Origin of the sequence: Leisingera aquaemixtae, assembly GCF_019801145.1 — a bacterium.
Taxonomy (GTDB): domain Bacteria; phylum Pseudomonadota; class Alphaproteobacteria; order Rhodobacterales; family Rhodobacteraceae; genus Leisingera; species Leisingera aquaemixtae_A.
Window position 1 is genome coordinate 108,034 of record NZ_JAHVJQ010000005.1, and the last position, 57,671, is coordinate 165,704.

47 protein-coding genes (2 of these 47 only partly in view) are annotated in these 57,671 nt (G+C 63.2%); 25 read left to right on the forward strand and 22 right to left on the reverse strand.

Annotation, left to right across the window (positions count from 1 at the left end):
• From KUW17_RS13550 to pcaQ, 9 genes are all read right to left on the reverse strand, one after another.
• Positions 1-456, reverse strand: the 5' portion of a protein-coding gene (locus KUW17_RS13550; RefSeq protein ID WP_222479985.1) for a WbqC family protein. The gene continues 315 nt to the left of window position 1, outside the view; 456 of the gene's 771 nt are visible here — the first part of the coding sequence; the start codon lies at positions 454-456; its stop codon lies beyond the left edge, outside the window.
• A 150-nt stretch (positions 457-606) separates the two neighbouring features.
• Positions 607-1,482: a hypothetical protein gene (locus KUW17_RS13555; RefSeq protein WP_222479987.1), complete on the reverse strand. Its 876-nt coding sequence runs from the start codon at positions 1,480-1,482 to the stop codon at positions 607-609.
• Between the two features lie 102 nt (positions 1,483-1,584).
• On the reverse strand, positions 1,585-2,244 hold the full coding sequence (locus KUW17_RS13560; protein WP_222479989.1) for an acetyltransferase: 660 nt from the start codon (positions 2,242-2,244) through the stop codon (positions 1,585-1,587).
• On the reverse strand, positions 2,244-3,152 hold the full coding sequence (locus KUW17_RS13565) for a hypothetical protein (RefSeq protein WP_222479991.1): 909 nt from the start codon (positions 3,150-3,152) through the stop codon (positions 2,244-2,246). Before KUW17_RS13565 ends, KUW17_RS13560 begins: the two co-directional genes overlap by 1 nt.
• Positions 3,142-4,104, reverse strand: a complete 963-nt coding sequence (locus tag KUW17_RS13570) for a hypothetical protein (protein WP_222479993.1) — start codon at positions 4,102-4,104, stop codon at positions 3,142-3,144. The genes KUW17_RS13565 and KUW17_RS13570 overlap by 11 nt, the downstream gene beginning before the upstream one ends.
• 401 nt (positions 4,105-4,505) lie before the next feature.
• Complete coding sequence (locus KUW17_RS13575; RefSeq protein ID WP_222479995.1) at positions 4,506-6,635, reverse strand: DegT/DnrJ/EryC1/StrS family aminotransferase; 2,130 nt, start codon at positions 6,633-6,635, stop codon at positions 4,506-4,508.
• A 711-nt stretch (positions 6,636-7,346) separates the two neighbouring features.
• Complete coding sequence (locus tag KUW17_RS13580; RefSeq protein WP_222479997.1) at positions 7,347-9,998, reverse strand: methyl-accepting chemotaxis protein; 2,652 nt, start codon at positions 9,996-9,998, stop codon at positions 7,347-7,349.
• A gap of 292 nt (positions 9,999-10,290) precedes the next feature.
• Positions 10,291-11,949 carry a transcriptional regulator gene (locus KUW17_RS13585; RefSeq protein ID WP_222479999.1) on the reverse strand — a complete coding sequence of 553 codons (1,659 nt, stop codon included), beginning with the start codon at positions 11,947-11,949 and terminating at the stop codon, positions 10,291-10,293.
• A 352-nt stretch (positions 11,950-12,301) separates the two neighbouring features.
• Entirely contained in the window at positions 12,302-13,228 is a 927-nt protein-coding gene (pcaQ, locus tag KUW17_RS13590) for a pca operon transcription factor PcaQ (RefSeq protein WP_222480001.1), read from the reverse strand.
• A gap of 86 nt (positions 13,229-13,314) precedes the next feature.
• Here pcaQ and pcaC point away from each other — a divergent pair, with 86 nt between their 5' ends.
• From pcaC to KUW17_RS13610, 4 genes are read left to right on the forward strand one after another with little or no spacing between them, the layout of a single operon-like run.
• On the forward strand, positions 13,315-13,710 hold the full coding sequence (pcaC, locus tag KUW17_RS13595) for a 4-carboxymuconolactone decarboxylase (RefSeq protein WP_222480003.1): 396 nt from the start codon (positions 13,315-13,317) through the stop codon (positions 13,708-13,710).
• Complete coding sequence (gene pcaH / locus KUW17_RS13600) at positions 13,707-14,444, forward strand: protocatechuate 3,4-dioxygenase subunit beta (protein ID WP_222480005.1); 738 nt, start codon at positions 13,707-13,709, stop codon at positions 14,442-14,444. Before pcaC ends, pcaH begins: the two co-directional genes overlap by 4 nt.
• On the forward strand, positions 14,444-15,064 hold the full coding sequence (gene pcaG / locus KUW17_RS13605; RefSeq protein ID WP_222480007.1) for a protocatechuate 3,4-dioxygenase subunit alpha: 621 nt from the start codon (positions 14,444-14,446) through the stop codon (positions 15,062-15,064). The genes pcaH and pcaG overlap by 1 nt, the downstream gene beginning before the upstream one ends.
• A gap of 11 nt (positions 15,065-15,075) precedes the next feature.
• A complete protein-coding gene (locus KUW17_RS13610; RefSeq protein WP_222480009.1) occupies positions 15,076-15,906 on the forward strand; it encodes a 3-keto-5-aminohexanoate cleavage protein in 831 nt (276 codons plus the stop codon).
• A gap of 105 nt (positions 15,907-16,011) precedes the next feature.
• Here KUW17_RS13610 and cueR read toward each other — a convergent pair whose 3' ends face one another.
• Positions 16,012-16,401, reverse strand: coding sequence for a Cu(I)-responsive transcriptional regulator (cueR, locus tag KUW17_RS13615; protein ID WP_222480011.1), 390 nt, complete (start codon positions 16,399-16,401; stop codon positions 16,012-16,014).
• Complete coding sequence (locus tag KUW17_RS13620; protein ID WP_222480013.1) at positions 16,398-18,905, reverse strand: heavy metal translocating P-type ATPase; 2,508 nt, start codon at positions 18,903-18,905, stop codon at positions 16,398-16,400. The genes cueR and KUW17_RS13620 overlap by 4 nt, the downstream gene beginning before the upstream one ends.
• A 356-nt stretch (positions 18,906-19,261) precedes the next feature.
• Here KUW17_RS13620 and KUW17_RS13625 point away from each other — a divergent pair, with 356 nt between their 5' ends.
• Positions 19,262-20,374, forward strand: a complete 1,113-nt coding sequence (locus tag KUW17_RS13625) for an S-(hydroxymethyl)glutathione dehydrogenase/class III alcohol dehydrogenase (RefSeq protein ID WP_222480510.1) — start codon at positions 19,262-19,264, stop codon at positions 20,372-20,374.
• A 109-nt stretch (positions 20,375-20,483) separates the two neighbouring features.
• Here the strand turns inward: KUW17_RS13625 and KUW17_RS13630 are convergent, their stop codons facing one another.
• Genes KUW17_RS13630 through KUW17_RS13640 form a run of 3 tightly spaced genes read right to left on the reverse strand, consistent with a single transcriptional unit; the run spans position 20,484 to position 25,275 of the window.
• Positions 20,484-21,998 (reverse strand): SpoVR family protein, encoded by a 1,515-nt coding sequence (locus KUW17_RS13630; RefSeq protein ID WP_222480015.1) that lies wholly within the window; start codon positions 21,996-21,998, stop codon positions 20,484-20,486.
• Entirely contained in the window at positions 21,985-23,322 is a 1,338-nt protein-coding gene (locus KUW17_RS13635) for a YeaH/YhbH family protein (protein ID WP_222480017.1), read from the reverse strand. The genes KUW17_RS13630 and KUW17_RS13635 overlap by 14 nt, the downstream gene beginning before the upstream one ends.
• 18 nt (positions 23,323-23,340) lie before the next feature.
• Positions 23,341-25,275 (reverse strand): PrkA family serine protein kinase, encoded by a 1,935-nt coding sequence (locus tag KUW17_RS13640; RefSeq protein WP_222480019.1) that lies wholly within the window; start codon positions 25,273-25,275, stop codon positions 23,341-23,343.
• A 735-nt stretch (positions 25,276-26,010) separates the two neighbouring features.
• Here KUW17_RS13640 and KUW17_RS13645 point away from each other — a divergent pair.
• The 4 genes from KUW17_RS13645 (at position 26,011) to KUW17_RS13660 (ending at position 33,434) form a co-directional block, all read left to right on the forward strand.
• The gene (locus tag KUW17_RS13645; protein WP_222480021.1) at positions 26,011-28,578 is read left to right on the forward strand and encodes an Ig-like domain-containing protein; all 2,568 of its coding nucleotides are present in this window, start codon (positions 26,011-26,013) and stop codon (positions 28,576-28,578) included.
• A 73-nt stretch (positions 28,579-28,651) separates the two neighbouring features.
• Positions 28,652-29,932 carry a TolC family protein gene (locus KUW17_RS13650; protein ID WP_222480023.1) on the forward strand — a complete coding sequence of 427 codons (1,281 nt, stop codon included), beginning with the start codon at positions 28,652-28,654 and terminating at the stop codon, positions 29,930-29,932.
• Between the two features lie 104 nt (positions 29,933-30,036).
• Complete coding sequence (locus tag KUW17_RS13655; RefSeq protein ID WP_261397206.1) at positions 30,037-32,259, forward strand: type I secretion system permease/ATPase; 2,223 nt, start codon at positions 30,037-30,039, stop codon at positions 32,257-32,259.
• The gene (locus KUW17_RS13660; RefSeq protein ID WP_222480027.1) at positions 32,256-33,434 is read left to right on the forward strand and encodes an HlyD family type I secretion periplasmic adaptor subunit; all 1,179 of its coding nucleotides are present in this window, start codon (positions 32,256-32,258) and stop codon (positions 33,432-33,434) included. The genes KUW17_RS13655 and KUW17_RS13660 overlap by 4 nt, the downstream gene beginning before the upstream one ends.
• Positions 33,435-33,496: 62 nt before the next feature.
• Here KUW17_RS13660 and KUW17_RS13665 read toward each other — a convergent pair whose 3' ends face one another.
• Positions 33,497-34,210 carry a trypsin-like serine peptidase gene (locus KUW17_RS13665; RefSeq protein WP_222480029.1) on the reverse strand — a complete coding sequence of 238 codons (714 nt, stop codon included), beginning with the start codon at positions 34,208-34,210 and terminating at the stop codon, positions 33,497-33,499.
• A 580-nt stretch (positions 34,211-34,790) separates the two neighbouring features.
• On the opposite strand from KUW17_RS13665, the gene KUW17_RS13670 reads away from it, so the two are divergent.
• The 7 genes from KUW17_RS13670 to KUW17_RS13700 all read left to right on the forward strand — a co-directional run bounded on the left by KUW17_RS13670 (position 34,791) and on the right by KUW17_RS13700 (position 42,488).
• Positions 34,791-37,142: a methyl-accepting chemotaxis protein gene (locus tag KUW17_RS13670; RefSeq protein WP_222480031.1), complete on the forward strand. Its 2,352-nt coding sequence runs from the start codon at positions 34,791-34,793 to the stop codon at positions 37,140-37,142.
• Positions 37,143-37,309: 167 nt separating this feature from the next.
• Positions 37,310-38,251, forward strand: coding sequence for a CheB methylesterase domain-containing protein (locus KUW17_RS13675; protein WP_222480512.1), 942 nt, complete (start codon positions 37,310-37,312; stop codon positions 38,249-38,251).
• 25 nt (positions 38,252-38,276) lie between these two features.
• Positions 38,277-38,840: a chemotaxis protein CheD gene (locus KUW17_RS13680; protein WP_222480032.1), complete on the forward strand. Its 564-nt coding sequence runs from the start codon at positions 38,277-38,279 to the stop codon at positions 38,838-38,840.
• A 105-nt stretch (positions 38,841-38,945) separates the two neighbouring features.
• Positions 38,946-39,749: a molybdate ABC transporter substrate-binding protein gene (modA, locus tag KUW17_RS13685; RefSeq protein ID WP_222480034.1), complete on the forward strand. Its 804-nt coding sequence runs from the start codon at positions 38,946-38,948 to the stop codon at positions 39,747-39,749.
• Positions 39,746-40,450 (forward strand): molybdate ABC transporter permease subunit, encoded by a 705-nt coding sequence (modB, locus tag KUW17_RS13690; RefSeq protein WP_222480036.1) that lies wholly within the window; start codon positions 39,746-39,748, stop codon positions 40,448-40,450. Before modA ends, modB begins: the two co-directional genes overlap by 4 nt.
• Entirely contained in the window at positions 40,450-41,532 is a 1,083-nt protein-coding gene (gene modC / locus KUW17_RS13695; protein WP_222480038.1) for a molybdenum ABC transporter ATP-binding protein, read from the forward strand. The genes modB and modC overlap by 1 nt, the downstream gene beginning before the upstream one ends.
• A 125-nt stretch (positions 41,533-41,657) precedes the next feature.
• A complete protein-coding gene (locus tag KUW17_RS13700) occupies positions 41,658-42,488 on the forward strand; it encodes a bifunctional allantoicase/(S)-ureidoglycine aminohydrolase (RefSeq protein WP_222480040.1) in 831 nt (276 codons plus the stop codon).
• 66 nt (positions 42,489-42,554) lie between these two features.
• Here the strand turns inward: KUW17_RS13700 and KUW17_RS13705 are convergent, their stop codons facing one another.
• Entirely contained in the window at positions 42,555-42,923 is a 369-nt protein-coding gene (locus tag KUW17_RS13705; RefSeq protein ID WP_222480042.1) for a winged helix-turn-helix transcriptional regulator, read from the reverse strand.
• A 263-nt stretch (positions 42,924-43,186) separates the two neighbouring features.
• Here KUW17_RS13705 and KUW17_RS13710 point away from each other — a divergent pair, with 263 nt between their 5' ends.
• The gene (locus KUW17_RS13710) at positions 43,187-44,368 is read left to right on the forward strand and encodes a glutathione S-transferase N-terminal domain-containing protein (protein WP_222480044.1); all 1,182 of its coding nucleotides are present in this window, start codon (positions 43,187-43,189) and stop codon (positions 44,366-44,368) included.
• On the opposite strand, the gene bhcR is transcribed toward KUW17_RS13710, so the two are convergent.
• Complete coding sequence (bhcR, locus tag KUW17_RS13715) at positions 44,365-45,180, reverse strand: HTH-type transcriptional regulator BhcR (protein WP_222480046.1); 816 nt, start codon at positions 45,178-45,180, stop codon at positions 44,365-44,367. The two genes, KUW17_RS13710 and bhcR, sit on opposite strands and share 4 nt — an antisense overlap.
• Positions 45,181-45,378: 198 nt before the next feature.
• Between bhcR and bhcA the strand changes: the two genes are divergently transcribed.
• The 5 genes from bhcA to KUW17_RS13740 all read left to right on the forward strand — a co-directional run bounded on the left by bhcA (position 45,379) and on the right by KUW17_RS13740 (position 50,361).
• Positions 45,379-46,569, forward strand: coding sequence for an L-aspartate--glyoxylate aminotransferase BhcA (gene bhcA / locus KUW17_RS13720; RefSeq protein WP_222480048.1), 1,191 nt, complete (start codon positions 45,379-45,381; stop codon positions 46,567-46,569).
• Positions 46,569-47,537 (forward strand): beta-hydroxyaspartate dehydratase BhcB, encoded by a 969-nt coding sequence (gene bhcB, locus KUW17_RS13725; RefSeq protein WP_222480050.1) that lies wholly within the window; start codon positions 46,569-46,571, stop codon positions 47,535-47,537. Before bhcA ends, bhcB begins: the two co-directional genes overlap by 1 nt.
• 16 nt (positions 47,538-47,553) lie before the next feature.
• Entirely contained in the window at positions 47,554-48,717 is a 1,164-nt protein-coding gene (bhcC, locus tag KUW17_RS13730) for a 3-hydroxy-D-aspartate aldolase BhcC (RefSeq protein WP_222480052.1), read from the forward strand.
• Between the two features lie 71 nt (positions 48,718-48,788).
• Positions 48,789-49,754: an iminosuccinate reductase BhcD gene (gene bhcD / locus KUW17_RS13735; RefSeq protein WP_222480054.1), complete on the forward strand. Its 966-nt coding sequence runs from the start codon at positions 48,789-48,791 to the stop codon at positions 49,752-49,754.
• A 94-nt stretch (positions 49,755-49,848) separates the two neighbouring features.
• Positions 49,849-50,361 (forward strand): AmiS/UreI family transporter, encoded by a 513-nt coding sequence (locus KUW17_RS13740; RefSeq protein WP_222480056.1) that lies wholly within the window; start codon positions 49,849-49,851, stop codon positions 50,359-50,361.
• A gap of 62 nt (positions 50,362-50,423) precedes the next feature.
• On the opposite strand, the gene KUW17_RS13745 is transcribed toward KUW17_RS13740, so the two are convergent.
• From KUW17_RS13745 to puuE, 3 genes are all read right to left on the reverse strand, one after another.
• Positions 50,424-51,860, reverse strand: coding sequence for a uracil-xanthine permease family protein (locus tag KUW17_RS13745; protein WP_222480058.1), 1,437 nt, complete (start codon positions 51,858-51,860; stop codon positions 50,424-50,426).
• Positions 51,861-51,931: 71 nt separating this feature from the next.
• Positions 51,932-52,423 (reverse strand): ureidoglycolate lyase, encoded by a 492-nt coding sequence (locus tag KUW17_RS13750; RefSeq protein WP_222480060.1) that lies wholly within the window; start codon positions 52,421-52,423, stop codon positions 51,932-51,934.
• Positions 52,420-53,835: an allantoinase PuuE gene (gene puuE / locus KUW17_RS13755; protein ID WP_222480062.1), complete on the reverse strand. Its 1,416-nt coding sequence runs from the start codon at positions 53,833-53,835 to the stop codon at positions 52,420-52,422. The genes KUW17_RS13750 and puuE overlap by 4 nt, the downstream gene beginning before the upstream one ends.
• Before the next feature lie 149 nt (positions 53,836-53,984).
• Here puuE and uraH point away from each other — a divergent pair, with 149 nt between their 5' ends.
• Positions 53,985-54,341: a hydroxyisourate hydrolase gene (gene uraH, locus KUW17_RS13760; protein WP_174149265.1), complete on the forward strand. Its 357-nt coding sequence runs from the start codon at positions 53,985-53,987 to the stop codon at positions 54,339-54,341.
• A 79-nt stretch (positions 54,342-54,420) separates the two neighbouring features.
• On the opposite strand, the gene KUW17_RS13765 is transcribed toward uraH, so the two are convergent.
• On the reverse strand, positions 54,421-55,329 hold the full coding sequence (locus KUW17_RS13765) for a LysR family transcriptional regulator (protein ID WP_222480064.1): 909 nt from the start codon (positions 55,327-55,329) through the stop codon (positions 54,421-54,423).
• 104 nt (positions 55,330-55,433) lie between these two features.
• On the opposite strand from KUW17_RS13765, the gene KUW17_RS13770 reads away from it, so the two are divergent.
• On the forward strand, positions 55,434-56,693 hold the full coding sequence (locus tag KUW17_RS13770; RefSeq protein ID WP_222480066.1) for a urate hydroxylase PuuD: 1,260 nt from the start codon (positions 55,434-55,436) through the stop codon (positions 56,691-56,693).
• Between the two features lie 313 nt (positions 56,694-57,006).
• On the forward strand, positions 57,007-57,210 hold the full coding sequence (locus KUW17_RS13775) for a hypothetical protein (protein ID WP_222480068.1): 204 nt from the start codon (positions 57,007-57,009) through the stop codon (positions 57,208-57,210).
• 55 nt (positions 57,211-57,265) lie between these two features.
• Here KUW17_RS13775 and KUW17_RS13780 read toward each other — a convergent pair whose 3' ends face one another.
• A protein-coding gene (locus KUW17_RS13780; RefSeq protein ID WP_222480070.1) for a LysR family transcriptional regulator crosses the window boundary here: on the reverse strand, positions 57,266-57,671 show its 3' portion. It continues 512 nt past the right edge of the window; only the last 406 of its 918 coding nucleotides appear in the window; its start codon lies beyond the right edge, outside the window; its stop codon occupies positions 57,266-57,268.

Genomic DNA, 57,671 nt, shown 5'->3' on the forward strand with positions numbered 1-57,671 from the left:
CTGCCCGCGCAATTCCGTGCTTAAATTGAGCTCCGAACTCAGCCTGAGTTTGGTTGATAGACCCAAAATCTCAAAGCAAGCTTGAAGGCAGTGGAGCGTCACGTCGAGAAAACTGTCGCTTGCTGGGTTTTTAAGTGGCTCCAGCAGTTCTTTGACCCGGCTGTAACCAATGGTGCTGCCATATGCGTGCTCTACAGTGCGTTCCAAACGCCCCATTGCCTCCTGGAACTGATCGGCAAGACGCATATCACATACCAATGCATCCCTTGGCGCCTTCGCCAAAGGAAAGGTCACCTGATGCGGATTGCCGTTCAACAGGATGCGGTTTCTGTTCATCCATCCCCTGCGGATAAATTGGACATCATCCAAGACCCAGAATGTCTCAACTTCCTTCGCCAGCTGAAAATATGGGAGGTAGGGGAACAGATACGGTTGCATCGCACAGATGGTTTTCATCGCCCCGCCTGCCCTGCCGGCGCGGCACGCCGTTCTTTAGAACCAGTATTCAGACAAGATTTGGAGGGCAGGAACAGCACGCCCCGGGAGGCTGCAAACCAGCATCTGCAGCCAAATGCGCAGAGCCCCCCGCCCTCTGATAAGCCAGGATCAGCAAGCAAGACGCGCCACTCCTATGCCGGTCTGGCCGAAATCGGAGCCATTGTAGAATAGGTAACTCTCCGCGCCTGCTCCGAACACGATAGGATAGCATTGCATATGCGCGTCAAAGTCCTGCTCTCCTGGCTGAGATTCAAAAACGGGTTGGTCCGGAAGGCGCTCCCATGTGTCTCCATCTTGGCTCCAGGCGACACCAAGACGGTACGCTTGTGAGCCCTCGCCGCGATAACCTTTCGCGCCACGGTAGCAGAACCACATCCAATGGCTTCCATCTTTTTGCAAAACCGTGGCGCGCGCGATGCCGCCCTCGTCTTCATTCAGATAATCAATAGCCACCTCTTGGCCATGGTCCCAATGAAGTCCATCCTGGGAAACAGCGCGTTTTAAGTTGTAACGTGGCTCAGGGCGCTCCCCGTCCATTCGCCACTCTGTCGCCGACATATACCACATCACCCAATCATCCTGTGTGCGCCGTTCGACATCTGCCGTGCCGCAAAAATAGGGCTCGTAGATGCCGGTCCCGACGACCGGCCCGGGTAAAAAGCGTTCAAAAGTGGCACCATTATCAAGGCTTCGGGCAACCCCAATTGCATTATGGTAAGGGACATCTAAACGCTGCGACCACCCGATGTAGTACATCCAAAGCTCATTGCCCTGCCGAACCAAGGATGTCGGCATCACGCCTACGGCGTCGAAAGTTCCGGGCAGGCCCGGGCTTAGCACAAGCGTTGCCTTTTTGCTCACCAGCGTCCACGGCGGCCGCGCCATGAGATCGGCTAAAAAAACGTGACTGCGATTATTCTCATCGCGTGCACAAAAAAACATTCGCATTATCTCACCACCTGGCAGCAGGTGCGGCGTTGGCATTTGGCAATGGTTTGACCAACCGGCGCCCGGCAGCCCAGGAGGCAGAATAACCCCCTGGCGTTGCCAAACGGGTACCGATGGGAATGGGGTGCTCGACATTGGCTAGATGCCCTTCAGTTGATGGCTCTTTAACTTTGAGGCGGCCGATTTGGGACCCGGAACGACGGTGAAATCCTCCAAGCTTTTGGTCACAAGAGCACCAGCTCCGACCACCACGGCTTTGCCCAGCTCAACGTTGTCGCGGATCGTGGCATTTACCCCCAAGAAGCTGCGTTCCCCAATTGTGACGCTGCCTGACACCACAACATGAGAAGCCAAGAAGCAGTGGGACTCTATACGCGTATGGTGGCCAATATGGTTGCCGCTCCAAAGGATACAGTTATCGCCAATTTCAACATGAGGCTGGATCACGTTGGATTCCAGGATCATGCAGTTTCTGCCCACGGGCGTTCCGTAGTATTCCGCCTTGGGGTGGATGAAACTAATGAAATCATACCCGCGCCGCAGACCCTCTTCGAAAATCTCCTGCCGGTGAGAATTCATGCCGCGGTAACTGAGCGGGCAGAAGAGAGAAACTTGGCCCGGCGGGTATTCTTGTTCCAGATCCTCCCAGGCGACAATGGGCAAATTGCCTTTTTCACCAGTGGTCAGATACTCACGGTTCACGGTATGCGCCACGATATTGTGGCTCCCCTCCCATTCAAGATAGAACCGTGCAACCTCGGCAAATTGCCCGACACCAAATAGAACCACATCAGCCATTACGTCTCCTCCAGGAAGCTAAAATCGTATCCGTTACTTTCATATGCGGATTGCAGCTGGAATAAGGCTAGGTAAGCTTTGAAAGCCTCCCGCTGCCATGGCTGCAAAGCCTGCCACCTGGCCGCAGTCCCTTCTGGAGCCGAACGGTTGTGCACATTCACACGTTTTTCCTCAAAGACAGATTCGAGATATTCCGTGTCTGCCTGAAGCTTGTGGTTGCTCAACCGGTCAAGCAACTCAGCATATGTTTTCCGGTCTCTGGTCACCTCTTCCATGCGGACAATACCGCGGTAGTCCCAAGGACCAGTATCGCTTTCAGACACCTCGTTGAGCGCATCGAGATCCATGCGCAAGCTGCCTAAAACGACACAGGCGCCCAGAAAACACACCGTGTCAAAATCGCCCGGGTTGATACTGTGCCGTTTGCAAACGGTTTCCGCGATGTCCAGGCCTTGGTCGACAATCTTTCGCAAAGTCCAGGAAAACTCATTCAGGTCGATCGGGAAGAGATCTTTGAATTGCCCATACCCCGATACGACCAAATCCAACGGGTGGCGAACCAGGTTGACCACGGGAATTGTTGTCTCGGTCTGGCCAATCAACCTCGTCTGAGCAGGCAGGTCCCGCAGCCTGTAACTGTGCACCGAGCCGACGAATTCAGTTTGCTGATCTTTTGAAAAATCAGCGTATGTGTCCATTAGAGAACGTGTTTGCCGTTCGACATATCCCTTCCGGAGATCAGGGATATGTTTTTGCAGCCCTCGACCATCAAAGACGCTTGCATTTTTTGCAGGAATAAGTGCGCTGCTATGTGCACAGGTTACGTCCTTGTGTTTATGCAAGGCATGGGCCAGCCAATTGCTTGCGCTCCAGCCATGGCAAGTCACAACGAAATAGTTAGGTGACATCTGTGGCAAAGGGGTACTCTCCGTTTGTTAAATTCATCAGCGCTTGATGAAAATGCTGGTCGCTTTGTTGCGGGGCACTGCCCATAAACGCATCAAAGGCTGCTTTGTCAGCAAACAGCGTCGATCTGCGGAAGGCGTTCTCGCGTAAATAGTGAAGGAGGCGAATGTCTGATCCCTCGTAGGGATGCATTGCGTAAGCTCTTATGTCGTTGGGAAAATTGAACCGCAGTGGTAACACGCTGCCTTCCCAGCCCAGCGCGTTGACAGTAAGAGACAAGCCAACTTGACCGGCGAAGTTGGGCATCTCGAGAACGTCCGCCGCTTTCTGGCGCAGCTCCGGGTAGAGCTGCTGGAACTCACGCAAGGCGTCGGTTCTGAAGGCGATAAAACCGTGGTTCAAATAGAAAGGCGCACGAAGGGCGATATTCGGGTGTGTCAGAGTGTATTTGTAGCGTAGCTCTATCGGCCGCCCCGTCGTTGCTGTGGACAATGCCTGCCAGCTTTCCGCCGTCTCCATCCCCCTTGGAGGAAGGTGAGCAAGCGCGCCGGCGACAGGGAACCCACAGGCCAGCTGAGCAAGGACTTCCCTCAAATCACCCGTCAGCAAAGTATCCGCGTCACACAAGAAAACGTAATCCAGATCAGGATCGTCGATCATGAAACGCATTGGAGCCTGAACCATTTTTTGACGTTCGCTTTCAGGTCTGCGGATCAAGCGAAATTCCACGTCCTTCAAATGACGCCGCCAACGTTCAGGCACTTCGACACCATCTTCGCAGCCCAGAAATGCGATAAGCCGCGCATCGCATAACGGAGCTTTTTGACTGCGCAGTGTCACATTGAACATCGCAACTTGTGAAAGAAAACCGTCTGTAACCTCTCCCGGAATGAGAAAGGCGATGCGGTTTCCTGAAATGCCCATATCGGCGGCAACTGAAAAGCGAGATACCATTTTCTAATTCATACCCACTTGGTTATGGCTGGTTGCAGCACAGCGGCTGGCGCAGGACAGGGGAAGAGCCTGGACCGGCAAACAACGCTGGGCAAAATACCGTAGGTTGAAGTCGCTGTTTTTCTCATGAGGACGTGGAGGTTGCATGAGCCTTCCTAGTGAAGCAGTGAGATTTTATTCAATTGTGCATGTTCGCTTTTAAGATATGGTGAACGACGCTTGACCACCCCAAGTCTGCAGTCGTTGGTTGAAGCCTGCCCTGAGCTACCACTGCGTCTGAATTTGATCTCAAGGGATGCTGGACAGTTACACTCACTGAGATTGCAGGCAGACGCCCTTAACGATGTGCTTGCGCTGTAAATTTCAGCCAGGAGCTGAGAGATTTCACCGCACTCACGACATCAAAATGCATCTATCAGCCTGCGCACCTGTTCAATGATCTCCCCGTTTGAAACGGTCCGCATTTCCGGGGCGTTAGACAGGCAGAACACTCGCGCGAATAGGTCATCCGCATTTGGGGTCGACACCGCACTGGAGTTTCTCGTCCGCATCGGCTTGTAGTATTTTGCAATTGTCACCGGCCCGGCTACATTAGGGTGCAAAACATCGACAGGGTGCGGTGCAAGAAACGGCGTATGCGCTCTTGGTGAAAGAACAGGCGTAGGGTCGCCAAATTCTGTAATCCCACGATTTGATGCCTCGGCAATAAAGTGCATTCTGCGTTCTTGGTATTTGTAAAACCGCGACCAATATTCACAGCGCTCAAGCCGATCAAGGATGGCAGCAGCGGCGAGATCGCTCAGTTTCGCGTTTGCCGCCCAAGGTGTTGCTTCGGCAGAGAGAGAAGCGCCAAAGTTCGCAAGTTTGCGAATGAGGTGCGCTTGTTCTTTGTTGCATATAACAAAACCTCCTTCGCCAACCCCCCAGGGCTTCGTGTGGTGGGCAGAAATCGCTTCGATCGGCGCGTCACTTCTTAACGCACTGGAAGGGCGGTCAAAGAGACCTGTTGCGTTGTCGACCACAAAAGCTTTGCCATTATCTCTGCAAAAATCTGCGACGGCATCCCAGTCAGTTTGCTGCGCAAAAACGTTCGTGTAAATGACCCCGTCATAGGATGCTTCCGGCAATGCCTTGAGTGCATCCAAATCGAAACGCCCGTTAACGTCACAATCAATGATCTGGGTGTTCGCGAGGTGGCCAATACCGCAGGAAAAGAAGTTAAATGCGCTTGAAACCCAGCGCATTTGCGGCTTGTGCATCCCGTGAGTTGCAGCCGCCAATTGGAGCGCGGAAGTGCCATTTGAAACAGCTACGACCTCCCGGTTTTCGGGAAGACTAATTGCAGCGGCTACCATCTCCTCCAAGACCGCGGACACCGGTCCGCCATTTGCGTGATGGTTCCGCTTCACGGACACCGATAAGTAATCATCGATCCGCGAATGATCGTAGATTTTGTTCTCGATAAACGGAACCGGGCGCTCAGGCATAGGGGCCGGTATTTCGTCGACGGATACCGGCAACGGAACGCCGCGCGCCGCAGCCAAAGAGACAAAATCAGGCTGCCGAATACCTGTCGTGCTGCGCAGAGACCGGGTTGCATCGTGATCCGGGCCCAAGATCCTCGCCAGGCCTTTGCTCAGTTCCTGTTGAAACAGCACTATCCAATCAGCGGACTGTGTTTTGCTCTGCAACGGATGCAGCGCCTCTCCCAAATCGATGTACTGAACGTCGGCGCCGCTGTTCCAAACTTGCACTCCTAGCCATGTCGCAAGAGCTCCGCCAGCGCTCGACAAGACCACGGGTGGCAGCTGGTCCGTTTGCTCACAGCGAAAAACAGCCTCAAGCAAGCGATCTTTAACGAGATCTGCCGAATGATTTGTGTCAGGCGCATCAACGAGAATGGAGATGTGATTTTCGCAGTTGATGGCGTTTACAAAAGCAGCGTGCCCGGTCTCTGTGACGGTTATCACAGTCCGGTGGCGCAAAGCGTCCAGAATTTTGCGCATTTTGCCGGTGATCATCGCAACGGTCATTTCATGGCCAGAGAATCCAAGCGATGCAAGCTGTTGGATGTAACGCGGGGAAACACACTCTGAAACGAGCGCCTCGCGGTCGCGGGCAGCCTCCCATGAGGCTGCGGCCGCCTCTTTTAAACCCAGGCATGGGGCACGGTTGGGAACGATAATCTGGCTGTCATCGACCGCGTCTGTTCGCTGGAACCAGTCCAGAATATCACGGGCAAAATCGCACTCGGAAAATCCAGCGAGCGGCTCAGTTTGCAACACGCTCGTCTCGTCGCTGCAAGCCCCGCTCAAGCGCGAAGGAGAGGCTGGCGGCAGCTGGCTTTTAGCCAATGCCGTCCAAAAGGCAGGGGGGAGCGTGCAGTAAAGAAACGGAGTTCCTGCAGTGATCTTCGACACGACACGCTCGAAACCCGGTTGCTCCAAGGGAAGGTCAGGAGCAGCAAGAAACGCATGATCCCCGATGTGTTTGTTGGCACCTAAACGAGGAATGTTCTCATATCTGCTCATTAAAAAGAGGCTCCTACCTTCTTTCGCGCACACCCAGTCTTCGACTGGACAGGACCGGCACACACTGTTTTTCGCAGATACTTACGGGTCTCTGATAATATTCTATTAATTCGATCGAAGCGGAGCGGCTTTTTTCTCAGTCTCCGGCGTGACCGGCAGGGAGCTTTCATTCACAGCCGTGGCAAGCCGGTTCAGCTTCGAAAACAGGCGCAACTGATCGAATGCCCCTGCCGAGCGGCCAAGAGCTTCTTTACCGAGGTTTTGACTATTGCTGCGCTTCTTGCGCGATAGCCATCGTCACCGAAAAAACGCTGGCGGACGTATGCGCCGAGGGACTTATCGTTCCGATCCGCATCCAGACGCGCCGGTTCCTCATACGTCAGGCGCAGCGAGAAAGGCGGCGGATGCTTCGGCTGGCCCGCCTCCGGCTCATCTATCTTGCTGAAGTTATGGCGCGAATTCTCGTTATCGCCCCCAGACGTTTAACATTCAGGGATGCGGGACGGCGTTGCCGCGCTTCCAGGACTTGAAGAGCTAGTTTGAGCTTTCGCCCCTTCAGTCCACCAAATCTTCACTTGAACAGTTCCGCACAGGCCAGCCACTGGCAGCGTTGCGCCGCGACAATCCGCTTTGAAGCGCAGCGTTTAACAGCTGCACCAGCCTGCATGCGCCCGTGCCAGCCGCCCCGCAGGGCAGCTGCGGGCAGGCCCGTCAGGCCTGCAGGCGCCAAGGCTCGTCCTGCTCGAAACCGCCGTCCGCAAATGCCTCCGGCTCTGCCGCATTGGTGCGGAAGGCGCCGAGCGCGCCTGCCATGGCCTGGGCTTCCTTGGACAGCCCGTGGCTGGAGGAGGTGACTTCCTCGAACAGGCCGGCGTTGCGGGTGGTGGCGTCGTCAAGGTTGGCCATTGCCGTGTTGATCTCCTGCAGGCTGCCGGACTGCTCGGTGGAGGCCTGGGATATGGTTTTCATCAGATCAGCCGCGCTGGCGACTGACTCGGAAATCTCGCCGATGGCAGCGCGGGTCTGCTCCACCAGGTCGGCGCCCAGCTCAACATTCTGGCCGGCCTCATCCACCAGCGCGGCAATCTCTGTTGCCGCCTCCTTGGAGCGGTGCGCCAGGGTGCGGACCTCGGAAGCCACCACCGCAAACCCCTTGCCGACAGTGCCGGCGCGGGCCGCTTCGACGCCGGCATTCAGCGCCAGCAGGTTGGTCTGCTGGGCAATCGCCTCGATCATGCCGATAATGCGGGAAATTTTCTCGGAGCTATCCTTGATCGCCTCCATGGCGCCATAGGTCCGCTTGACCACTTCGATGCTGCCGCTGGCATTGCGCCGCGCCGCTTCGACCGAGGCGGACGCCTCCCCCGAGGCCTGGGCAGTGCCGGTGATCGAGACCGAGAGCTGGTTCACCGCTGCGGCGGTGCCCGCCAGGGTCTGCGCAGTGCGCTCGGAGCGCTCCGACAGATCGCGGGAGGCGGCGGAGATTTCGCTGCTGACGCCGGCGATGGACTGGCCGTTGGCGCTCAGGCTGCGGACCGAGGCCTCGAGCTTTTCCAGCGCCGCGTTGAAGTCATCACGCAGCTTGGCATAGCCTTCGCCCATCTCCTCGCGGATGCGTGCGGTCAGATCGCCCTGCGAGAGCCGCTCAAGCCCGGCGCCGATCGCAGTCACCGCGGCGGCCTGTTCGGCAAGCCGCGCATCGCGCTCCTCCGCCGCAGCGGCCTCGACCTCCGCCTTTTCCACCAGCCCGTCGCGGAACACCGACAAGGCATTGGCAATACGGCGGATTTCGTCGCTGGAGCGGTCATAGCCGGTGACCGGCTGCAGGTCGCCTGCGGCCAGGCGCTCGGTGGTGCCGCTGATGCTGGCCAGCGGCCGCAGGATCAGGATCCGGGTCAGGATCAAGGCGGCGACGAACACCCCGGCGGACACCGCCGCCAGGATCTGCAGCTGCCGCTGCGCCGCCGTCACATCACCGGCCAGCCCGTCCGCAATCGACGCGATCTCCAGCTGGCTCTGGTTGCCCAGCCCGGTTGCGCGGCCAGCGAATTGCAGCACCGCTGCCACCGTTGCCTCGGACGCGGCTGCGGCCTCGGCAGCAGCCTCCAGCGAAGCGACCTTGAAGGCGGGCAGGCCCTGCACGGGATCGGCCAGCGCGATCATGCCCTCCAGCTCCTGCGCAAAGACGCCGCCGCCGAACCCGGCAAAGCCCTTCAGCGCGGCGGCGGCCTCCTGCAGCGGTGCGGAAGCGGCATTGGCAGCCTCGATGCCATGCGCCGCCGCCATGTCCAGCGCGGCCACCTGGAAGGCGCTGATCCAGCTGTTGATTTCCAGAAGCCGCAGCAGCACACCGACCTGATTGTCCAGCAGCCCCTGAATGGCGGTGCGGTTGTCGGCGCTGGCCTGGGTGGCGGCAACCGACAGGGTGAACACCATCCGCTCCATCGCCTGGGTCAGCGGGCGCACGCTTGCGTTGCGGGCGCTCAGCACCTCCTTGCGGCTGTCTTTCAGCTCCTTGCGGCTGGCGGTCAGGGTGTAGCGGAACAGCTCAACCCCTTCCTGCACCTTCTTGGCGCGGAACGCATCCAGGCCCAGCTCCTCCAGGCGGCCCATCACCGGTTCCAGCCGTTTCAGGGCGTCATTTGCCATCTTCTTGAGCGCCCGTTTGGTGGGCACATCGCGCACATGCCCCAGCGCCAGCGCAGCGCCGGAGAGGATGCTGATATCGGCGCGCGCCTCCAGCAGGGTCTGCAGGCTGCCGAACTGCTGTTCCACCAGGTTGTTCAGCACCTCGTCGACTTGGATGATTGTCTCTTCGCCGCCGTCCATCAGGCTGTCGCGCGCCTCGGCGGCGACCTGCACGAGCTTTTCCTGCACCGTCTGGCTGAGGGTCTGCAGGTCGGCAGTCTGCGTGTCGATCCAGGCCTGATTACGGAACGCGGCCTTGCGTGCGGCTAGCAGATTGCTGAGCCGCTCCGCTGCAGCGTCCGCCTCCGGTGCGAATACCGCCTGCTCTGCGGCGGGCAGTTCCGAAACGCTGCCGCCCAGCGTCGCCAGGGCAGCTGCCGCGGCTTCCTCGGCCACGGCCAGCTCCTCGACCGAACCGGCCTGCAGGACGCCGATCATTGCGTTCTTGGCCTGGCTTGCGGCGTTGACCATGCGGGTGCTGAGTTCAAGCTGCGGGACCTTTTCGCCGGTCAGCACCTCCATCTGGCGGCCGGTCTGGGCAAAAACCAGGGTGACAAGAACACCGCCAACAGCCGCCGTTGCCCCCATCGCCATCAGGATCAGCGTGATCTTGGCGCCGATGCTCGAAAACAGCCGGAACCTGCGTTTCGCCAGGGCGTTTTTCTTCGAAGTCATGCTTTCACTCACGTCTTTTGCCGACAGCCCGTGCCGGGACCGGACAGGCCAGCCGCCCGGCTGCCGCTGCGGCGGGCCTGGGCGCCTGGAGCGCACAGGCCGGCACCGCACAGCCGGCTGCCATTTCCATCAAGAAGGGCTGCAAGACGTAAAAAAAGGATGAGGCTACCGCAGAAAATCCCGCAGATTTTAAGGAACCGCTTGCGGCGCAGACTGCTTCCGCCCGTCAGGGGCTGCGGCCGGGCAAACGGCCCGGGACCCGCCGCCTGCTCCTTGCGGCGGCGGCCGCGGATCAGTCGGGCACGCCGGCCTGGCGCAAGGCAGAGGCCCATTCCTGGCCGGATGCGCTCATCGCTGCCGGATTGTCGCGCTGGAACTGCGACAGGCTGAATTCGGGCGCGGCCTCCAGCAGTATCTGGACGGTGCTGCGGGCCTCCGCATCCTGGCCCGACATCTGCAGGGCAATCGCCTTGGAGCGCAGCGGCTCCGGGAAAGCGCGCTTGGCTGCCAGCGCACGGTCGGAAAGCTCTATCGCGCGGCCGTAGTTGCGTGCGGACAGGTTGGCCAGGGCCGACAGCGCATCGAAGTAATAGCACTGCGGCCCCAGCGGCGTCAGCCGTCGCGCGGCATCGGTCATCTGCACCGCTTCGTCCGCCATGTTCTGATAGGCCAGCGTCTCGCCTTTCAAGAGCAGCGCCAGCGCCTCGTTCGGGTTGTCGCGCAGCGCCAGATCATAGGCATCCAGAGCCAGGTCGAACCGGAACGTCAGATGGCTGCTGATAAGCCCCTTGAGCGTATGGGCGAGGGAAAAGCCTGGGGCCGCCTCAATCGCGGCCTCGGCCATCTCGCAGGCCATGCGGCTGTCGTCCTCACGGTTGGGCGACAGGCCCCGCTCCACCCGCATCACATGCCAGAACCCCATCCAGGACAGCGGCAGCGCATGCCCCGGTTCGCGCTCCAGCAGGCGGGACAGGATACTGTGCGCCTGCTGGAACTTCTGCACGTCCATTTCCTGCATCAGCGAAATGGCCGCCATCAGCAAGGTGTGGCTCTCCAGCGCGGAAAGCGGCGTGAAATCGGCCAGCCTGACGGCCTCTCCGGCGGCGGTCTGGCCGATCTGCAGGGTCGCGTCGCGCAGAACCTCGCTGCGGCCCGCCAGCAGGCTGTCCAGGGCGCCCTCGAAGCAGCGCGACCAGATCACCTTTTCGCGGACTGCATCATGCAGGTCGATTTCGGCATGAAAGCGGCCGCCGCCGCTGCTGACGGAGCCTGATACCAGATAGTCGGCACCGGCCACCAAGGAAACCTCGGCCGGGCGCACGGTATCCAGGCTGAACTGGCGGGAGGCCAGGTAGGAGGTGACCGAAAAGGACCAGCTGCGCGACAGGTAGCGGGACAGTTCCTCCGAAATCAGCGAGCCGAGCGGCGCCGCAGCCTCCCCCGGGGAGCGGTGCGCAAAGGGCAGCACAGCGATCGACGGCAGCAGCCCGTCGAGGACCACGCGGCCCGGCTTGGTTCCGGCCTGGGGTGCCGGTGCAGCGGGCTGGCGCACCAGTTGCGACCGGGTCTCCTCGAGCCAGCTGTTGAACACGGCCTCATGCGGCAGTTCAAAGCCTTCCATGAACACAGAGGAGCTGCTGCCGCTGTCCAGCTCCACCCGGGTCAGGTCCAGGATCACCCGCTCCCGGTTGGCATAGAGCAGGCTGGCAGCGTCCGGCCCGAGGTGCCGCCGCAGCGTCGACAGGGCAGTACGAAGGCTGGCCTTGGCCTGCTCTGGCTGTGCTAGGCACCACAGTGTTTTTTCCAGAAAGGCCCGGGTCCGTATGCCCCCCTCAGCGGTGGACAGCAGCGCCATCAGCGCCTGATGCTTGGCCCCCAGCTGCACGTCCGTTCCGTCCGCTTGAAACACGCCAAAGGCACCAAACCGGCGGATCTTAAGAAAGACTGTCATCTGCAACCCCGCTCAACGCTTGAAATTCTCGTTATTAAACCATCGTTATTATGCACACCCACAGGTTGTTTTGCAATTACAGATTGCAAGCGTGCGGCACCTCGGTCGCCGCGACGCAGAGCGGTATTGAAATTCCTCAATAAAATATGAAAAAACGCTTCCCTATGAGGTTCCGTAAGAAATTTTCTCAACAGCTTCGGGACTTAAAGATATTTTTTAACGTCATAAATTATTGAAAAATTACCCGCAAAAGGAGCAATAATCGAACCGGCCCCTCGCGGTTACCTCTGGAAAGGCAACCACCACGGGCAGGCGCAGGGCGGCCAGGTCAGCTGCGACGGGGCAAACCGCGCTATGCCAGCCCCTGCTCCGCGCAAGTGCGCCGCAGGGCTGTGCAAAAGCGCGCCGCGGCGGGCGACAGCTGATGCTCCAGGCGGACGCAGAGGCCCACCGGGCCGAGAGTGCTGCCGGTGTCCACCGGCAGGGCCGCCATTGTGCCCGCTTCGAGGTCCGGCCGCACCACGCCCTGGCTGATGATCCAGATGGCCTGATGCGCCAGCACAAAGCGCCGCCCGAAGCTGGACGACACGGTTTCAACCGGAAACCGGGGCATCGCCAGGCCCTGCTCCAGAAACATCCGCTCCACCAGCGGCCGGATGACCGCCCCTTCTGACGGCATCAGCACCGGGTAATCCTCGAAGGCCGAAGGCGGCAGGCGGCCGGCACCGGCCAGCGGGTGGTCCCGCGCCACGACGGCGGCCACCCGCTCGCGGTAGAGCGGGTCGAAGCCAACCCCGGCCATGGTCTCCGGCGCTGGCATCCGCCCCACCACCACATCCAGCCGCCCGCGCCGCAGCTGGTCGATCAGATAGCGGTTGTCCCCGGACATCACCATGAACCGGCCCGGCGCGCCGCTGCTGCGCAGCTGTGCCAGCGTGTCCGGCACCAGGTCCGCCGCCGCCGTGGGCAAGGCACCGATGGCAACCAGCGGCCCGTCGGCCTCATCCAGGCCGCGCAACAGCGCCACCCCGTCGCGGGCCAGCGCCAGGCTGCGGCCGGCATGGTCGCGGAACAGCTCGCCATAGCTGCTGAGCCGGATGCCGCGGCCGTGTTTCTCCACCAGAGGCTTGCCGCAGACCGCCTCCAGCTCGCGCAGAGCCCGGGTGACGGCGGGCTGGGTCATGCCCAGCGCCTCGGCCGCCTGGGTGACGCTCATCTTGCGGGCGACTTCGACGAAGACCTCCAGATGGCGCAGTTTCAAGGATGATGATAATCGCATATCATTTTGGTTATTGGTTTATGCCTGATCAAAGATTATACAGATCACTTGCGGTATGCGATACTCCCCGGCAAAGGGAGGCTGGAATGACGCAAGACCGTTTCGACCGCGGCATGCAGATGCGGCGCAGGGTGCTGGGCGACGCCCATGTGGACCGGGCGGAGGCCGCCAAGACCGCGCTGGACCAGCCGTTTCAGGAACTGATCACCGAGGCCGCCTGGGGCACAGTCTGGGCCTCGGACCGGATCAGCCTGCGGGAACGCTCGATGCTGACGCTGGCGCTGCTGGCGGCGACCGGCAATTTTGACGAGATCCCGATGCATATCCGGGCCACCGCCCGCACCGGCGCCAGCCGGGAGGATGTGCTGGAGGCTTTCCAGCATGTGGCGATCTATGCCGGGGTGCCGCGGGCCAACCGCGCGCTGAAACTGGCCAAACAGACCTATGCCGAAATGGAGAGCGAGGGAGGGGAAACCGCATGACCAAACCGCCGCAGCCCGGGGAGTTCTATCAGAGGGACCGCCGCTGGCACCCCCCTGCCCTGTCGCAGGATTACAAGACCTCGGTCACCCGCTCGCCGCAGTTTCCGCTGATCAGCCTGGAGAACACCGCCAGCGAGATCACCGGGCCGGTGTTCGGCCATAACGACATCAATGCCACCGACAATGACCTGCTGTCGAATTTTGCCCAGCCCGGCCAAAGCCCGATCGGCGAGCGCATCATCGTGCATGGCCGGGTGCTGGATGAAAACGCGCGGCCGGTGCCGAATACGCTGGTGGAGATCTGGCAGGCCAATGCCTCCGGCCGGTACCGGCACAAGAAGGACACCTACCTGGGGGCGCTGGACCCGAATTTCGGCGGCTGCGGCCGGACGCTGACGGATGAGAACGGCTGCTACCACTTCCGCACCGTGAAGCCCGGCGCCTATCCCTGGCGCAACTGGGTGAACGACTGGCGGCCCGCGCATATCCATGTCTCGGTCTTTGGCAGCGGCTTTGCCCAGCGGCTGATCACCCAGCTCTATTTCGAGGGCGATCCGCTGATTGCCCGCTGCCCGATCGTGAACACCATCCCGGACCTGGAGGCGGTGGAGATGCTGGTGGCCCGGCTCGACCTGAACGCCACCATTCCGCTGGACACCATCGCCTACCGCTTTGACATCGTGCTGCGCGGGCGGCGGTCCACCCTGTTTGAGAACCGGCTGGAGGGGAATTGATGCGCCAGAAGCTGGAGTACCTGAAGGAAATCCCGTCGCAGACCGCTGGACCTTACGTCCATATCGGCCTGGCCCCCGGCGCCGCAGGGTTTGAGATCTACGATCAAGAGCTTGGCTGGGACATTGCCGGGCCCAACGCCAGGGGCGAGCGGATCCGGGTGGAGGGCGTGGTGACCGACGGCACCGGCTCACCGGTCAAGGACGTGCTGCTGGAGGCCTGGCAGGCCAATGCAGACGGCATCTATGCCCATCCGGAGCACACAGGCGAGGTGGAGGACGGTTTTCGCGGCTGGGGCCGGGTGATCACCGATTTCGAGACCGGCGAATGGGGATTTGACACCGTGAAGCCCGGACCGGTGATGGGCCGGGGCGGCCAGATGATGGCGCCCCACATCAACCTGTGGATCGTGGCGCGCGGCATCAACGTGGGGCTGAACACGCGGATTTACTTTGAGGATGAGGCTGCGTCCAACGCTGCCGACCCAGTGCTGAATGTGATAGAGTGGGAGCGCCGCCGCGCCACCCTGATCGCCAGGCGCGAGCTGCGGGACGGTCTGGCCGTCTACCGGTTCGACATCCGCCTGCAGGGCGAAGATGAAACCGTGTTTTTCGACATCTGAAGGGGAAATCCATGAGCAAACCCTGCATCATCTGCGTTGCCATCACCGGCTCTGTCCCGACCAAGGAAAACAACCCGGCGGTGCCCGTCACCATCGCGGAGCAGATCGAAAGCACCCAGGAGTCGTTCGAGGCCGGCGCCTCGATTGCCCATTGCCATGTGCGGAACGACGACCAGACGCCGACCTCGGACCCGGAAAGGTTCGCGCGGCTGATGGAAGGTTTGCAGAAACACTGCCCGGGCATGATCATCCAGCTGTCGACCGGCGGCCGCTCCGGCGCGGGCCGCGAACGCGGCGGCATGCTGCCGCTCAGGCCCGACATGGCGTCGCTGTCGGTGGGGTCCAACAATTTCCCCACCAGGGTCTATGAGAACTCCCCGGACCTGGTGGACTGGCTGGCATCGGAGATGCGCACCTACGGCGTGAAGCCGGAGATCGAGGCCTTTGACCTGTCGCATATCCACCAGGCGGTGAAGATGAACCGCGAGGGGCGTATTCCCGGCACACTTTATGTGCAGTTCGTGATGGGGGTGAAAAACGCGATGCCGGTCGACAAGGACGTGTTCGACTACTACGTCAAGACCATGCAGCGGCTGGCGCCGGAGGCCCAGTGGTGCGGTGCCGGTGTCGGGCCGGGGCAGATCCTGGTCAACGAATGGTCGATCGCCGCGGGCGGCCATACCCGCACCGGGCTGGAGGACAACATGCGGCTGGACCGCGAAACGCTGGCACCCTCAAACGCCGCGCTGGTGAAACGGGCGGCAGAGCTGTGTGAAAAATACGAGCGCCCTGTTGCCACCTGGCAGCAGGCCCGCGAGATCCTGGAGCTGCGCCCCGGCTGAGGCTGTCCGCTTCGGGCCACGAGACCCGAAGCCTTGACCTTATCCGCCAGGCTGCCTGGCCAGGCAGCCGTGGGCGCGGGTGTCCCTACCCGCTTGCCAGACAGGTCAGCTTTCGCCGGACAGATCCTTCAAAATCGGGCAGTCCGGGCGGCTGTCGCCGGCGCAGCATTTGACCAGCTCGCCAAGCGTGTCATGCATCGCTTGCAAATCCGCGATCTTCTCCTCGATCTTGGCCAGATGCTCCAGCGCCAGCTGTTTCACATCGGCGCTGGCGCGGCTTTCGTCCTCATAGAGCGCCATCAGGGTGCGGCAGTCCTCGATGGTGAAGCCCAGCGCCCGGGCGCGGCCCAGAAAGGCCAGCTTGTGCAGGTCGGTCTCGGCAAAGCAGCGGTAGCCGTTGGCGCTGCGGTGCGGCTTGATCAGGCCGATGTCCTCGTAATAGCGGATCGTCTTGGCCGGAAGCCCTGAGCGGCTGGAAACGTCCCCGATATTCATGCGCGCGCCTCCTGCTTGGTGTCCGCCTTGGGTGCCGGTGCGGCCTGATCCTCATCTATGGCCGGTTTCAGGCGGCGCAAGCGCAGCGCATTCGACAGCACAAAAACACTCGACAGCGCCATGGCGCCTGCCGCCAGAGCAGGCGACAGCAGCGGGCCGCCAAAGGGGTAGAGCAAACCCGCCGCCACCGGGATCAGCAGCACGTTGTAGCCAAAGGCCCAGCCCAGGTTCTGGCGGATGTTGCGCATGGTGGCGCGGCTGACCGTCAGCGCGTTGACCACCCCGCGCAGATCGCCGGAGACCAGCACTACATCCGCGGCCTCGATCGCCACGTCGGTGCCGGTGCCGATGGCGATTCCCGCATCCGCCGCCGCCAGCGCCGGGGCGTCATTGATGCCATCGCCGACGAATGCCAGCGTGCCGTGTTCCGCCTGCAGTTCCTGCAGCGCCTTTACCTTGTCCGCAGGCAGGCATTCGGCCTTAACCGCGTCAATGTCCAGCCGCCTGGCAATCGCCTGCGCCGTCGCGGCCGCATCGCCTGTGATCATGGCCACCTTCAACCCCTGCTCATGAAACGCCTTGATCGCTGCCGGGGTGCCCGGCTTGATCGGATCCGCCACCGCAATCACTGCCGCAAGTCGGCCGTCGACGGCAGCATAGAGCGGGGTTTCGCCGCGCTCAGCCAGCCGCGCGCCTTCCGCCTCCAGCGCGCCAAGGGCAATGCCTTCGCGCGCCATCAGACGGGCAGCACCAGCCAGCACCACGCGGCCTTCGACCTCTGCCCGCAGGCCGTAGCCCGGGATCGCCTCAAAGGCTTCAGCCTTGGGCAGCCCCTTGCCTGCCGCCGCCGTGATGGCGCGGGCAATCGGGTGTTCGGACTGCGTCTCGGCGGCGCCGGCCAGGCGCAGCACCTCCTCGCGGGTGAAGCCCTCAGCGCAGATCAATTCGGTCAGCGCCGGGCGGCCCTCGGTCAATGTGCCGGTCTTGTCGAGCGCCACCACCTTGACCTCCTGCAGCCGCTGCAATGCGTCGCCCTTGCGGAACAGCACCCCCATCTGGGCAGCGCGGCCGATGCCCACCATGATCGAGGTCGGCGTTGCAAGCCCCATTGCGCAGGGGCAGGCGATGATCAGCACCGAGACGCCGGCCACCAGTGCCAGCGGCAGCGACGGCGCCGGGCCGAACAGCGACCAGGCCAGCACTGTCAGCGCAGCCACCGCAATGACGGCAGGCACGAACCACAGGGTGATCCGGTCGACCAGCCCCTGCACCGGCAGCTTGGCGCCCTGCGCCTGCTCCACCATGCGGATGATCTGCGCCAGCACGGTGTCGCGCCCCACACGGGTTGCGCGGAATTCCAGCGCGGCGTTGCCGTTGATGGTGCCAGCCGTCACCTCATCGCCGCGGGACTTGGCAACCGGCACCGGCTCGCCGGAAATCATGCTTTCGTCGACGTAGGAGCTGCCTGAGGTGATCTCGCCATCCACCGCGATCCGCTCGCCCGGACGGACCCGGATCAGGTCGCCGGTGCCGATCTCCTCCACCGGGGTTTCGATCGCCTCACCGCCGGAGACTACCATGGCGGACTTGGGCTGCAATCCCGCCAGTTTGCGGATCGCTGCGCCGGTGCGGCCCTTGGCACGGGCCTCCAGGAAACGGCCCGTCAGGATCAGCACCACGATGACCGCCGCGGCCTCGTAATAGACATTGGCGGTGCCTGCGGGCAGCAGCCGGGGTGCGAAGGTGGAAATCACCGAGAATCCGTAGGCCGCGGCAGTGCCCAGAGCCACCAGTGCGTTCATGTCGGGTGCGCCCCGGAACAGCGCCGGTAAGCCCTTGGCATAGAACTGCCGCCCCGGCCCCGCCAGCACCGCGGTGGTCAGGGCAAACTGCAGCAAGTAGCTGTTCTGCATGCCGATATTCGCCGCCACCCAGTGGTGCAGTGCCGGAACCATGTGGCCGCCCATCTCGATCAGGAACACCGGCAGGGTCAGCAGCGCGGCGATCAGCACCTGACGGCCCAGTGCGGAAATTTCATCCGCCTTGCGCTGGCTGGCCTGTTCCGCCTCATCCTCAGCCGCGCCGCTGAGACGGGCCGGATAGCCGGCCTCCGTCACCGTGCGGGCCAGATCCGCAGCGCGGGCGGCACCGGTCAGATAGCGGATCTGCGCGGTCTCGTTTGCCAGGTTGACGCTGGCCGACAGCACCCCCGGCACCGCCAGCAGCGCCTTTTCCACCCGGCCCACGCAGGAAGCGCAGCTCATGCCGCTGATCACCAATGCAGCCTGCGATTCCGCGGCCGGATAGCCGGCAGCGGCCAGGGCGCCGGTCAGGTCGGTCAGCGCCACATCCCGGGCGGCCTCCACCTGGCCGGTAGCGTTGGCTAGATTGACGGAGGCCGACTGAACCCCCTCCACTGCCGCCAGAGCGCGTTCTGCCCGGCCTGCACAGCCCGCACAGCTGAGGCCGGTGATATGTAAGGAAATTTGGGTCGTGTCTGACATCGGAAGTCCGCCGGAATCTGTTCCTTTGACAGTGGATATGAGGGTTCCAGCGAGGGGAAGGTCAAGGGGTGGCACCGAGATTCCTTCCCAAAACTGGAAGCCTGCAGGCAAAGTGCTGGAACCCGCGGGTTTTTCATTGTGCCGGGATGGCGCGGACCGCGGCTCAGCTGTCGCTTTCGGGGCAAAGCCCGGGGTGCCTCCCCTGTTAGGGTGCCGAGGCAATGCTTGCGCGTGCCGGCCCGCAAATGTAACGCTGGGTCATTCCAGCCGCGGCGCAGCCGCTGGCACCGCATTCACCCCGGACCCGCCAGGCGGCGGCCCGGTCCCGCAGACAAGAACGAAGGACCAGTCACATGATCAAGACCCGCGCTGCCGTTGCGGTTGCCCCCGGCAAACCGCTGGAAATCATGGAAGTGAACCTCGAAGGCCCGAAGGCGGGCGAGGTTCTGGTGGAAATCAAGGCAACCGGCCTGTGCCACACCGACGAATTCACCCGCTCCGGCGATGACCCGGAAGGCATCTTCCCGGCGATCCTGGGCCATGAGGGCGCGGGCGTCGTGATCGAGGTCGGCGAAGGCGTAACCAGCCTGAAGCCGGGCGACCACGTGATCCCGCTTTACACGCCTGAATGCCGCGAGTGCGAATACTGCCTCAACCCCAAGACCAACCTGTGCCAGGCGATCCGCTCGACGCAAGGCCAGGGCCTGCTGCCGGACGGCACCACCCGCTTCTCGATGCAGGACGGCACCCCGATCCACCACTACATGGGCTGTTCGACCTTTGCCAACCACACCGTGGTGCCGGAAATCGCACTGGCGAAAATCCGTGACGACGCGCCGTTCGACAAGGTCTGCTACATCGGCTGCGGCGTCACCACCGGAATTGGCGCTGTGATCAACACCGCCAAGGTGGAAATCGGCTCCCGCGCGGTGGTGTTCGGCCTCGGCGGCATCGGCCTGAATGTGATCCAGGGCCTGCGGCTGGCCGGTGCCGACCAGATCGTCGGCGTCGACCTGAACCCGGGCAAGGTGGAGATGGCGAAGCACTTCGGCATGACCGATTTCGTCAACCCGGCCGAGGTCGAGGGCGATCTGGTGGCGCATCTGGTCGAACTCACCGGCGGCGGCGCGGACTATACCTTTGACGCCACCGGCAACGTGCAGGTGATGCGCACCGCGCTGGAATGCGCCCACAAGGGCTGGGGTGAATCGATCATCATCGGCGTGGCGCCTGCAGGCGCGGAAATCTCGACCCGCCCGTTCCAGCTGGTCACCGGCCGCAGCTGGCGCGGCACCGCCTTTGGCGGCGCATCGGGCCGCACCGACGTGCCGAAAATCGTCGACTGGTACATGGACGGCAAGATCGAGATCGACCCGATGATCACCCACAAGCTGACCCTGGACCAGATCAACGAAGGCTTCGAGCTGATGCACGAAGGCAAGTCGATCCGCGCGGTTGTGGAATTCTGACCCCGGGATTCATGTGAAACACCAAAAAGAACGCAGGCCTTCGGGCCTGCGTTTTCTTTTTGGTCATGCAGCCGGTTCCTGTGCCCTTGCGGCGAGGGCCGCCCTGCAATCAGTTTTCGGTGGTTGCCTCAACCGCGTCCAGGCTGACGTCATAGCCCCAGAGGCGGCGCAGGTGCTTCAGCACCTCATCCTGATCCTCTTCGTCCAGGTGGATGCCGTCGCGCACGGTGTGGGTCAGCTTCAGCTCCCGGTCGCCGCGCAGGTCGGCATCGGTGACCTGGATGTCCGGCTCCAGATAGGCCAGGTCATACTGTTTCGCCAGATCGCGGCGGATCGCCTTGTAGCCGGCCCGGTTGTGAATCTGGCTGACCACCAGGTTGGGCAGTTCCGCGTCGTTGGTCAGGGTGAACAGCTTGAATTTGCGGATCAGGTTCGGCGACAGGAACTGCTGGATGAAGCTTTCGTCCCGGTAGTTCGCCCAGGCGTCCCGCAGCACTCCGCGCCAGTCCGGATTGCCGGCGAAATCCGGGAACCATTCGCGGTCCTCGTCGGTGGGATCCTGGCAGATGCGGCGGATGTCCTGCATCATCGCAAAGCCCAGCGCATAAGGGTTGATGCCGGAATAGCGCGGATCGTCATACTCCGGCTGCATTACCACGTTGGTATGACTGTGCAGCATCTCCATATAGGCGCCCTGGGTGATCTGGCCCTGCTCATGGAGCTTGTTGATGATGTAATAGTGCACGAAGGTCGCGCAGCCCTCGTTCATTACCTTGGTCTGTTTCTGCGGGTAAAGGTACTGCGCCAGCATCCGCACGATGCGCAGGATCTCGCATTGCCAGGGCTCCAGCACCGGGCTGTGCTTTTCCAGGAAGTACAGGATGTTCTCCTGCGGCAGGTTCATCAGCTTGCGGCGCGCGCTGTAGTCGGCGTCTTCGACCAGTTGCAGCTTGTCCCGACCCAGGGTCGTGTCGGTCCAGATATCCAGCACGCTCTGGCTGCCTTCGTAGCCCTCGCGCACCTTCTGCATCGCCACCAGCTCCTCGTTGGTGGGTTTGGGCGGGCGGCCGTAGCGGAACACGCCCTGGGACTGCAGCGCATGGGCGGCGTCCAGCACCTCTTCCACGGCCATCGGGCCATAGCGTTCCTCGCAGGCGGCGATGTAGTTCTTGGCAAAGGCCAGGTAGTCGTGAATGCCCGCGGCATCGGTCCATTGCTGGAACAGGTAGTTGTTCTTGAAGAAATGATTGTGCCCGAAGGCCGCATGCGCCATCACCAGCGTCTGCATCGCCATGGTGTTTTCTTCCATGTTGTAGCTGATGCAGGGGTTCGAATTGATCACGATCTCATAAGCCAGCCCCTGGCGGCCGGTGCGGTAAAGCGCCTCGTCGCGGGCAAAGTGCTTGCCGAAGGACCAGTGCTGATACATCAGCGGCAGGCCGACACAGGAATAGGCGTCCAGCATCTGCTCGGCTGAAATGATCTCGATCTGATTGGGATAAACGTCCAGCCCAAGGTCTTCGAGCGCGATCTCCTCGATCGCGTCGCGCGCCTTTTCCATCAGCTCGAAGGTCCATTCCGGCCCGTCGAACAGCGGCTCGCGCGCCGTTTCAGCTGCCTGCATACTGCGCCCCTTTCACCTTGGGGAGGAAGAACTCCCGGAAAATCGGATAGATGTGGCCCGGCTGCGAAACCCGCTGCATCTCGAAATGCTGCGCCTGCGCCTTCACCTCGCGGTAGTTCTGCCACAGGTCTTCGCCTGCTTCGGGGTTGTTCAGCAGCATCTCCGCCGCCTCATCGACGATTTCCACATAGGCATAGAACTGGCTGACCGGCAGCAGGTCGTTCAGCAAGAGGTTCTTGCAGCGCACCGAGTCATTGCCGAAGTTTTCGCCGTCCGAGGCCTGGGCGCCGTAGATGTTCCACTCATCCGGCGGATAGCGCTCGTCGATGATCTCCTTCATCTTCTCCAGCGCGGTGGAGACGATGGTGCCGCCGGTTTCGCGGGCATAGAAGAAGGTCTCTTCATCCACTTCCTGAGCGTGGTGGGTATGGCGCACGAACACCAGCTCAGTGTGCTCATAGCAGCGTTCCAGGAACAGGTGCAGCAGCAGGAAGAACCGCTTGGCCAGATCCTTCTCGCGCTCCTGCATGGAGCCGGACACATCCATCAGGCAGAACACCACGGCGCGGGAATTGCGGATCTTTTCCGGCACAAAGGTGTCGTAGCGCAGGTCCAGCGGGTCGATGTAGCCGACCACCTTGCGCTTGCGCAGGACGCCTTCGAGCTTCTTGCGCAGCGTCTCCAGAAATTCCTCCTGCGGCGGGGTACGCTCGTCCAGCGCCTCCAGCTCGGCGATCTGCTCTTCCAGATCGCGCTGGGACTTGGTGGTGGGGCGCTGCAATGCGATGCGGCGGCCCAGCGAGTTGCGCATGGTGCGCACCAGGTTGAGGTTGTTCGGCGTGCCCGCCGTGGTCAGGCCCGCGCGGCGGGTGCCGATGGTTTCGGTTTCCACCGTGGCTTTCTCCACCAGGTCCGGCAGCTCCAGCCCCTCGAACAGGATTTCCAGATACTCCTCCTGGGTCAGGGTGAAGGAAAACTCATCCTCCCCCTCGCCGTCCTCGGAGGCCTTGCGGCCGCCCTGCCCGGCGCCGCCCTGCGGCCGTTTGATGGTGTCGCCGACGACAAACTCCTTGTTGCCCGGCAGCACATGGCGCCGCAGCCCGCCCTTGGAGGAATGGAAGAACCGCGGCTCCTTCAGCCCCCGTGTCGGGATCGTCACCTTTTCGCCTTCGTCCGGGACGCCGCCGCCGCCTTGGATCGACTTCCCCCGGACCGACTGATCGACGCGCTCCTTAATATTCTCCCGGGCCCGCCGCAGGAACCGCTGGCGGTTCCCGAGGCTCTTGCCCTTTGGATTGGCGCGCCTGTCGATGAAATGATGCATGTTGCACAGCGCTCCTCTTTAGCCCGCCTTGTTGACCCGCATGTACCATTCGACCAGGCGCCGCACCTGGCGGTCGGTATAGCCGTGGCCGCGCATCCGCTCGACGAACTCCTGGTGCTTGCTTTCGGTCTTGCTGTCCTTCTTGGACCCGAAGGAGATCACCGGCAGCAGTTCCTCGACCTGGCTGAACATGTGCTTTTCGATCACATCGCGCAGCTTCTCATAAGAGCTCCAGGCCGGGTTCGAGCCGGTATTGGCACGGTGGCGCAGGGCAAATTTGACCACCTCGTTGCGGAAGTCCTTGGGATTGGCGATGCCGACCGGCTTCTCGATCTTGGAAAGCTCCGCATCCAGAACCTCGCGGTTGTAGAGCTGGCCGGTGTCAGGATCCTTGTAATCCTGCTCCTCGATCCAGGCATCGGCATAGGAGATGTAGCGATCGAACACGTTCTGGCCGTATTCGGTATAACTTTCGAGGTACGCCTTCTGGATTTCGTTGCCGATGAACTCCTCGTAGCGCGGCGCCAGTTCGGTCTTGATGAATTCCAGATACTTCTGTTCCGTCTCCTGCGGGAACTGCTCGCGCTTGATCATCTGCTCCAGCACATACATCAGGTGCACCGGGTCTGCCGCCACCTCGTTGGTGTCGAAGTTGAAGGTGGTGGAGAGCACCTTGAAGGCAAAGCGGGTGGAAATGCCGTTCATGCCCTCATCGACGCCGGCGCGGTCCTGGTATTCCTGCACCGTCTTGGCCTTGGGATCGGTGTCCTTGAGGCTTTCGCCGTCATAGACCCGCATCTTGGAATAGAGGTTCGAGTTCTCATGCGGCTTCAGGCGCGTCAGCACCGAGAAGCGGCTGAGGATTTTCAGCGTCTCCGGCGCGCAGGGCGCATTGCGCAGCTCGCTGTTCTCGATCAGTTTCTGGTAGATCGAGGTCTCATCCGAGACGCGCAGGCAGTAGGGCACCTTGACGATCGACACCCGGTCGATAAAGGCCTCGTTGTTCTTGTTGTTCTTGAAGGATTGCCATTCGCTTTCGTTGGAATGGGCCAGGATCAGGCCGCTGAAGGGGATGGCGCCGAAGCTTTCGGTGCCCATGTAATTGCCTTCCTGGGTCGCTGTCAGCAGCGGGTGCAGCATCTTGATCGGCGCCTTGAACATCTCGACGAATTCGAGGATGCCCTGTGTCGACCGGTTCAGGCCGCCGGAGAAGCTGTAGGCGTCCGGGTTGTCCTGGCTGAAATGCTCCAGCTGGCGGATGTCGACCTTGCCGACCAGGGTGGAGATATCCTGGTTGTTTTCATCCCCCGGCTCTACCTTGGCGACACAGATCCGGCGCAGCCGCGACGGATAGAGGCGGACGACGGAAAACTTGTTGATATCACCATCGAATTCATCCAGCCGCTGCACCGCCCAAGGCGACATCAGCCCGGGCAGCCGGTGCTGGGCAATGCCGTATTCCTCCTCCAGCACCTTGCCCATGCGGACCGGATCAAACAGGCCCAGCGGGCTTTCGAAGATCGGGGAAATCTGGTTGCCGGCCTTCAGCACGTAGATTGGCTGATCCTCCATCAGGCGCTTCAGCCGTTCCGCCAGAGAGGATTTGCCGCCGCCCACCGGCCCCAGCAAGTAGAGGATCTGCTTGCGTTCTTCCAGGCCCTGCGCGGCGTGGCGGAAGTATCCGACGATCCGTTCGATCGTATCTTCCATGCCGTAGAAATCGTGGAAGGCGCTGTAGCGCTTGATCGTGCGGTTCTGAAAGATCGGCCCCAGGCGGGAGTCCTTGGACGTGTCCACCAGTTCTTCCTGGCCAATTGCCTTCAGCATCCTCTCGGCAACGTTCGCGTACAGGCTTGGATCGTCACGGCAGGTGTTCAAATACTCCTGCAGCGGCATTTCCTGCTCGCGCGTTTCGCCGTACTGCTCTGCAAAAAGTTCGGCAATGTCTTTCATCTTGGATCAAGCCTCCTGGTTAACTGGCGCCGTTCCTCCTGGCGTTTATTAGTTCGCGCACGGACAGAGAGTGCCCAGCACGTGGGCATGGATGTCCGCGTCAGTGTTGAGTTCTGATTTCTGCTCGGCGCCGTTACTGGCGGTGTTACGTCCGGCTGGCCGCTCTTGGCGGCGGCCTGCGCCCGGAAACCAGGGCTATCGGCGTCGTGTTACTTACTCTCGAGCTTACACCAATTACGAACTTCTTACTATCTGAAAGTGGTGTACTTTTAATTAATTGCCAGAAACTTTTGCGGGAAATTTACATCACATCGCAGCGATCTGCCCTGCTGCGCCGCCCTTCTGCATCGCGGCATTTCAAGCACTTGCGTGCAAACCGCCCTGCGCGGCACGAGGGCCGGCTGCGCTGTGACCAAAGGTGGCGGCACAGCCGGAGCCCCAAGGCTTCCCACTGTCGGCCGCCGGGCAGTCCGGACGCCCGAGAGCCCCGCCCCACGGGGAGCGCGGCGTCACAGGGCCGTGAAAAAACTTCGATTTTCTGCGGCAGTGAGGACACGGTTGGCAGGGAAATCAGCCGGAATGCGCCCCCCGCACACTGGACAGGACTGAAAAAATTGTCACATTGTGGCCTCAAAATGGCCGCAAAAGACGGCCGCTGGGCGAACACACAGGCAACTAAACCGCGCGGCGCGCTCCCATTCCGGGCGCGGCGCGCATAGATGGGCGGTAAGTTTTATGAGCACGGTCGCATTTATCACCCGCGATATGGCGGGCACCACACAGCATGGCAATTTTGCGGAAGGCACGCCGGCGCGCATCGACGCAAGCCAGGCAAAGGACATCTCGCTGAACCTCCGGCCTGCAGATGTCGAAAGCTATTCCCGGCAGGGCAATGACCTTCACATCACGCTGGCGAACGGCCAGGAACTGGTGCTTGACAACTACTACGCCTTTGGAACGACCGGCGGCAAGAACCTGTTCCTGAGCGAGGACGGCCAGTTCATCGAAGTGGTGCTGGAAGACAAATCCGGTGGCATGCTGTTTGCCACCTATGAGCCGCTCGACCTGTCCGGAAAATGGAGCGCCTACGACGAGATGGTGTTCCTGGACGTCGACCGGATCGAACCGGTTGTGGCGCCGCTGGCGGCACCGCTGTTCGGCGGGCTGGGTGCGGCCGGGGCCGCTGCCGGCGTTGTTGGCGCGGCAGCCATTGCCACCGGCGGCGATGACGATGGCAGCGGGGACGGCGGTGGAGGCGGTGGCGGTGGCGGCCGCAACGGCAACACTTACGTCACCATCGACAGCGGCCAGGCCGGCGGAGACGACACGATCAGCGCAGCCGAAGCGGCGGCCGGGGTGACCCTGACAGGCACCGCCGAGCCGGGGGCCACCGTGGAAGTGACTTTTCGGGGCGTGACCCGCACCGTGACGGCGGCTGATGACGGGACATGGAGCGCGGACTTCGCGTCTTCGGAAATCACCGGCGGCGAATATGACGCTTCGGTCAGCGCCACCTCGACGGACACCTCCGGTAACACCGCAACCGCCACCTCCACCATCCGCATCGATACCGAAACCACGGTTGCGATTGATGCCAATCAGGCCGGCGGCGACGACATGATCAACGCTGCGGAGGCCGCCGATGGCGTAACCCTGACCGGCACCGCTGAAGCCGGCGCAACCGTGGATGTGACCTTCCAGGGGGTGACCCGGACGGTGACGGCCAGCGATGAAGGCATTTGGAGCGCCGATTTTGCGGCATCGGAAATCCTGTCCGGCGAATACGACGCAGAGGTCACCGCCACCGCGACGGACGCTTTTGGAAACACGGAAACCGCCACCAGTACGATCCGCGTCGACACAATCAACTCGGTTGCCATCGACGCTGGCCAGGCCGGCGGCGATGACCTCGTGAACAATGCCGAGGCTTCCGCAGGGGTGACCCTGACCGGCACCGGCGAGCCGGGCGCATCGGTCAGCGTGACCGTTGAGGGTGTCACCCGCAACACCACGGTGCAGTCCGACGGCACCTGGGCTGCCGATTTCGAAGCGGGCTCCCTGCCTGTCGGCGAGTACGACACCACGGTCAGCGTGACCTCGACCGACGCGGCGGGCAACACCGCTTCGGCAACTGCAGACCTGCGTGTGGACACCCTGGTCGATCCGCTCACGGTGGAGACCGCCAGCGTCGAAGGCGACGGCATCGTCAACCACAGCGAACGCAGCGACGGGGTGACCCTGACCGGCACCGTGGAACCTGGCTCCACCGTCGCCGTGCAGCTGGGCAGCGCGGTCGAAACTGCAACCGTGGATGCCGCCGGCAACTGGAGCGTGGACTTCGCCGCCTCTGACATCCCTGAAGGCAGCTATGAAGCAGACGTCACCGTCACCGCCACGGACGCTGCCGGCAACACAGCGCAAATCACCGACACCCTGACCATCGACACCGAAGTTGTGCCGTTTGACGCCGACAGCGTGACCGATGACGACATCGTCAACATCGCAGAGCGTAACGCTGGGCTGACACTGACCGGCACCGTCGAACCCGGCTCCACTGTCGAAGTCACCATCGAAGGCGTGACCCGCTCCGCCACCGTCGACTCCGCCGGCAACTGGAGCGCCGAATTCGACGCCAGCGACCTGCCGGACGGCACCTACACCAGCCAGGCGGAAATCACCGCCACCGACGCCGCCGGCAACACCGAGACCCTGACGGAAACCTTCGAGGTCGACACCGACTACGATGCGCCCAATGTCGGCAACATCATCGACACAGGGGCTGGCGTCACCGGCTTCTTCAGCACCGACTACGAAGACGGCGACACCGCGCATGAGCTGACCAGCGGCGGAGCCCTGGAGGATGTTACCGGCTTTGAGACAGACCTTGGCGGCGGCACCACCCTGTTCACCTTCGACGAAACGGTGCCGGACGGCTCCAACCTGGTGGTCAACCGCGTCGATGAAGCCGGCAACAGTTCCGGCACGATGGTGGTGTTCGAGGATGGCGCCGATGCCACTGTTCTGGACCATTCCGGCCTATCGCAGTTCAACATCGACGAGCTGAACCTGGTCCATGCGGACAACGTCGACCTGACGCTGACCGAAGCAGACATCAACGCGCTGTCTGGCAATTCCGACACTTTGACCGTGCATGGCGGGGCGGATGATACGCTGACCATTTCCGGCGCGGTTGCCGGCGGCAGCCAGACTATCGATGGCGAGACATACGATGTCTATACACTCGGCGATGACGGCACCACGGTTCTTGTCGACGAAGATATCAACGTCAACACCGTGATCTGATCTCCTGGCCCGGCGGCCGCCGCTGCCGGGCCCAATACATCAAAAGCCTGGAACAAAAGGGCAAAAGGGCAGGATGCAACCGGGACGCTTTCTTTGCGCCATCGCAGCGATGTGCAGCCTTTCGGCCTGCGCACCAGCCCCCTTTGGCGATGCGGAAGGCAGCGGGCCGCGCAGCAATTTCGCGCAAACGGGCGAAGCCTCTTCCCAGGTGATCAGCGCCCTGATGGAGCGCCGCTCGCTGCTGGCGGAGGACAGCGCCTACGGGCAGGTCGCCGCGGCGGCCATCGCCGCCTCCTCGCGCGCAGCCGAGGCAGAGCTGATCAGCGCCAAGCTGCGGGCTGAGGCCGCCTCCAAAAACTGGTTTCCGACGCTGGGGCCTTCGGTCAGCCTGACCGACCTGGGCGATTTGGTTGCCGGGCTGCTGATCGAGCAGGTGCTGTTCGACAACGGCCGCCGCAAGGCGGAACGCGAATTTGCGGCCGCCGATGTGGAGGTCGCCGCAGTCAGCCTGTCGCAGGACATGAACGGCCGGGTGGAAACCGCCGTCGGGTTATATGCCGCTGCCCTGCGCGGCGATGAGAAGGCCGCCTACGGCGACCGCGCCCTGCGCCGGATGCAGGAGTTCCGCCGCATTGTGCAGGGCCGCGTCGATGGCGGCGTCTCCGACCGCGCCGACCTGAACGTGGTGGACAGCAAGATCAGCGGCATCCGCACCGCCACTGCCACCGCCCGGGACGCTGCCTCCACCGCCCGCGCCGAATTGCAGGCAATGACGGGGCAGTCGTTTGACGGTAAACCCTCGCATCTTGGCATCGGCATACCGCCGGAGCAGGTTCAGTTCCTGTCGGTGCTCAAAGCCGGAGCCGAGGCAGAGCGCACCATTGCCCAGGCCAAGTCAGGCCGCGCCGGGCTGCTGCCGCAGATTTCCGCCGCAGGCAATGTCACCACGGACGGCTCCGGCGCCGGGGTGACCCTGGGCACCGGCCAGCCGCTGGGGCTCGGCACCCCCGCCGCGATCCAGGCGCTTGAGGCCTCCAAGGAGGCCGCGAAGCGGCAGGTGGGCGAAGCCGAGGAAGCCGCCCGGCGCGCCTACAGCCGCCAGGTGCAGCAGATCGCCTCCTATCAGCGGCAGGAGGGTGAGACCGCCGCGCTGGTGCGCCGCAGCCGCGAGACTTATGAGCTGTTTCAGAAGCAGTTCGAGGCGGGTCAGCGCCCGGTGATGGAAGTGATCCAGGTCTATGAAGAGCTGGTGCGCCGCGAGCAGGCCTATATCGACGCAAAATACGAGGTGGTGCTGATCCAGCTGGCGCTGGCGCGCGACCTGGGGCTTCTGGCTGATGGGGACAAGATTTGACCGACACCACGCAAAAGCCCCCCCGCCCCCTGCCCGCCGCCAGCAAGAAGCCTGTGCTGCGGGCGGTACCGGCGTCCGGTCCGCAGGCCGCCCCGCAAGGTTTGATGCAGCCTGCCAACACCCCAGCCCCGGCGCCCGGCCCCAACACCCGGCTGAAACCAAAGACAGACAACCGCCCCAAGCCGCAGGATACGCAGCCCGAGGTTGGCTCCCTTCTGGAAGGGGCGGCCGCACGCATCCAGCACCGGGCCAGCCTGATCGCCACCCTGGCCGCCCTGAAGGGCAGCGAGGTGCCGGTCAGCGACGTGGCCGCCTTTTTGTGGAAAGAAACGCCAGGCGATCTGTCCCTGCACACACTGGCCAAGGCGGTGCAGTCCGCCGGGCTGCAGCCCAAGATCCTGGAAAAGCAGCATCTTGCCCCCGCGCTCTGGCCTGCGCTGGCGATCATGTCCGGCGGCCAGTGCGTGCTGGTGCTGAGCCAGGCCGATGATGCGCTGACGATCTATGACACCTCCTGCCCGGACAACCGCACCGAGGTGCCGCTGGACGAGTTCAGCCCCTATTTCACCGGCACCGTGCTGTCGGCCCGCCCCTCGCTCAAGCAAATGGCGGCCAAGCACACGCCGCAGATTGACCCCGGCCACTGGTTCTGGAGCGAGTTCCCGAAGTACCGCCGCCAAGTGGGCGAGATCATGCTGGGCTCATTGGTGGCGAACATACTGGCGGTCTCCGTCGCGCTGTTTTCCCTCCAGGTTTACGACCGGGTCGTGCCGCACCAGTCGCACGCTACATTGTGGGTGCTTGCCGTTGGCGCTTTCCTCGCGATTGCGCTGGAAGCAATGCTGAAGCTTGCCCGCGCCCGCCTGACCGACGCAGCCGGACGCCAGATTGAGCTTTCGGTGCAGCACAATCTGATGCGCCGCCTGATCGGGATGCGCTCTGACAAGAAGCCGCTGCCGCCCTCCGGCCTATTTGCCGCGATGCGTGATTTCGGCTCTGTGCGGGAATTTTTCACCTCCTCCACCATATCCACGCTGGCGGATATCCCCTTTATCGCTGTGTTCCTGCTGCTGGTCGCCTCCATCGCCGGGCCGGTTGTCTGGGTGATCATCGCGGGCGGCGTCCTGATGCTGCTGCCTGCCTATTTCATGCAGAAGAAGATGATCGCCTATACCCGGCAAACGCAGGGCGCAAACGCCAAGGCGGGGCGGCTGCTGCATGAGGTGGTGACGGAACTAGACACCGTGAAGACCCAGCGCGGCGAGGAGCGGGTGCTGCGGCTGTGGGATGAGCTAAACACGCTGTCGTCGCATTCCGCGACAGAGCAGCGCAAGCTGTCCAGCGCCCTCACCTACTGGTCGCAAGGGGTGCAGCAGGCCACCTATATCACCGCTGTGGTGCTGGGCACGCTGTTGGTGTTTGCCGGCGAGTTCACCGTCGGCACCATCATCGCTACTGGCATCCTGACCAGCCGCACGCTGGCGCCGCTGACACAGTTTGCCGCAACCCTGGCACGCTGGAGCAACGTCAAGGCGGCGCTGGAGGGGCTGGACGCCATTGCCCAGGCGCCGCAGGAGAAAGAGAAAGAACGCACCTACCTGCGCCGCCAGAAGATCGAGGGCCGGTTCGAGCTGCGCGAGATCCTGTTCCGATATGAGGATGACGCGGCCCCGACGCTGGACGTGCAGGCGGTGGCGGTCACGCCGGGCCAGCGGGTTGCAGTGCTCGGCGTCAACGGCTCCGGCAAGTCCACGCTGCTCAAGCTCCTGTCCGGCCTCTATGCCCCCGACCGGGGCCGCATCCTGCTGGACGGCACCGACATGGCACAGATCGACCCGCGCGACCTGCGCGCAAACATCGGCTACCTCAGCCAGGACGTGCGGCTGTTTGCCGGCACCCTGCGCGACAACCTGAACCTCAACCAGCTGGAGCGCGACGACGATCGGCTGATGGAGGCGCTGGAGTTTGCAGGTCTCGGCGCCCATGTACGCAGCCACCACAAGGGTCTGGACCTGGAGATCAGCGACGGCGGCCATGGCCTCTCGATCGGGCAGCGGCAGTCGATCGGCTGGGCCCGGCTGTGGCTGCAGAACCCCTCTGTCGTGCTGCTGGATGAACCCACCGCGGCGCTGGACCAGACGCTGGAACGCACCCTGGTCAGCCGCCTGGAGAGCTGGCTGGAGGGCCGCACCGCGGTAATCGCCACCCACCGGATGCCGATCCTGTCGCTGACCAATCGCACCCTGATCCTGCAGTCGGGCCGGATGGTGGTGGACGGCCCGCGCGACCAGGTTCTGGCCCATCTGGCCGCAGGAGAGGGCAAATGAGCATGGCGCTGCACGATCCCTACGGCGATGCGCAGACGCCGCGCAGCGCCAGCCGTATCATCTATCTGGCGCTGGCCGCGTTGCTCACCTTCCTGATCTGGGCCGCCTTTGCCTCCATCGACGAGATTGTGCGCGGCGAGGGCCAGGTGGTCTCCTCCTCGCGCGCGCAGATCGTGCAGAATCTGGAGGGCGGCATCCTGGCGGAGCTGCATGTGCGCCAGGGCGACATCGTGACTGCGGGCCAGGTGCTGGCCAAGCTGCAAGACACCAAGTTCCGCACCGCTGCCGATGAGCTGCAAAACCAGATCGACGCGCTGGAGATCAGGCGCCACCGGCTGGAGGCGCAGATGAAGGGCGCCTTTGAATTTGCCGTTCCGGAGATGCTGGCGCAGCGCTCCCCCGGCATTCTGGCCTCGGAACGGGGCCTTCTGACCGCGCGCCAGACCGATTTCAGCAGCCGCCGCGACAGCGCCCGGCAGATCCTGGACCAGCTGAACGCCGAACTGGCCAATATGGAGCGCCTCTACAAGCAAAAGATCGTGGCGCTGATCGAGGTGAACAAGGCGCGCAAGGCGGCCACCGATGCCCGCGCCAAATACAACGAAATCGGCACCCAGGCGGAACTGGAACAGGCTGAGGAATACGCCCAGACCCTGCGAGAAATCACCACCCTGCGGCAGGAGCAGCGACTGGCGGTGGACCAGCTGAACCGCACGATCATCACCTCCCCTATGGCGGGGATCGTGAACAGCCTGGCGGTGACCACCATCGGCGGCGTTATCCGCCCCGGCGAGGAGATTCTGGAAATCATCCCGCTGGGCGAAGAACTATTTGTCGAGGCGCGGGTGAAACCCGAGGACATTGCCAGCGTGCAGCCCGGCCAGGACGCCACCATCAAGCTGTCGGCCTATGACTACACCATCTACGGCTCGCTGCGCGGCAAGGTGGATTTTGTTTCTGCAGATACGTTCGAGGACGAGCGCAACCCGCGCGCCGAACCCTATTACCGGGTGACAGTGCGGGTCGACAAATCGGGCTTCACCGAGCGCCAGCAATCGATCGAGATCCGCCCCGGCATGCGGGCCGCGGCTGAGCTGCAGACCGGCGCCAAGACCGTGCTGCAGTACCTGCTGAAACCGCTCTACAAATCCCGCGAGGCGCTGCGCGAGCCCTGAAGCGGAAACGGCCTGCGCCTTGCGGAAGCAGGCCTAAACAGCTCTGCGGATGCTTCCAACTGTCAGCCTGCCCGCTGCACCAGGTCCCGCAGCGTCGCGTCCAGCGCTGTTCCGATCGACACCTTGCGGTGGCCAACTGCTGCCTTTGCCGACATCACCGAAACCAGGCGCGGCGGCTGCCCTGGCCGCATTTCCAGCACAGGCGAGCCGGAAGCGCCGAAGTCCACCAGGCAGGACATCACAAGTGTCCGGCTTTTGCGCGCGAGCACGCTGCAGGAGCGCTCCAGGCTGACACGCGTGGCGTGGTGCTGGGTGTAGGACACGACCCCCAGGGTATCGCCGCGCGCTGCGCCGACCGAGGTCGCCAGCGGCCGGACCCGGCTGGCGCTGATGGGCCGGTCCAGCTTCAGCACCGCAAGATCGCTGCCGACCTGGTGCGTGCCTGCCGGGCGGTAGCGGTACTGCGGATGCATCACCGCCCTGGAGACCTGCCGCAGCGCCGCGGCCCGGCGCCCGGACAACCCCGCTTCGAACCAGATCGACGCGGGATCAACCCGCCTGCCGGTCTTGGGATCGAACAGGCAATGCGCCGCAGTGAGCACCAGGTCCGGCGCGATAAGAGCGCCTGTGCACATGTTCTTGTTGGCGATGTTCAACCGCCCGACGGCCTGCCACCACTCCACCGGCTTGGCGCCCGGTCGCGCATTATCCGCAGCAGCGGCCCCCGGCATGCCCAGGGACAGGCATGCCGCTATCGCAGCAATAAGAAGTCTCATAATCCACTCCAGCTTCCCACAGAGGCATCGTCAGTCAGGTGTGCGGCTGGAATGTGGCCCAATGTTGCCAGGCCAGATCGGATTCATGGACAGAATGCGGCAGTGTTAACAATTCCCTAACCCCCCGGTTATTGATGCCTAACCATGGCAAAAAACACCACCGCCTGGCCAGAAAAAGTAAACAGACCGTAAATACTTTTTCCAAACGCAGAACAATAAAAGGAAATTTTGAAACCGCTCCGGGCACTGCCCGGCGGCGGCCGCCGCCGAGAAGACCGATTCGAAAGCAGGAAACTCTCAAATGGTTAACGCCGCCTGCCCGCAGCAATGCGGCCCCGGCCCGCTGGAAGCCGGCCGATGGCACTCCTGCGCGCCATGTTCGTTAACACCGCTGCTTCAGAGCAAGGGGGGAGGCCAGCTGAAATCTCGCCACAGGCGCCCCGCGAAAAATACCGTAATGAAAAATTTTTACGTTCAGGCGCAGTTTGTTAACGGATCAACAAACAATCTGGGGCTGTATCTAGATCAGTCCAAGATTCCCTCGGCGTGAAACTCTGAGGCGTGTTCCGGAGGTTTGAATATGAAGATGTTCCGTTCCCTGAAACTTGCGCACAAGCTGCCATTGCTTGTCGTGGGCAGTGTCCTCACACTCACCGTCGTGCTAATCGCCTTCAGCAGCACCTATTTCCGGCGCAGCGTGATTCATGATGCCGAGCTGGTGCTGCAGTCCCTGGTGCGGGACCGCGAGGCGGCTCTGCATGCCTACCTGGAATCCATTGAAGCTGCGGTGCTTACAGTCGCCTCTGTTCCTTCCACTGCCAAGGCGATGAAGGATATGGCGGTGACCTGGAGCAGCCGCGGGGGCAACGGGCAGGAGAATGTCGGCAACCTGTCGATGTTCGCTTCCGCAGCTTCCCCCTACGATATTCATTTCGAGCGCAACCATCCGGCCTTCGAAAAAATGATGGAGAGGCTGGGCTACTACGACATTTTCCTGATCAGCCCGGACGGCGACGTAATCTTTTCGGTTACCAAGGAAGCCGACTATGCCACCAATCTGACATCCGGCCCCTACCAGGACACTGGCCTGGCCCAGGCTTTCCGGCTGGCGGCTGAGGGTGAGAAGGAACAAGTCTATTTCTCCGACATCGCCCCCTATGCGCCCAGTGCGGATGCGCCTGCGGCCTTTGCCGCGACCCGCATCCGGGACAGCGGCGGACGCTACATTGGCGTTTTTGCGATGCAGGCTGCAATTGACGAGATCGCTGCGATCACCTCCGCTTCTGGAGGTGATCTTAAAACGCTCAACGTCTACCTGACCGGCCCCGACTACAAGGCGCGGACCGCATCACGTCTGGAAGGCGGGCACGGCCTGCTCGAACAGCTGGAGCCGCTGCCCCATATTAGGGACGCGATTGCGGCCTCTGCCGCTTCCACGGACACGGGCACCAGCGAAACAACGGCCTTTCACCCGTCGGTGACAAAGGCTGACGGGCAGACCGTGGCCGCAATTGCCGGGCCTGTCGCGTTCCGTAACCTGCAATGGGCGCTGGCGGCGGAGATCGACCGGGCTGAGATCCTGGCACCTGCGGCAGCGCAGCGGCAGATCATGATCCTGATCTCGCTTGCCTGTGCGGCGCTCGTGTCCCTGGCCGGCTGGCTGTTCGCGCGGTCGGTGACCAAACCGATCGACCGGATCTGCGCCGACATGGAGGCGGTGTCCTCCGGCGAGCTGGACATTGAGGTCGCAGCAGCCGGGCGCGGCGACGAAATCGGCAAGATCGGCAAGACGCTGGTCTCCATGCAGGACGACCTGAAGCTGGCCCGCGCCGCCGAGGAGGAGCGCGCCGAGATGCAGCGCCAGCAGCAGCAGGTGGTCGAAAGCTTGAGCAGCGGCCTGGTGCAGCTCGCCGGCGGCGATTTCTCGCAGCCGATCACCTCTGCCTTCCCGGCGGAATACGAGCAGCTGCGGCAGAATTTCAACAGCACCGTCAGCAACCTCAGCGCCACCGTGCAGCAGGTGATCGAGGCCTCCGGCAGCATCCGCAACGGCGCCGCCGAGATCAGCCAGGCCTCCGACGACCTGTCGCACCGCACCGAAAGCCAGGCGGCGACGCTGGAGCAGACCGCGGCGGCGCTGGACGAGCTGACGGCCTCGGTGAAATCCGCCGCCGACGGAGCCCGCAGCGTCGAGGCGACCATGGCCGAGGCCCGCACCGAGGCGGAGAACAACCGCGAAGTGGTGCAGAGCGCGGTCTCGGCGATGACCGAGATCGAGCAGTCCTCGAACCACATCAGCCAGATCATCTCGGTGATCGACGACATCGCCTTCCAGACCAACCTGCTGGCGCTCAATGCGGGCGTCGAGGCGGCGCGGGCGGGCGAGGCCGGCAAGGGCTTTGCGGTGGTGGCCAGCGAAGTGCGCGCCCTGGCGCAGCGCTCCTCGGATGCGGCGATGGAGATCAAGACGCTGATTTCCGACAGCTCCAAGCAGGTGGAGCGCGGCGTCGACCTGGTCGGCAAGGCCGGCGAGGCGCTGCAGAGCATCGTTGAGCAGGTGACCCATATCTCGCAGCTGGTCTCCGGCATTGCCGAAGGCGCCGCGGAGCAGTCCACCGGCCTCAACGAGATCAACACCGGCGTCACCCAGCTGGACCAGGTCACCCAGCAGAACGCGGCGATGGTGGAAGAGGCCACCGCGGCGGGCCACATGCTGAACACCGATGCCGCCAAGCTGGCCGAGCTGGTGGCGCATTTCCGGGTCTCCGGCGGGACCCTGACGGCCCGCCCGGCGGCGGCCGCCAAGCCTGCCCCCGCCGCCAGGCCCGCGCCCTCGGCGCACGGCGAGGACGATTGGCAGATCGAGGCCAGCCCGGCCCCCGCCGCCGCCGCGAACGGCAACGCCGCCCGCGATCTCTGGCAGGATTTCTGAACATTCACCGGAGGCGCCGCGGCGAAATCTGCGGCGCCTTCAGACTATGGCAACCTGTGCCTGCAATTCTTATCGGCACTGCAATTTGACTGGGGAACCCATTGTCTTCGCAAAACTTATTGATCATTACGACGGACCGTACCTTTGCCCGCACGCTGCAGGGCTACATGGAATCCGCCTATCCCGGCATGAAAGTGCTTTTGGCCAACAACCTGATGATGGCCTACAACCAGGCAGAGGCTGCGCAGCCGGTCTTTGCCTTTGTGGAAGACGGGTTCACCAAGCTGCCCGAATTTGAAATGATGATGGCGCTGTTTTCCGCCATGGATACCCGCTGGGTCTCCGTGATGGATACCCAGGGCGCCACGCCGGCCCGCAAGTCCTCGCCGCTGCTGGATGTCGGCGCGGGTATCTTCGAGCTGACAAAGTCCGATCACCCCAGCCAGTTCGCCCAGTACTTCGACATGATGATCAATGCGCCGCGCCGCAGCCCCCGGGCCGCGGCAAGCGCATCGCCCACCCGCCCGGCCGCTGCCGCCGGCAGCAAGAAACTGATTCTGATCGGCTCCTCGACCGGCGGGGTGGAAGCGCTGCGCAGCGTGCTGGTCGGCTTCCCCTTCGACTGCCCGCCAACCCTGATCGTGCAGCACACCGGCAAGAACTTCGGCACCGGCCTGGTGTCGCTGCTGGACCGCATCTGCCCGGCCCGTGTGCGTGCCGCCGAAGACGGCATCGCCTTGGAGCCCGGGCACGTCTACATCGCTGCCGGCCAGCGCCGCCACATGGGGCTGAGCAGCCGCAAGCCGTTGCGCCTGCGGATGAAGGAAGGGCCGGATATTTCCGGCCACACGCCTTCTGTTGACGCTCTGTTCACCTCTGCCGTGCCACATGGGAAGAACATTGTTGCCAGCATCCTGACCGGAATGGGCCAGGACGGTGCCCGGGGGCTTCTGGAACTGCGCAAGGCCGGTGCCATGACCTTTGCCCAGGATGAGAAATCCTCGGTTGTCTACGGCATGCCCCGGGTTGCTTGGGAAATCGGCGCCGCCCAGCAGCAAGTGTCCCTGGCCCGCATGGCCAGCACTCTACTCCAGGCCAGCAAGGCCTGACCGAACCGCAGGAAGGACCCTGACTTTGACTACTGTTTTCGCCAATTCGAAATCCGTGACGGTTCTGCAAGGGGAATACCGGGTAACCACGGATCCGAAGACCATGTTCTCCACGGTTCTTGGCTCCTGCATCGCGGCCTGCATTTACGATCCGGAAAATGGTGTAGGCGGGATGAATCATTTCCTGCTGGCCAACGCCCGCGAGGGCGGCGCAGCCAATGCCCGTTACGGCATCCACGCGATGGAGCTGCTGATCAACGGGATTCTCAAGAAGGGCGCCATCCGCTCCAACCTGAGGGCCAAGGTGTTCGGCGGCGCCAAGATGTCGGCTAACCTGTCGGATATCGGGGCAGCCAATGCCGATTTTGTCCAGCGGTTCCTGCGGGATGAGGGCATCCCCTGCATTTCCTCCAGCGTTGGCGGCACTTCGGCGCGGCGGGTCCGCTTCCACCCCTGCTCCGGCGCGGCGCAGCAGACCCACGTCCAAGGCGACCGAAGGCTCGGCGAGCTGGAGCAGCGCGCCGCTGCACGCCCGGCACCCGCCCCGGCACCGGCGGCCGCAAGCGCAGGCGTCGTCGATCTGTTCTGACCTGCCGGCGCCTGTGGCGCCGCGTCCGGTCCGGCACGCCGCTGAGGGCGCCGTAAGAAATACCGTTTGCCCGCACCGGCCGGCAGGGGTAGTCCCTTAGGGGACATGAGCGCAAACTTGGCTTCACTCTTGAATTCATTGGCTTCGCCGGTTTTCTGGCGGAGCCTTGCTGCGGCCGGGGCCCTGACTCTGGGCCTGGCCGGTCAGACCCAGGCCGGAATAATCGTGTTTGCCGCCGCCAGCACCAAGACCGCGCTGGATAAGGCTTCCGCATCCTACGAAGCGCGCACCGGCCGGGACGTCACGCTCTCCTATGCAGGCTCCCCCGCACTGGCCCGCCAGATCCAGCTTGGCGCCCCGGCAGACCTGTTCATCTCGGCCAATCCCGGCTGGATGGATGTGCTGCAGGAGGAGGGCCTGATCGATGAAGCCTCGCGCCTGGACCTGCTGGTTAACCGCCTGGTGCTGATTGCCCATGGCAGCGGGGTGCCTCTGCTGGATCTGGAAACCGCCGATCTGGCCGGGCTGCTGGGCGAGAGCCGCCTCGCCATGGCGCTAGTGGATGCGGTGCCTGCGGGCATCTATGGCAAGGCCGCATTGACGGCGCTGGGACAGTGGCCGGCAGTCGCACCGAAAGTGGCCCAGACCGCCAATGTGCGCGCGGCCCTGGCGCTGGTCGCTTCCGGCGAGGCGCCGATGGGGGTGGTTTACGCCACCGATGCCCGGGCAAACACTGGCGTCACGGTGGTTGCAGTCTTCCCGGCCTCCAGCCATCCGCCGGTGATCTATCCTGCTGCCGCGGTGTCCGGCGGCAAAACTGCTGAAGCCGCCGCGTTTCTGGAGTATCTGCACAGCCCGGTTGCACAAGAGATTTTCCTGCGCCACGGGTTTGGAGTGCCGGATCCGTGAGCGCCGAGGCAGCATGGCTGGGACCCGAGGAATGGCAGGCGGTGATGCTGTCGCTGCGGGTCTCAATCTGGGCCACCCTGGCGGCGCTGCCGCTGGCGGTTTTTGTGGCCTATGCGCTGGCCCGCTGGCAGTTTCCCGGCAAGCAGATCGTCAACAGCCTGGTGCACCTGCCGCTCATTCTGCCGCCGGTGGTGACCGGCTACCTGCTGCTGATGCTGTTCGGCACCAAGGGACCGGTCGGCGGCGCGTTGCAGCAGATCGGCATCGTCTTTGCCTTCCGCTGGACCGGCGCGGCGCTGGCCGCGGCCGTCATGGCCTTTCCGCTGATGGTGCGGGCGATCCGCCTGTCGGTGGAGGCCGTGGACCCCAAGCTTGAGCAGGCCGCCGCCACCCTCGGCGCGTCGCGCCTGATGTGTTTTGCCACCATCACCCTGCCGATGATCCTGCCCGGGCTGATTGCCGGCGTGGTCCTGGGCTTTGCCAAGGCGATGGGTGAGTTTGGCGCCACCATCACCTTTGTCTCCAGCATTCCCGGGCAGACCCAGACGCTTCCTTCCGCGATCTACACGTTCCTGCAGGTGCCGGGCGGCGAGACCGCGGCGCTGCGGCTGACGCTTGTATCAATTGCAATCGCCCTGACCGCGCTGCTGCTGTCGGAATTGCTGGCGCGCCGGGCCGCTGACCGGGCCGGGGGGCGCTGATGCTGACCGTGTCGCTGCAACATGCGCTGCCGGGGTTCGGACTGGACGTGCAGTTCGAGGCGCCGCCGGGCGTTACCGTGCTGTTCGGCCGCTCCGGCACCGGCAAGACGACGGTGATCCAGGTGGTGGCCGGATTGCTCCGGCCGGATCAGGGCCGGGTGGCGCTGGAGGGCGAGGTGCTGTGCGACACCAGCCGCGGGCAATGGCTGCCGCCGCACAAGCGCCGCATGGGCTATGTCTTTCAGGAGGGGCGGCTGTTCCCGCATCTGACAGTACGGCAGAACCTGGCATTCGGGCAATGGTTCGCGCCGCGGGCTGCCAAGCGCGAAAGCTTGGAGCGGGTGGTGGAACTCCTGGGCATCGGCCCGCTGCTGCATCGGCGTCCCGGACACTTGTCTGGCGGCGAGAAGCAGCGGGTCGCCATTGGCCGGGCGCTGCTGTCCGCGCCGCGGATGATCCTGGCGGATGAACCGCTGTCGGCCCTGGATGAGGCCCGCAAGGCAGAGATCCTGCCCTATTTCGAGCGGCTGAGGGACGAGATCGGCATTCCGATGCTTTATGTGAGCCATTCCGCCGCCGAAGTTGCCCGGCTGGCAACCACCGTGGTTGTGCTGCAGGACGGCAGGGTGCAGCGGCAGGGCACCGCGGCAGAGGTTCTGGGCGATCCCGCGGTGATGCCCGCAGGCGTCCGCGCGGCAGGCGCCTTGCTGCAGGCGCGGGTTGCCCGGCATCACAGCGACGGGCTGACAGAGCTGGATGCCGGCGGCGTGCCCTTGTTCCTGCCGCAGATCGCCAAGGCACCCGGCAGCGTGGTCCGGGTACGGATTTCGGCGCATGAGGTGATCCTGTCGCGCCACCGCCCCGAAGGGCTGTCGGCGCTCAACATCCTGCCGGGCACGGTGGAGCACCTCCGCACCGGCGGCGGCCCGGGCGCCATGGTCTCGCTGACCACGCCCGCGGGCCGGGTGCTGGCCCGTGTCACCCGCCGGTCGGCGCAGGCGCTGGGGCTGGAAACCGGGGCGGAGTGCTTTGCCATTGTCAAAACTGTCTCCATCGCGCCAGAGGATATCGGCGGCGGCTAGGACCGGCAGCCGTGTCTTCAAAAATTCCGAAACAATCCTTCAAGCATTCTTGATACGGAAATAAGTTCGGTTGCGCGGGGCAGGCGGGTATCAATGGGGCAGCACTTCAGCAGGAAAGGCAGCCGATGACAAAACGATCCTATTACGCGCCGGAAGGCGGGCTGCCGCCGCAGACCCAGCTGCTGACCGACCGCGCCATGTTCACCGAGGCCTATGCGGTGATCCCCAAGGGCACCATGAGCGACATTGTGGCCAGCCTCCTGCCGTTCTGGGACAAGGCGCGTTTCTGGGTGCTGTCGCGGCCCCTGTCCGGCTTTGCCGAGACCTTTTCGCAGTATATCGCCGAGGTGCAGCCCGGCGGCGGCAGCGACCGTCCGGAAACCGAGCCGGGCACCGAGGCAGTGCTGTTCGTGGTCCAAGGGTCCATGACGCTGACAATCGACGGAACCGTGCATGAGATGGAGGAGGGCGGCTATGCCTTCCTGCCGCCGCAGGCCAGCTGGAACCTGCGCAACAACAGCGACGCGCCGGTCCGCTTCCACTGGATCCGCAAAGCCTATCAGCCGGTTGCAGGGCTGGATGCGCCGGAGGCCTTTGTCACCAGCGACAAACACGTCGATCCGACCCCGATGCCGGAAACCGAGGGCAAATGGGCAACCACACGGTTCGTGGACCCCAATGACCTGCGCCACGACATGCATGTGACCATCGTCACTTTCGAGCCCGGCGCGGTTATCCCCTTTGCCGAGACCCATGTGATGGAGCACGGGCTTTATGTGCTGGAGGGTAAGGCGGTCTACCGGCTGAATCAGGACTGGGTCGAGGTCGAGGCCGGCGATTACATGTGGCTGCGCGCCTTCTGCCCGCAGGCCTGCTATGCGGGCGGCCCGGGCAAGTTCCGCTATCTGCTCTACAAGGACGTGAACCGCCACATGCCGCTGGCACCGCTGCGCTGAGGGGGAGGGGAACACCCGCCCGTTCTAGCATCAGGCTGTTTCGGTTAAGGCCGGCTGACCCTCAGGTCAGCTGGCCTGTTCATTGTTCTGAAGCACCCACCATTCATGCATTGCATGGAACATGTCTGTCAGGGCCAGCGCCTTGGCGGTTGCCGTGTATTCCACCCTCGGCGGCACCTCGGGAAAGATCTCCCGGCTGACAAGGCCGTCTTTCTCCAGCGCCCTCAGCTGGCTGGTGAGCATGGTCTGGGTGATGCCTTCAACCTCTCGCTTCAGCTCGCCAAACCGTTTGGTTCCCTGAAAAATCAGCACCTGAAGAATGATCAGCTTCCACTTGCCGCCAATGAGCTGAGCAATCTCCGGCATCGGGCAGCGCTTGCCAAATGTCTTGCCAGCTTGCGTGGGCGGGAATTTTTTCGGCGGTTCGGCGTTCATCGCAAATCCTCCTTGGTACGGAAATCATACTAACTCCGTTTCACGAAGTTTCGAAAAAAAACAGAGTATTGGTTCCCAAACAGCTGGAATGAACATTGACTGCAGCCAGGCGAAGGCCAGCCAATAGTATCGTTTTCCTGACTAAGTGCGAAATTTCTGCCTACTTTTCAACTAATTAGCATTCACTATCCTCCTAAGGGACACAGCGGGGCTGCCCGGCACCAGCTGCCGCACCGCCAAAAGGCATCCGAAGGAGGCACAGTATGACACTCACGATTCACACGATCAGCGGCGCACCCCGTGCCTGGCGGGTCCTCACGGGTCTGGCGCTCAAAGGGCTGAGCTGGGACCAGAACGTGCTGTCAGCATCGGACGGCGAGCACAAGTCGGAACCCTTCCTGTCGCTCAATCCCCGCGGCACGGTCCCGGTGCTCGAATCCGGCGGCAGCGTTATCCGGGATTCCATCGCCGCTCTTGCCTGGCTCGACCGGGCCTTCCCGGAGCGACCGCTGTTTGGCGCAACCCCGGAAGAAGCCGCGGAAATCTGGCAGATCACGATGGAAGCAAGCAGCTATCTGCGCGATGCCTGCCATGCGTTGCTTGCGCCTGTCCTGGTGCAGCGCATTTCTCCGGCCCCCGGCAGCCCTGAAGAAACAGCGCTGAAGACCGCGGCGGAAACCCTGCACAGGGAGTGCCGCTGGCTGGAAGGGTTGCTGGACAGCAGGCCGTATCTGGCCGGGGCTGCGCCGAGCGCCGCAGATGCGGTGGCATTTCCGGAAATCCGCCTGATTCAAAGGGCCGTCGAAACACGCCACGAGGTGATGGAAAGGCTCGGGTTCGGCTTCCCTCCCGATCACTACCCCCGTCTGGCAGACTGGAAAGACCGGATGAGCGCGCTGCCCGGCATGGCCGAAACCCTGCCGCCGCACTGGAACGAGCAGAGCAGCAGCCCTGCCGCGCGGAATTACAAGCGCAGCATTTCCGCCGCCGCCACGCCCGATCAGGCGTTTCATGCCCTGACGCAGGGGTTCGGGGACTGGTGGACTGTGCCGGACAATCCCATTCTGCAGCCCGGCGACCGCGCCAGGTTCACCTTTCCTCCGGGACGCTCCTTCTGGACCTTCGAGGCCAAGCGCCTTGTCCCCGGTGAACTTGTCGAGCTCGAATGCGTCGAGGCGCTGCACCTGCACGAAGGACAGCCCGGCGAGATCCGGACAGAGTGGCTTGGCACACGTGCAATCTGGCGGATCTTCCCGGATCCGCAGGGCTGCCGCATCCGGTTCGAGCATGAAGGCCTCAGACCCAGCCTGCTCTGTTACGGTATCTGCGAGGCCGGCTGGGACCATTTCTTCGTTTCAAGCCTGAAGGCGTTCCTGGACACCGGTCAGGGCACTCCGCACCGCGCCGCAGGGGACGGGCGGCACCAGGTGCAGGCGGCCCGCTAGGCTGACGGCGCCCCCATCCCTTGCGACAGTTTCTGCGCGGCGTCCTTGACCAGGGCGCCGATGCCGTCGATGCCGCCGTCGGGCATCCGCGCAGTGGGGCCGGAGATGGAGATCCCCGCCAGCACCTCGCCCTGCATGCCAAAGACCGGCGCCGCAACGCAGCGCATGCCCTGCGCCTTTTCCTCGTCGTCGAATGACCAGCCGCGGCTGCGGATCTGCGCCAGGTCTTCGCGCAAAGCATCTGCGGAGGTCAGGGTTTTCTCCGTGAACCGCTCCAGTGTGCGCCCGCGCAGGAAGCGGGCCAGCTGGTCCTCGCCGAAACAGCTGAGCAGCGCCTTGCCGATGCCGGAGGCATGCATCGGGGAGGTGGTGCCGGGGGGGAAGAAGGCGCGGATCGATTCATGGGTTTCCACCTGGCTCACGAACATCACGTCGCCGCCGCGTTCGATACCGAGGTTCGATGTCTCGCCGGTGGCCTCCATCAGCTCCCGCATAACCGGCCGCGCCCGTTCGATCACGCTGGAGCGGCGCAGGAAGGCGGAGCCGAGACGGAACGCCATCGCGCCGATGTGCCAGGTCTGGGACTGCGGTTCCATCTCGACAATCCGGCGCGCCTCCAGCGTCGCCAGCACCCGGTACATGGTGGCCGCCGACTGATCGAGCGAGGAGGAAAGTTCCGTCAGCGTCATGCCGCTGGCGCCAGCCAGCGCGTCCAGCACATCCAGTGCCCGGTCAAGCGACTGGATGGTGGCCGGCTGGCTGGCGGAATCAAAGCTTTTGGGGCGGCCCTTGCGGCGCGGCGGCTGGGACATTTTCAGGTCTTTCTAGGCAATTCAAGCAGCAGCTTATCGATAAAACTGAAAATGGATTCTGTACAGTGAAAAAACTAAAGCCTTTGAAATTATGTCATAAATCGCCATTTTTTCAGTTTTTGAAAGCTTTTTTCAAAAAAGTTCCCCTACGGGCGGCTTCCCCTTACAGTGGAGGAAATCGCCACAGGAGGGCACGAAATGAGCTTTCAAAACCCGGTTTTCATCCCCGGTCCGACCAATATGCCCGAAGCGCTGCGCAAGGCAGTGGACATGCCGACGCTGGACCACCGCTCGCCGCTGTTCGGCCAGATCCTGCACCCGGCGCTGGCCGGTGTGAAGAAGGTTCTGAAAAGCGAAACCGCAGAGATCTTCGTCTTCCCGTCGACCGGCACCGGCGGCTGGGAAACCGCGATCACCAATACGCTGAACGCAGGCGACAAGATCCTGGCCGCCCGCAACGGCATGTTCAGCCACCGCTGGATCGACATGTGCCAGCGCCACGGTCTGGACGTCCAAGTGGTTGAAACCCCTTGGGGGGAGGGCCTGCCTGCGGACCGCTACGAGGAAATCCTGACCGCTGACACTTCCCACCAGATCAAGGTGGTTCTGGCGACTCACAACGAGACCGCAACCGGCGTCAAATCCGACATCGCCGCCGTCCGCCGCGCGCTGGACGCCGCAGGCCACCCGGCGCTGCTGTTTGTCGACGGCGTGTCCTCCATCGCCTCGATGGACTTCCGGATGGATGAATGGGGCGTCGATATCGCCGTTACCGGCTCGCAAAAGGGTTTCATGCTGCCGCCGGGCCTGGCCATCGTCGGCTTCTCGCCCAAGGCGATGAAGGCGGCGGAGACCGCGACCCTGCCGCGCACTTTCTTTGATATCAAGGACATGGCCAATGGCTATGCCAACAGCGCCTATCCCTACACGCCCTCTGTCGGCCTTCTGAACGGTCTGAACATGGCTTGTGGTATGCTGCTGGATGAAGGGCTGGAGAATGTCTTTGCCCGCCACCACCGGATTGCCGAGGGCGTCCGCGCCGCGGTCCGCGCCTGGGGGCTGGAGCTTTGCGCCGTGTCGCCGGACGTCTACTCCGACAGCGTCAGCGCCATCCGCACGCCGGACGGCTTTGACGCCAACAAGTTCGTGAGCCTGGCGGCCGAGAAATACGGCGTCGCCTTTGGCACCGGCCTGGGCGAGGTCGCGGGCAAGGTGTTCCGCATCGGCCACCTGGGCAGCCTGACCGATGTGATGGCGCTGTCGGGCATTGCCACCGCCGAAATGGTCATGGCCGACCTCGGCCTGAAAATCCAGCTGGGCTCCGGCGTGGCAGCGGCACAGGACTACTACCGCGGCAACACCGCCTCCAGCGCCAAGGCTGCCGCCTGATGAAGGATACCGCTATGTATATCCCGACTTATGAGGACATGCTGGCTGCGCATGAGCGCATCCAGCCCCATATCCGCCGCACGCCGGTGCGCACCTCTGCCTACCTGAATGAGCTGACCGGCGCCGAACTGTTCTTCAAGTGCGAAAACTTCCAGGAGCCGGGCGCCTTCAAGGTGCGCGGCGCCACCAACGCGGTGTTCGGGCTGGATGAGGCGCAGGCGAAGAAAGGCGTGGCGACGCATTCCTCGGGCAACCATGCCTCCTGCCTGTCCTACGCAGCCATGCTGCGCGGCATCCCGTGCAACGTGGTCATGCCGCGCACCGCACCGCAGGCCAAGAAGGACACCGTGCGCCGCTACGGCGGGCGGATCACCGAATGCGAGCCCTCGACCAGTTCGCGCGAGGAGACCTTTGCCAAGGTGCAGGCCGAGACCGGCGGCGACTTCGTGCATCCCTACAACGACCCGCGCGTGATTGCGGGGCAGGGCACCTGTGCCAAGGAATTCGTGGAGCAGACCGGCGGCCTCGACATGGTTGTGGCCCCGATCGGCGGCGGCGGCATGATCTCCGGCACCTGCCTGACGCTGTCAACTCTGGCGCCCGAAACCAAGGTGATCGCGGCGGAGCCGGAGCAGGCCGATGATGCCTACCGCAGCTTCAAGGCGGGCTACATCATCGCCGATGATGCGCCCAAGACCATTGCCGACGGGCTGCTGGTGCCGCTCAAGGAGCTGACCTGGCATTTCGTCAGCAACCACGTCAGCGAGATCTACACCGCGTCCGATGCGGAAATCATCGATGCGATGAAGCTGATCTGGAAGCACCTGCGCATCGTGATGGAGCCGTCCTCGGCGGTGCCGCTCGCCACCATTCTGAAAAACAAGGACGCCTTCGCGGGCAAACGCGTGGGCCTGATCGTCACCGGCGGCAATGTCGACCTCGACAAGCTGCCCTGGATGAACAGCTAAACTGGGGAATAGAAACATGAACGCACAGACCAAATTCGAAGAACTTGAAGTCGGCTATGACGTCCCGGCAATCCCGGGCATGGACGAGGCTGACATCCAGACCCCGGCGCTGGTCCTCGACCTGGACGCGCTGGAGCGCAACATCAAGAAGATGGGCGACTATGCCAAGGCGCACGGCATGCGCCACCGGGTGCACGGCAAGATGCACAAGTCGGTGGATGTGGCCAAGCTGCAAGAAGAACTGGGCGGCGCGGTTGGCGTCTGCTGCCAGAAGGTGTCCGAGGCCGAGGTCTTTGCCCGCGGCGGCATCAAGGACATTCTGGTGTCTAACCAGGTGCGCGACCCGCAAAAGATCGACCGCTTGGCCCGCCTGCCCAAGCTCGGCGCCCGCACCATCGTCTGCGTTGACGACCTGGACAACGTGGCTGACCTGTCGGCAGCGGCGCAAAAGCACGGCACCGAGCTGGAAGTGTTCGTCGAGATCGACTGCGGCGCAGGCCGCTGCGGCGTGACCACGACTGAGGCGGTTGTCGAGATCGCCAAGGCGGTGAACGCGGCAGAAAACCTCAAGTTCTCCGGCATCCAGGCCTATCAGGGCGCCATGCAGCACATGGACAGCTACGAGGACCGCAAGGCAAAGCTGGACATCGCCATCGCACAAGTGGCCGATGCGGTTGAAGGGCTGAAGGCCGAAGGCATTGAATGCGAGCTGGTCTCCGGCGGCGGCACCGGCTCCTACTACTTTGAATCGAACTCCGGCGTGTACAACGAGCTGCAGTGCGGCTCCTACGCTTTCATGGACGCGGATTACGGCCGCATCCTGGACAAGGACGGCAACCGGATCGACCAGGGCGAGTGGGAAAACGCCTTCTTCCTCTACACGCAGGTGATGAGCCACGCCAAGGCCGACAAGGCCATCGTGGACGCGGGTCTCAAGGCGCAATCCGTGGACAGCGGCCTGCCCTTCATCTTCGGCCGCGACGACGTGGAATACATCAAATGCTCGGATGAGCACGGTGTGGTCTCCGACCCGAACGGCGCGCTGAAAGTGGGCGACAAGCTGCGCCTGGTGCCGGGCCACTGCGACCCGACCGCCAACGTGCACGACTGGTACGTCGGTGTGCGCAACGGCAAGGTTGAAACCGTTTGGCCCGTCTCGGCCCGCGGCAAGGCCTACTGACCGAACCATCCCCGAACTGGCGGAGGTGCGCATGCCGCCCTCCGCCGGCTTTTTGTTGAGGAGAAACAGACATGTATATCGTTCCGGAAAAGGCGATTGCGGACCTGGTGACCCGTGAAGCCTCGTTCGATGCGGTCGAGAAGGTCTTTGCCGCCATGGCTTCGGGAGATGCCTACAACTTCCCCGTGGTGCGCGAGGCAATCGGCCACGAGGACGCGCTTTATGGCTTCAAGGGCGGCTTTGACCGCGCAGGATTGACGCTGGGCCTCAAGGCCGGCGGCTACTGGCCGAACAACCTGGAGAAACGCGGGCTGATCAATCACCAGTCCACCGTTTTCCTGTTCGACCCCGACACCGGCAAGGTGAAGGCGATGGTCGGCGGCAACCTGCTGACCGCACTGCGTACCGCTGCGGCGTCGTCGGTGTCGATCAAGCATCTGGCCCGCCAGGACGCCAAGGTGATCGGCATGATCGGCGCAGGCCACCAGGCCAAGTTCCAGCTGCGCGCGGCGCTGGAGCAGCGCAGCTTCGAGAAAGTGATCGGCTGGAACCTGCACCCCGAAATGTTGCCGAACCTGCAAGAGGTGGCGGACGAGGCAGGGCTGCCCTTTGAGGCGGTCGAACTGGACGGCATGCGCGAGGCGGATGTGATCATCTCGATCACTTCGTCCTTCGACGCGATCCTGAAGGCGGATCAGGTCAGCCCTGGCACCCACATCGCCTGCATGGGCACCGACACCAAGGGCAAGCAGGAAGTGGATCCCCAGCTGCTGGTGGCGGCAGACGTGTTCACCGACGAGGTCGCCCAGTCCATCTCCATCGGCGAAGCGCAGCACGCGGTGGCGCAGGGCCTGATCCAGGAGTCTGATGTCGCCCAGATCGGCGCGGTGATCAACGGCACCAACCCGGGCCGCACCTCGGACGATCAGATCACCCTGTTCGACGGCACCGGCGTCGGCCTGCAGGATCTTGCTGTCGCGGCCTCTGTCGTGGAAGTGGCGGTTGAAAAGGGCATCGCCATCGAGGTCGATTTCTAAGCCCCAGCCAGAAACACATTCTGCAAATATCCGCATAGCGGACCGGCAGGAGAGAGGTGTACCTCTCTCCTGTTTTTCATTGAGGGGCGCAAAAATGTTTCTGGGGTTGAGCCTGCTGGTGGTCGGCGTGGTGCTGTGCCTGAACGGCATCTGGCAGATGGGCCGGATACAGGACCGCGAAATTATCCTGATCAACGCAGTTGCCGCGCTGGTGTTCTTTGCCACGGTTCTGCTGATCGCGCTGGCAGCGCGGCAGCCGGCGGACCTGCTGGATGCGGGCATGACGCTCTTGTTCGGCACCACCTACCTGTGGGTTGCCTACAACCGCGCGGTTGCCTCCAGCGGCGAAGGGCTTGGGTGGTTCAGCGGCTTTGTGGCGCTGACCGCCGTGCCAATGGTGCTGCGGGTGCTGGCGCAGGGTGACGGGCTGTTCGATGTCTGGCTGGCGGGCTGCTGGGCCGCCTGGTCCGGACTGTGGTTCCTGTATTTCCTGAACCTTGCGCTGCGGCGCGGCAGCCCCCGGCTGACTGCCGCGGCGACGCTTTTGTGCGGGATCTTCACCGGCTGGCTTCCGGGGCTGGCAGTTCTGCACGGGCTGGCAGGCTGAAACGAAAGGAACCGGCCCTTTACGGGCCGGCTCCTCTTGCCACTTCATCGCATGTGCCTGCGTCAGGCGTGATCCTCATGCGGCAGCGACCCGCGGCTGTTGCCGCTCATCCCGCCGGAGACTTCCTCAGTCGCTTCATCCGCCAGTTCCTGCGGCAGCACCAGGTTCAGCACGATGGCAATCAGCGCCGCGGGCAGCAAGCCACTGGTCAGCAGGATGCGCGCGGTGTCCGGCATGTGCTGCAGCGCGCCCGGCTCCAGCTGCAGGCCGAGGCCGATGGACAGGGAAATCGCAAAGATCACCATGTTGCGGCGGTTCCAATCCACATCCGACAGCATCGAAACGCCGGCCGCAACCACCATGCCGAACATCACGATCACGCCGCCGCCCAGCACCTCGATCGGCACCGTGCGGATCACCGCGCCCACCTTGGGGATCAGCCCGCAGATGATCAGGAAGATGGCGCCGCAGGTCACCACGTGGCGGCTCATCACGCCGGTCATGGCGATCAGGCCGACGTTCTGAGAAAACGACGTGTTGGGGAAGGCGCCGAAGAAGCCGGCAATCGCAGTGCCGATACCATCGGCATAGGTCGCGCCGGCGATCTCTTCCTCGGTGGCCTCACGGCCCGCGCCGCCCTTGGTCACGCCAGAGACGTCACCGACGGTCTCCACCGCGGAGACAAAGCTCATCAGGCAGAAGCCGATGATCGCGGCGGCAGAGAACTCCACCCCGTATTTGAACGGCTGCGGCAGGGCAAAGGCCGCGGCCCGCTCCCAAGAGCCGGAAACCGCTTCAAATGTCAGCATGCCAGTCATCAGCGCATAGATATAGCCGACGATCAGGCCCAAAAGGACGGCAGAGACCGACAGCATTCCTTTGGTGAAGAACTTGAGGCCAAGGGTCACGAAGATCACCACCAGCGCCGCGGACCAGTTCAGCAGGGAGCCGTATTCCGGCGTCCCGATGGCTGGAACACCGCCAGCAGCGTACTGGATGCCGACCTTGACCAGCGCCAGACCGATCATGGTGACCACCAGGCCTGTGACCAGCGGCGGCAGGGCAAAGCGGATTTTGCCGATCACCGTGCCGAGCAGCCCGTGGAAAATACCGCCGACAATGACGCCGGTGAACAGGGCGGCCAGACCGTCCACGCCCTTGCCCGCAACCAGCGGGATCATGATCGGCAGAAAGGCAAAGGAGGTGCCCTGCACAATCGGCAGCGCTGCACCGACCGGCCCCAGGGTGATGGTCTGCAGCAGGGTGGCGACACCTGCAAACAGCATCGACATCTGAATGAGGTAGAGCAGTTCCGGGAAATCCGGCGAGTTGGAGCCGAAACCGAAACCGGCGGCGCCTGCCACGATGATGGCGGGTGTCACGTTTGAAACGAACATCGCCAGCACATGCTGGATTCCCAGCGGCACCGCCTTGTGCAAGGGCGGTGTGTAATTGGGGTCGCGCAGCTGTGCTGGCGTCCCGATGGAAGTGTCAGCCATGAATGGAATCTCCTGTCGGTCATGGGGATCTTGCCGCTTCTTGTTTTTGTTGGCGGCTTCGAGGTGTGCGGTCAGTCAGCGACCACGGTAAAAGGCTCCTTGAACCAGTGTTCTTCGAGATTGGGCGAGGTGCCGATCCGGTCGACAACGATGTATTGGCCGGGCGCGCCAAGGGGGGCGAGCACCCCGTGCCAGGTGCCCCGGTGCAGGTTGATGGACTGGCCCGGCTGGCTGATAAAGGCCTGCAGGTTGGCCGGCACGCCGCCGTCGTCATCCGCCACCACCACCAGCATCGGCACGCCGCTCACTGGCACAAAGGCCTGGCTGCCCTCCGGATGGCGCTCCACCATGTCGACCTTGTGCGGCAGATGGCGGGCCTTGGCGTCAAACAGGCTGATACCGGCCCGGCCGTCCGGGCCGAAGTCCAGGGCCGCGCGGTCGTGGTGGCGCCCGCACATGCCCTGGTTGATGATCTTGTCCGGCGCGCCCGCAACCTCGATCACGTCGCCATAGGGCGCAAAAGCCGCTGCGGTCAGCGGCTTCGCTGTCAGGCGCCCGCTCACGGCAGCAGATCCTGCAGGCGGAACTGGGCAATGCGCTCGACCTGGCGGCAGGCCTCATCGAACTCGGTCACCCGGTCATTGTGGATACGCCGGTGGAACGCCTCCATGATCGACGCCTTGTTGTGGTCGCGCACCGCGATGATGAAGGGGAAGCCGTGTTTCTCCACGTATTCGGTGTTGAGCCGGGTAAAGGTTTCGCGCTCCTCGTCGGTCAGCATATCAAGGCCGGCGCTTGCCTGTTCCGAGGTGCTCTCGGCAGTCAGGCGGCCCGCGGCGGCCAGCTTGCCCGCCAGATCGGGGTGCGCGGTCAGCACGCCGAGGCGCTCGTCCTCGCTGGCGGTGCGGAAGATCCGGCACAGCGCGTTGTGGACGCCCGCAGCGCAGTCATGCGCCGGGCCCAGCTCCAGGTCAAAAGCGCGGTCGGCGATCCACGGCGAATGCTCGAAGATCGAGCCGTATGCGGAGACGAACTCCTCGCGCGCCATCCGGCTGGGGTGCACGCGGCTTTCGGCCGGGTGGGTTTCCGCCCAATGCTCTGCAATGTCGATGCGGCGCGGGCACCAGACGCCCTCGAACCCCTGGATGTAATCGATGAACCGTTTGAGGCCTGCAATCTTGCCCGGACGGCCCACAAGACGGCAGTGTAGGCCGATGGTCATCATCTTCGGCGCGCCTGCTTCGCCTTCGGCATAGATCACGTCAAAGGCATCCTTCAGGTACTGGAAGAAATGCTCACCCGTGATCCAGCCCGGCGAATTGGCGAACCGCATGTCGTTGGCTTCCAGCGTGTAGGGGATGATCAGCTGATCGCGGCCGCCACTTTCCAGCCAGTACGGCAAGTCGTCGTCGTAGGTGTCGGAGATGTAGTCAAACCCGCCTTCCTCGGCCACCAGCCGCACAGTATTGGCGCTGCAGCGCCCGGTGTACCAGCCGCGCGGGCGCTCCCCGGTCACTTCGGTATGCAAGCGCACCGCCTCGGCAATCGAGGCGCGTTCCTCATCCTCGGCCATGTCCTTGTGCTCGACCCATTTCAGGCCGTGGCTGGCGATCTCCCAGTCTGCATCCTTCATCGCCTGCACCTGTTCCGGACTCCGGGCCAGGGCGGTGGCAACGCCGTAAATGGTCAGCGGAATGTCCGCGCCGGTGAACAGCCGGTGCAGCCGCCAGAAGCCTGCGCGGCTGCCGTATTCATAGATCGACTCCATGTTCCAATGGCGCTGCCCGGGCCATTGCGCGGCACCTGGAATGTCGGAAAGGAAGGCCTCAGAGGCCGCATCCCCGTGCAGGATGCAGTTCTCGCCGCCTTCTTCATAGTTCAGAACAAATTGCACGGCGGCTTTGGCCCCATTGGGCCACTGCGGGTCGGGTGCGCCAGCACCGTATCCGCGCAAGTCACGAGGATAGCGCGTCACGTCAGGTCTCCTGTCTTTTTATTATGTATAGAACAGATAATCCGCTTCGGCTTTCAGTATATTTTTGAAAGAACTTTTTGACTCTTCCTTCTGTATGCAGCGGGCTGAACCGCGCATACCTAGGGAAACGGAATTAAAAGGAGGCTGGCATGGCCGGATTTCTGACCACCCATGTGCTGGACACCGCCCGCGGCTGCCCGGCGGAAGGGCTGAAGATCGATCTCTACCGGATCGAAGGCGATGAGCGCATCCATCTGCGCAGCCTGACCACCAATGATGACGGGCGCACCGACGAACAGATCCTGCCGGCAGGCGAATTTGCAACCGGCACCTATGAGCTGGTGTTCCACGCAGGCGGCTATCTGCGCGCCACCGGCCAGGCCGGCGCTGACCCGCTGTTCCTGGACCAGGTGCCGCTCCGCTTTGGCATGAGCGAGGCGGACAGCCACTACCACGTGCCGCTCTTGCTGTCGCCGTACGGCTACTCCACCTACCGCGGCAGCTGAGCCGCAATACCCAAGATACCTCTCCTCCCGCTTGGCATCTGCCGGCGGTTCCCGTCCCAGGCAACTGGGGCGGGCTTTTTTATTCCGAAGGCAGGGACGCCTGGATGTGGTCCACCATGAAGTCCATGAACAGCCGCACCTTGGGGTCCTGGTGGCGGCGGTGGACATACAGGCAAGCCATCTGGATCGGGATCGGAGGCTCCTCTGCCAGAACCGGCACCAGCCGGCCCGAGGCGAGATGTTCTGAAATCTCAAACACCGGCTTCAGGATGATGCCGTGACCGTCCAGCGCCCAATTGGTCAGAACATCGCCGTGATCCGATTCAAACGGTCCCGTAACGGTCACCCGCTTGACTCCGTCCTGGCTGCGCAGCGGCCATTGGAACTCCGGCGCGCCGGGATAGCGCAGGTTCAGGCAGTCATGCGCCTCCGTCTTCAGTTCTTCGCTGTTTTTCGGCTGGCCGCGCTGCCTGATGTACTCCGGCGCCGCGCACAGCACCCGCGGGCAATCGGCGATCTTGCGGATGCGCAGGTTTGAATCCTCCGGCACGCCCAGAAAAAACGCCGCATCCAGCCCCTCGGCCGCCAGGTCCAGCTTGCGGTCCGACAGCCGCAGCCGGATCGAGATCAGCGGATAAGCTTCCTTGAACTTCGGCACCGCCGGCGCAATCAGCCGCTGCCCCAGTCCCAGCGGTGCGGCAACATACAGGGTGCCGCGCGGGGTTTGGGTGACGCTGCTGATATCGGCTTCCGCCTCATCCACCGCTTCCAGGATCTTGACCGCGCCGTGGTAAAACAGGTTGCCCTGCTCGGTCGGATTGAGCAGCCGGGTGGTGCGCTGGAACAGCCGCACGTTCAGGTGATCCTCCAGCTGCGAAATCCGCGACGACGCCACCGCCGCCGAGATCCGCATATCGCGCGCGGCGGCAGACATGTTGCCGAGTTCATAGACACGGACAAAGGTGCGGATATTGTCGAGATAGGCCATTCACGTATTCTTTGTGTTATTTTGAAACAGCTTGGATTTTTTACCTAATACATGAAAATAACGCCATGCTCTAGTCTCGGGTCAAAGCTTATGAGGAGAGAACAATGGAAGAGCTCGTGATCATGTGGGACTGGCTGGGCTTTGCGGTCCGCTGGCTTCATGTCATCACCGCCATTGCCTGGATCGGATCGTCCTTCTACTTCGTCGCGCTGGACCTTGGCCTGCGGAAGGTTCCGCATCTGCCGGTCGGCGCACATGGCGAGGAATGGCAGGTCCACGGCGGCGGTTTTTATCACATCCAGAAATACCTGGTGGCGCCGGAGAACATGCCGGACCATCTGATCTGGTTCAAATGGGAAAGCTACGCCACCTGGCTGTCAGGGGCGGGCCTCTTGATGATCGTCTACTGGGCGGGCGGGGAGCTGTACCTGATCGACTCCAGCAAGGCCGATCTGGCCCTGTGGCAGGGCATCCTGATTTCCGGCGCATCGCTCAGCATCGGCTGGCTGGTCTATGATTTCCTGTGCAAATCGCCGCTGGGGGAAAAGCCGACCTTCCTGATGGTGCTGCTGTTTGTGCTGCTGGTCGCCATGGGCTGGGGCTACAACCAGATATTCACCGGCCGCGCCGTGATGCTGCACCTGGGCGCCTTCACCGCCACCATCATGACCGCCAACGTGTTCTTCATCATCATGCCGAACCAGCGCATCGTGGTGAAAGACCTGCAGGAAGGCCGCACGCCGGATGCCAAGTACGGCAAGATCGCCAAGCTGCGTTCGACCCACAACAACTACCTGACGCTGCCGGTGGTGTTCCTGATGCTGTCGAACCACTACCCGCTGGCCTTTGCCACCGAGTACAACTGGCTGATCGCGGCGCTGGTGTTCCTGATGGGCGTGACCATCCGCCACTACTTCAACAGCAACCACGCGGGCACCAGCAACCCGACCTGGACCTGGCCGGTGACCGCCATCCTGTTCATCGGCATCATGATCCTGAGCCAGGCGCCGCTGCAGCAGGACACCTACGAAGAGTCCGAGGCGCGGCAGCTGACCAACTCCGAGCAAGTGTTTGCCAGCAACCAGCACTTCGAGGACGTGATGAATGTGGTGCCGGGCCGCTGCGCCATGTGCCACGCGCGGGAACCCTACTATGACGGCATCCGCCGCGCGCCCAAGAACGTGCTGCTGGAGACCCCGGCCGATGTGGCGAAATACGCCAAGGAGATCTACCTCCAGGCCGGTGCCACCCATGCGATGCCGCCTGCCAACGTGACCTTCATGGAGGACGAGGAACGCGCCTTGATCCGCCGCTGGTACGGCAGCGCCTCCAACGACTTGCCGCTGACACTGGCCGCGAACTGACGCAGGACCGCCTGACTTTCTGAATGGCCCCGCCCCCCAGGCGGGGCCTTTTTTTGTCCGGCACCAAGCGTGCACCGCCTGTACACCCCCTGTGCACCGCCTCTGCAGCAAGGCAATGGAACAAAACAGCCCCGCCGTGTGTTATGCTGGTACAGGGTTTGCCCAACTGAGCCGGATTTCCGGGCCTTCCGGTTTGCTCAGCCACAGTGCCGATCCCTTTCGGGCACCCTTTGCCCCGGCGGCACAAACCGGGGACCGGCCGTTTGGGACCGCGGCAAAACTGCGGGATTTGGACGTTGAAGGAGGTAACACGATGATTGGTAAGACCATCGCCATCGGATTTGCACTTTGCACCACCCTTGCCGCCTGCGGGGACACCACCGGCGAACGGCTAGTCTACGGCGCGGGCGCCGGCGCTGCCGGGGCTGCCGTGCTGGACGCAAACCTGGTGACGGGTGCTGCAGTCGGAGCCGCGGCAAACCTGGTTTACTGCGAGGAAAATCCGCACCGCTGCTAACGCGAGAACCCTCGTACCCGAGAGGCGGGCCAGCGGTGCCCGCCGTCTCCTGTTGTCAGCTTCCGGCTTCGTTGCGCCGGAAGGCCGCCAGCCCGTGTTTCACCGCGTAATCGACAAACAGGCGGATCTTGGGATCCTGCAGTTTCCGGTGCGGGTAGAGGCAGCCGAAGATCGTCGGCTCCGGCGGCGTGTCCGGCAGCACCTCCACCAGCGCGCCGCTGCGCAGATGCGCGGCCACGTCAAAGCGCGGCTTGTTGACGATGCCGCGCCCGTCCAGCGCCCAGCCGGTCAGCACGTCGCTGTCGTCGGCATCGTATTTCCCCGACACTTCCAGCTTGCGCGGCCCCTCCGGCGTCGACAGCGTCCAGTAGTATTCGGGTGAACGCGGGTAGCGCAGCAGCAGGCAGTTGTGGCCGGTCAGCAGATCCTCCGGCAGCTGCGGGGTGCCGTGCCGCGCCAGG

Bases quoted from the DNA above. Each gene is read 5' to 3' on its own strand.
- KUW17_RS13555 (WP_222479987.1), bottom strand. From the start codon at position 1,482: ATGCCAACGCCGCACCTGCTGCCAGGTGGTGAGATAATGCGAATGTTT.
- KUW17_RS13560 (WP_222479989.1), bottom strand. From the start codon at position 2,244: ATGGCTGATGTGGTTCTATTTGGTGTCGGGCAATTTGCCGAGGTTGCA.
- KUW17_RS13565 (WP_222479991.1), bottom strand. From the start codon at position 3,152: ATGTCACCTAACTATTTCGTTGTGACTTGCCATGGCTGGAGCGCAAGC.
- KUW17_RS13570 (WP_222479993.1), bottom strand. From the start codon at position 4,104: ATGGTATCTCGCTTTTCAGTTGCCGCCGATATGGGCATTTCAGGAAAC.
- KUW17_RS13575 (WP_222479995.1), bottom strand. From the start codon at position 6,635: ATGAGCAGATATGAGAACATTCCTCGTTTAGGTGCCAACAAACACATC.
- KUW17_RS13580 (WP_222479997.1), bottom strand. From the start codon at position 9,998: ATGACTTCGAAGAAAAACGCCCTGGCGAAACGCAGGTTCCGGCTGTTT.
- KUW17_RS13585 (WP_222479999.1), bottom strand. From the start codon at position 11,949: ATGACAGTCTTTCTTAAGATCCGCCGGTTTGGTGCCTTTGGCGTGTTT.
- pcaQ (WP_222480001.1), bottom strand. From the start codon at position 13,228: ATGCGATTATCATCATCCTTGAAACTGCGCCATCTGGAGGTCTTCGTC.
- pcaC (WP_222480003.1), top strand. From the start codon at position 13,315: ATGACGCAAGACCGTTTCGACCGCGGCATGCAGATGCGGCGCAGGGTG.
- pcaH (WP_222480005.1), top strand. From the start codon at position 13,707: ATGACCAAACCGCCGCAGCCCGGGGAGTTCTATCAGAGGGACCGCCGC.
- pcaG (WP_222480007.1), top strand. From the start codon at position 14,444: ATGCGCCAGAAGCTGGAGTACCTGAAGGAAATCCCGTCGCAGACCGCT.
- KUW17_RS13610 (WP_222480009.1), top strand. From the start codon at position 15,076: ATGAGCAAACCCTGCATCATCTGCGTTGCCATCACCGGCTCTGTCCCG.
- cueR (WP_222480011.1), bottom strand. From the start codon at position 16,401: ATGAATATCGGGGACGTTTCCAGCCGCTCAGGGCTTCCGGCCAAGACG.
- KUW17_RS13620 (WP_222480013.1), bottom strand. From the start codon at position 18,905: ATGTCAGACACGACCCAAATTTCCTTACATATCACCGGCCTCAGCTGT.
- KUW17_RS13630 (WP_222480015.1), bottom strand. From the start codon at position 21,998: ATGCAGGCAGCTGAAACGGCGCGCGAGCCGCTGTTCGACGGGCCGGAA.
- KUW17_RS13635 (WP_222480017.1), bottom strand. From the start codon at position 23,322: ATGCATCATTTCATCGACAGGCGCGCCAATCCAAAGGGCAAGAGCCTC.
- KUW17_RS13640 (WP_222480019.1), bottom strand. From the start codon at position 25,275: ATGAAAGACATTGCCGAACTTTTTGCAGAGCAGTACGGCGAAACGCGC.
- KUW17_RS13645 (WP_222480021.1), top strand. From the start codon at position 26,011: ATGAGCACGGTCGCATTTATCACCCGCGATATGGCGGGCACCACACAG.
- KUW17_RS13650 (WP_222480023.1), top strand. From the start codon at position 28,652: ATGCAACCGGGACGCTTTCTTTGCGCCATCGCAGCGATGTGCAGCCTT.
- KUW17_RS13655 (WP_261397206.1), top strand. From the start codon at position 30,037: ATGCAGCCTGCCAACACCCCAGCCCCGGCGCCCGGCCCCAACACCCGG.
- KUW17_RS13660 (WP_222480027.1), top strand. From the start codon at position 32,256: ATGAGCATGGCGCTGCACGATCCCTACGGCGATGCGCAGACGCCGCGC.
- KUW17_RS13665 (WP_222480029.1), bottom strand. From the start codon at position 34,210: ATGAGACTTCTTATTGCTGCGATAGCGGCATGCCTGTCCCTGGGCATG.
- KUW17_RS13670 (WP_222480031.1), top strand. From the start codon at position 34,791: ATGAAGATGTTCCGTTCCCTGAAACTTGCGCACAAGCTGCCATTGCTT.
- KUW17_RS13675 (WP_222480512.1), top strand. From the start codon at position 37,310: ATGGAATCCGCCTATCCCGGCATGAAAGTGCTTTTGGCCAACAACCTG.
- modA (WP_222480034.1), top strand. From the start codon at position 38,946: ATGAGCGCAAACTTGGCTTCACTCTTGAATTCATTGGCTTCGCCGGTT.
- modC (WP_222480038.1), top strand. From the start codon at position 40,450: ATGCTGACCGTGTCGCTGCAACATGCGCTGCCGGGGTTCGGACTGGAC.
- KUW17_RS13700 (WP_222480040.1), top strand. From the start codon at position 41,658: ATGACAAAACGATCCTATTACGCGCCGGAAGGCGGGCTGCCGCCGCAG.
- KUW17_RS13705 (WP_222480042.1), bottom strand. From the start codon at position 42,923: ATGAACGCCGAACCGCCGAAAAAATTCCCGCCCACGCAAGCTGGCAAG.
- KUW17_RS13710 (WP_222480044.1), top strand. From the start codon at position 43,187: ATGACACTCACGATTCACACGATCAGCGGCGCACCCCGTGCCTGGCGG.
- bhcR (WP_222480046.1), bottom strand. From the start codon at position 45,180: ATGTCCCAGCCGCCGCGCCGCAAGGGCCGCCCCAAAAGCTTTGATTCC.
- bhcA (WP_222480048.1), top strand. From the start codon at position 45,379: ATGAGCTTTCAAAACCCGGTTTTCATCCCCGGTCCGACCAATATGCCC.
- bhcB (WP_222480050.1), top strand. From the start codon at position 46,569: ATGAAGGATACCGCTATGTATATCCCGACTTATGAGGACATGCTGGCT.
- bhcC (WP_222480052.1), top strand. From the start codon at position 47,554: ATGAACGCACAGACCAAATTCGAAGAACTTGAAGTCGGCTATGACGTC.
- bhcD (WP_222480054.1), top strand. From the start codon at position 48,789: ATGTATATCGTTCCGGAAAAGGCGATTGCGGACCTGGTGACCCGTGAA.
- KUW17_RS13740 (WP_222480056.1), top strand. From the start codon at position 49,849: ATGTTTCTGGGGTTGAGCCTGCTGGTGGTCGGCGTGGTGCTGTGCCTG.
- KUW17_RS13745 (WP_222480058.1), bottom strand. From the start codon at position 51,860: ATGGCTGACACTTCCATCGGGACGCCAGCACAGCTGCGCGACCCCAAT.
- uraH (WP_174149265.1), top strand. From the start codon at position 53,985: ATGGCCGGATTTCTGACCACCCATGTGCTGGACACCGCCCGCGGCTGC.
- KUW17_RS13765 (WP_222480064.1), bottom strand. From the start codon at position 55,329: ATGGCCTATCTCGACAATATCCGCACCTTTGTCCGTGTCTATGAACTC.
- KUW17_RS13770 (WP_222480066.1), top strand. From the start codon at position 55,434: ATGGAAGAGCTCGTGATCATGTGGGACTGGCTGGGCTTTGCGGTCCGC.
- KUW17_RS13775 (WP_222480068.1), top strand. From the start codon at position 57,007: ATGATTGGTAAGACCATCGCCATCGGATTTGCACTTTGCACCACCCTT.